At 63.9% G+C, this 53444-nt stretch carries 49 protein-coding genes and 1 pseudogene; 28 read left to right on the forward strand and 22 right to left on the reverse strand.

All coding sequences use genetic code 11. The annotated features are described in order from the left end of the window. Positions 1 to 14: 14 nt before the first annotated feature. Positions 15 to 1016 carry an IS4 family transposase gene (locus ACWDUD_RS24105; RefSeq protein ID WP_450110936.1) on the reverse strand — a complete coding sequence of 334 codons (1002 nt, stop codon included), beginning with the start codon at positions 1014 to 1016 and terminating at the stop codon, positions 15 to 17. Between the two features lie 257 nt (positions 1017 to 1273). On the opposite strand from ACWDUD_RS24105, the gene ACWDUD_RS24110 reads away from it, so the two are divergent. Next, positions 1274 to 1426 carry a hypothetical protein gene (locus ACWDUD_RS24110; RefSeq protein ID WP_169918160.1) on the forward strand — a complete coding sequence of 51 codons (153 nt, stop codon included), beginning with the start codon at positions 1274 to 1276 and terminating at the stop codon, positions 1424 to 1426. Positions 1427 to 1522: 96 nt separating this feature from the next. On the opposite strand, the gene ACWDUD_RS24115 is transcribed toward ACWDUD_RS24110, so the two are convergent. From ACWDUD_RS24115 to ACWDUD_RS24130, 4 genes are all read right to left on the reverse strand, one after another. Then, entirely contained in the window at positions 1523 to 2317 is a 795-nt protein-coding gene (locus ACWDUD_RS24115; protein WP_450110937.1) for a metal-dependent hydrolase, read from the reverse strand. Beyond that, positions 2311 to 2574, reverse strand: a complete 264-nt coding sequence (locus ACWDUD_RS24120; protein ID WP_072816153.1) for a hypothetical protein — start codon at positions 2572 to 2574, stop codon at positions 2311 to 2313. Before ACWDUD_RS24120 ends, ACWDUD_RS24115 begins: the two co-directional genes overlap by 7 nt. Beyond that, entirely contained in the window at positions 2571 to 2819 is a 249-nt protein-coding gene (locus tag ACWDUD_RS24125) for a hypothetical protein (RefSeq protein ID WP_072816155.1), read from the reverse strand. The genes ACWDUD_RS24120 and ACWDUD_RS24125 overlap by 4 nt, the downstream gene beginning before the upstream one ends. A gap of 567 nt (positions 2820 to 3386) precedes the next feature. Then, the gene (locus ACWDUD_RS24130; RefSeq protein WP_072816158.1) at positions 3387 to 7736 is read right to left on the reverse strand and encodes an LAGLIDADG family homing endonuclease; all 4350 of its coding nucleotides are present in this window, start codon (positions 7734 to 7736) and stop codon (positions 3387 to 3389) included. A gap of 455 nt (positions 7737 to 8191) precedes the next feature. Here ACWDUD_RS24130 and ACWDUD_RS24135 point away from each other — a divergent pair. Continuing rightward, positions 8192 to 8281: pseudogene (locus ACWDUD_RS24135) on the forward strand (VOC family protein); the annotation flags it as partial. Positions 8282 to 8934: 653 nt separating this feature from the next. On the opposite strand, the gene ACWDUD_RS24140 reads toward ACWDUD_RS24135, so the two are convergent. Then, entirely contained in the window at positions 8935 to 10695 is a 1761-nt protein-coding gene (locus tag ACWDUD_RS24140; protein WP_238072117.1) for a sigma-54-dependent Fis family transcriptional regulator, read from the reverse strand. Positions 10696 to 10925: 230 nt separating this feature from the next. Between ACWDUD_RS24140 and ACWDUD_RS24145 the strand changes: the two genes are divergently transcribed. Then, the gene (locus ACWDUD_RS24145) at positions 10926 to 12143 is read left to right on the forward strand and encodes an acyl-CoA dehydrogenase family protein (protein ID WP_072816161.1); all 1218 of its coding nucleotides are present in this window, start codon (positions 10926 to 10928) and stop codon (positions 12141 to 12143) included. A gap of 62 nt (positions 12144 to 12205) precedes the next feature. Here ACWDUD_RS24145 and ACWDUD_RS24150 read toward each other — a convergent pair whose 3' ends face one another. Continuing rightward, positions 12206 to 12793 carry a TetR/AcrR family transcriptional regulator gene (locus ACWDUD_RS24150; protein ID WP_072816164.1) on the reverse strand — a complete coding sequence of 196 codons (588 nt, stop codon included), beginning with the start codon at positions 12791 to 12793 and terminating at the stop codon, positions 12206 to 12208. Positions 12794 to 12917: 124 nt separating this feature from the next. After that, on the reverse strand, positions 12918 to 13367 hold the full coding sequence (locus ACWDUD_RS24155) for a limonene-1,2-epoxide hydrolase family protein (protein WP_072816166.1): 450 nt from the start codon (positions 13365 to 13367) through the stop codon (positions 12918 to 12920). Positions 13368 to 13806: 439 nt separating this feature from the next. On the opposite strand from ACWDUD_RS24155, the gene ACWDUD_RS24160 reads away from it, so the two are divergent. From ACWDUD_RS24160 to ACWDUD_RS24175, 4 genes are all read left to right on the forward strand, one after another. Further along, positions 13807 to 15579 (forward strand): sigma-54-dependent Fis family transcriptional regulator, encoded by a 1773-nt coding sequence (locus ACWDUD_RS24160; RefSeq protein WP_238072387.1) that lies wholly within the window; start codon positions 13807 to 13809, stop codon positions 15577 to 15579. 153 nt (positions 15580 to 15732) lie between these two features. Beyond that, complete coding sequence (locus ACWDUD_RS24165; protein WP_072816407.1) at positions 15733 to 16800, forward strand: LLM class flavin-dependent oxidoreductase; 1068 nt, start codon at positions 15733 to 15735, stop codon at positions 16798 to 16800. A 23-nt stretch (positions 16801 to 16823) separates the two neighbouring features. After that, entirely contained in the window at positions 16824 to 17711 is an 888-nt protein-coding gene (locus ACWDUD_RS24170) for an alpha/beta hydrolase (protein WP_450110938.1), read from the forward strand. Next, the gene (locus ACWDUD_RS24175) at positions 17708 to 17938 is read left to right on the forward strand and encodes an antibiotic biosynthesis monooxygenase (RefSeq protein ID WP_083584026.1); all 231 of its coding nucleotides are present in this window, start codon (positions 17708 to 17710) and stop codon (positions 17936 to 17938) included. Before ACWDUD_RS24170 ends, ACWDUD_RS24175 begins: the two co-directional genes overlap by 4 nt. Positions 17939 to 18335: 397 nt before the next feature. Here the strand turns inward: ACWDUD_RS24175 and istB are convergent, their stop codons facing one another. Further along, a complete protein-coding gene (istB, locus tag ACWDUD_RS24180) occupies positions 18336 to 19121 on the reverse strand; it encodes an IS21-like element helper ATPase IstB (RefSeq protein WP_072816436.1) in 786 nt (261 codons plus the stop codon). After that, positions 19121 to 20371: an IS21 family transposase gene (istA, locus tag ACWDUD_RS24185; protein WP_072816434.1), complete on the reverse strand. Its 1251-nt coding sequence runs from the start codon at positions 20369 to 20371 to the stop codon at positions 19121 to 19123. Before istA ends, istB begins: the two co-directional genes overlap by 1 nt. A 212-nt stretch (positions 20372 to 20583) precedes the next feature. On the opposite strand from istA, the gene ACWDUD_RS24190 reads away from it, so the two are divergent. Both ACWDUD_RS24190 and ACWDUD_RS24195 read left to right on the forward strand, forming a co-directional pair. Next, positions 20584 to 21039 carry a hypothetical protein gene (locus ACWDUD_RS24190; RefSeq protein ID WP_072815569.1) on the forward strand — a complete coding sequence of 152 codons (456 nt, stop codon included), beginning with the start codon at positions 20584 to 20586 and terminating at the stop codon, positions 21037 to 21039. Positions 21040 to 21056: 17 nt separating this feature from the next. Next, the gene (locus ACWDUD_RS24195; RefSeq protein WP_283235678.1) at positions 21057 to 22064 is read left to right on the forward strand and encodes a DDE-type integrase/transposase/recombinase; all 1008 of its coding nucleotides are present in this window, start codon (positions 21057 to 21059) and stop codon (positions 22062 to 22064) included. A 209-nt stretch (positions 22065 to 22273) separates the two neighbouring features. Here the strand turns inward: ACWDUD_RS24195 and ACWDUD_RS24200 are convergent, their stop codons facing one another. Both ACWDUD_RS24200 and ACWDUD_RS24205 read right to left on the reverse strand, forming a co-directional pair. Next, positions 22274 to 22999: an SDR family NAD(P)-dependent oxidoreductase gene (locus tag ACWDUD_RS24200; RefSeq protein ID WP_072815567.1), complete on the reverse strand. Its 726-nt coding sequence runs from the start codon at positions 22997 to 22999 to the stop codon at positions 22274 to 22276. Between the two features lie 61 nt (positions 23000 to 23060). Next, positions 23061 to 24581 (reverse strand): class I adenylate-forming enzyme family protein, encoded by a 1521-nt coding sequence (locus ACWDUD_RS24205; RefSeq protein ID WP_450110939.1) that lies wholly within the window; start codon positions 24579 to 24581, stop codon positions 23061 to 23063. 205 nt (positions 24582 to 24786) lie between these two features. Here ACWDUD_RS24205 and ACWDUD_RS24210 point away from each other — a divergent pair, with 205 nt between their 5' ends. From ACWDUD_RS24210 to ACWDUD_RS24235, 6 genes are all read left to right on the forward strand, one after another. After that, positions 24787 to 25596: an enoyl-CoA hydratase/isomerase family protein gene (locus ACWDUD_RS24210; protein WP_083583927.1), complete on the forward strand. Its 810-nt coding sequence runs from the start codon at positions 24787 to 24789 to the stop codon at positions 25594 to 25596. Positions 25597 to 25734: 138 nt separating this feature from the next. Continuing rightward, entirely contained in the window at positions 25735 to 26889 is a 1155-nt protein-coding gene (locus ACWDUD_RS24215; protein WP_072815566.1) for an acyl-CoA dehydrogenase family protein, read from the forward strand. Between the two features lie 620 nt (positions 26890 to 27509). After that, the gene (locus ACWDUD_RS24220; RefSeq protein ID WP_072815565.1) at positions 27510 to 27848 is read left to right on the forward strand and encodes a hypothetical protein; all 339 of its coding nucleotides are present in this window, start codon (positions 27510 to 27512) and stop codon (positions 27846 to 27848) included. Then, positions 27845 to 28606: an SDR family NAD(P)-dependent oxidoreductase gene (locus tag ACWDUD_RS24225; RefSeq protein WP_072815564.1), complete on the forward strand. Its 762-nt coding sequence runs from the start codon at positions 27845 to 27847 to the stop codon at positions 28604 to 28606. Before ACWDUD_RS24220 ends, ACWDUD_RS24225 begins: the two co-directional genes overlap by 4 nt. Then, a complete protein-coding gene (locus ACWDUD_RS24230; protein ID WP_450110940.1) occupies positions 28603 to 29349 on the forward strand; it encodes an SDR family NAD(P)-dependent oxidoreductase in 747 nt (248 codons plus the stop codon). The genes ACWDUD_RS24225 and ACWDUD_RS24230 overlap by 4 nt, the downstream gene beginning before the upstream one ends. A 680-nt stretch (positions 29350 to 30029) precedes the next feature. After that, on the forward strand, positions 30030 to 31214 hold the full coding sequence (locus ACWDUD_RS24235) for a thiolase family protein (RefSeq protein WP_072815561.1): 1185 nt from the start codon (positions 30030 to 30032) through the stop codon (positions 31212 to 31214). 64 nt (positions 31215 to 31278) lie between these two features. On the opposite strand, the gene ACWDUD_RS24240 is transcribed toward ACWDUD_RS24235, so the two are convergent. The 4 genes from ACWDUD_RS24240 to ACWDUD_RS24255 are packed head-to-tail and all read right to left on the reverse strand — an operon-like array spanning position 31279 to position 34597. Next, complete coding sequence (locus ACWDUD_RS24240; RefSeq protein ID WP_072815560.1) at positions 31279 to 31761, reverse strand: Zn-ribbon domain-containing OB-fold protein; 483 nt, start codon at positions 31759 to 31761, stop codon at positions 31279 to 31281. Continuing rightward, a complete protein-coding gene (locus ACWDUD_RS24245) occupies positions 31758 to 32942 on the reverse strand; it encodes a thiolase family protein (RefSeq protein ID WP_072815559.1) in 1185 nt (394 codons plus the stop codon). The genes ACWDUD_RS24240 and ACWDUD_RS24245 overlap by 4 nt, the downstream gene beginning before the upstream one ends. Before the next feature lies 1 nt (position 32943). Continuing rightward, positions 32944 to 34083: a beta-ketoacyl-[acyl-carrier-protein] synthase family protein gene (locus ACWDUD_RS24250; RefSeq protein WP_072815558.1), complete on the reverse strand. Its 1140-nt coding sequence runs from the start codon at positions 34081 to 34083 to the stop codon at positions 32944 to 32946. A gap of 49 nt (positions 34084 to 34132) precedes the next feature. After that, positions 34133 to 34597: a MaoC family dehydratase gene (locus ACWDUD_RS24255; protein ID WP_072815557.1), complete on the reverse strand. Its 465-nt coding sequence runs from the start codon at positions 34595 to 34597 to the stop codon at positions 34133 to 34135. 165 nt (positions 34598 to 34762) lie between these two features. Here ACWDUD_RS24255 and ACWDUD_RS24260 point away from each other — a divergent pair, with 165 nt between their 5' ends. Genes ACWDUD_RS24260 through ACWDUD_RS24275 form a run of 4 tightly spaced genes read left to right on the forward strand, consistent with a single transcriptional unit; the run spans position 34763 to position 38634 of the window. Continuing rightward, a complete protein-coding gene (locus ACWDUD_RS24260) occupies positions 34763 to 35986 on the forward strand; it encodes an acyl-CoA dehydrogenase family protein (protein ID WP_072815556.1) in 1224 nt (407 codons plus the stop codon). Then, the gene (locus ACWDUD_RS24265; protein WP_072815555.1) at positions 35983 to 37119 is read left to right on the forward strand and encodes an acyl-CoA dehydrogenase family protein; all 1137 of its coding nucleotides are present in this window, start codon (positions 35983 to 35985) and stop codon (positions 37117 to 37119) included. Before ACWDUD_RS24260 ends, ACWDUD_RS24265 begins: the two co-directional genes overlap by 4 nt. Next, positions 37116 to 37871 (forward strand): SDR family NAD(P)-dependent oxidoreductase, encoded by a 756-nt coding sequence (locus ACWDUD_RS24270; protein ID WP_072815554.1) that lies wholly within the window; start codon positions 37116 to 37118, stop codon positions 37869 to 37871. Before ACWDUD_RS24265 ends, ACWDUD_RS24270 begins: the two co-directional genes overlap by 4 nt. 22 nt (positions 37872 to 37893) lie before the next feature. Beyond that, entirely contained in the window at positions 37894 to 38634 is a 741-nt protein-coding gene (locus ACWDUD_RS24275; protein ID WP_072815553.1) for an SDR family oxidoreductase, read from the forward strand. Between the two features lie 94 nt (positions 38635 to 38728). On the opposite strand, the gene ACWDUD_RS24280 is transcribed toward ACWDUD_RS24275, so the two are convergent. After that, on the reverse strand, positions 38729 to 39958 hold the full coding sequence (locus ACWDUD_RS24280) for a bifunctional 3,4-dihydroxy-2-butanone-4-phosphate synthase/GTP cyclohydrolase II (protein ID WP_372481606.1): 1230 nt from the start codon (positions 39956 to 39958) through the stop codon (positions 38729 to 38731). A 39-nt stretch (positions 39959 to 39997) separates the two neighbouring features. After that, on the reverse strand, positions 39998 to 40495 hold the full coding sequence (locus tag ACWDUD_RS24285; protein ID WP_072815551.1) for a flavin reductase family protein: 498 nt from the start codon (positions 40493 to 40495) through the stop codon (positions 39998 to 40000). A 275-nt stretch (positions 40496 to 40770) separates the two neighbouring features. On the opposite strand from ACWDUD_RS24285, the gene ACWDUD_RS24290 reads away from it, so the two are divergent. The 4 genes from ACWDUD_RS24290 (at position 40771) to ACWDUD_RS24305 (ending at position 44715) form a co-directional block, all read left to right on the forward strand. Next, positions 40771 to 42537: a sigma-54-dependent Fis family transcriptional regulator gene (locus tag ACWDUD_RS24290; RefSeq protein ID WP_072815550.1), complete on the forward strand. Its 1767-nt coding sequence runs from the start codon at positions 40771 to 40773 to the stop codon at positions 42535 to 42537. A gap of 117 nt (positions 42538 to 42654) precedes the next feature. Continuing rightward, positions 42655 to 43812, forward strand: a complete 1158-nt coding sequence (locus ACWDUD_RS24295; protein ID WP_372481608.1) for an acyl-CoA dehydrogenase family protein — start codon at positions 42655 to 42657, stop codon at positions 43810 to 43812. 22 nt (positions 43813 to 43834) lie between these two features. Further along, positions 43835 to 44293: a hypothetical protein gene (locus tag ACWDUD_RS24300; RefSeq protein WP_072815548.1), complete on the forward strand. Its 459-nt coding sequence runs from the start codon at positions 43835 to 43837 to the stop codon at positions 44291 to 44293. Beyond that, positions 44293 to 44715: a MaoC family dehydratase gene (locus tag ACWDUD_RS24305; RefSeq protein ID WP_072815547.1), complete on the forward strand. Its 423-nt coding sequence runs from the start codon at positions 44293 to 44295 to the stop codon at positions 44713 to 44715. The genes ACWDUD_RS24300 and ACWDUD_RS24305 overlap by 1 nt, the downstream gene beginning before the upstream one ends. 92 nt (positions 44716 to 44807) lie before the next feature. On the opposite strand, the gene ACWDUD_RS24310 is transcribed toward ACWDUD_RS24305, so the two are convergent. Continuing rightward, positions 44808 to 46349, reverse strand: coding sequence for a class I adenylate-forming enzyme family protein (locus tag ACWDUD_RS24310; protein WP_238071704.1), 1542 nt, complete (start codon positions 46347 to 46349; stop codon positions 44808 to 44810). Positions 46350 to 46555: 206 nt separating this feature from the next. On the opposite strand from ACWDUD_RS24310, the gene ACWDUD_RS24315 reads away from it, so the two are divergent. Beyond that, positions 46556 to 47392, forward strand: coding sequence for a mycofactocin-coupled SDR family oxidoreductase (locus ACWDUD_RS24315; protein ID WP_280522841.1), 837 nt, complete (start codon positions 46556 to 46558; stop codon positions 47390 to 47392). Further along, positions 47389 to 48462, forward strand: a complete 1074-nt coding sequence (locus ACWDUD_RS24320) for a CaiB/BaiF CoA transferase family protein (protein ID WP_372481607.1) — start codon at positions 47389 to 47391, stop codon at positions 48460 to 48462. The genes ACWDUD_RS24315 and ACWDUD_RS24320 overlap by 4 nt, the downstream gene beginning before the upstream one ends. 87 nt (positions 48463 to 48549) lie before the next feature. Here ACWDUD_RS24320 and ACWDUD_RS24325 read toward each other — a convergent pair whose 3' ends face one another. The 3 genes from ACWDUD_RS24325 to ACWDUD_RS24335 form a co-directional block, all read right to left on the reverse strand. Further along, the gene (locus ACWDUD_RS24325) at positions 48550 to 49893 is read right to left on the reverse strand and encodes an MFS transporter (RefSeq protein WP_072815544.1); all 1344 of its coding nucleotides are present in this window, start codon (positions 49891 to 49893) and stop codon (positions 48550 to 48552) included. 4 nt (positions 49894 to 49897) lie between these two features. Beyond that, positions 49898 to 50743, reverse strand: a complete 846-nt coding sequence (locus tag ACWDUD_RS24330) for a mycofactocin-coupled SDR family oxidoreductase (RefSeq protein WP_072815543.1) — start codon at positions 50741 to 50743, stop codon at positions 49898 to 49900. A 161-nt stretch (positions 50744 to 50904) separates the two neighbouring features. Next, complete coding sequence (locus ACWDUD_RS24335; protein ID WP_072815542.1) at positions 50905 to 52068, reverse strand: LLM class flavin-dependent oxidoreductase; 1164 nt, start codon at positions 52066 to 52068, stop codon at positions 50905 to 50907. 464 nt (positions 52069 to 52532) lie between these two features. On the opposite strand from ACWDUD_RS24335, the gene ACWDUD_RS24340 reads away from it, so the two are divergent. From ACWDUD_RS24340 to ACWDUD_RS24350, 3 genes are all read left to right on the forward strand, one after another. Continuing rightward, positions 52533 to 52685 (forward strand): hypothetical protein, encoded by a 153-nt coding sequence (locus ACWDUD_RS24340; protein ID WP_450110941.1) that lies wholly within the window; start codon positions 52533 to 52535, stop codon positions 52683 to 52685. A gap of 110 nt (positions 52686 to 52795) precedes the next feature. Next, positions 52796 to 53191, forward strand: a complete 396-nt coding sequence (locus tag ACWDUD_RS24345) for a transposase (protein ID WP_450110942.1) — start codon at positions 52796 to 52798, stop codon at positions 53189 to 53191. Next, entirely contained in the window at positions 53185 to 53352 is a 168-nt protein-coding gene (locus ACWDUD_RS24350; RefSeq protein ID WP_218020492.1) for a hypothetical protein, read from the forward strand. The genes ACWDUD_RS24345 and ACWDUD_RS24350 overlap by 7 nt, the downstream gene beginning before the upstream one ends. The last annotated feature ends 92 nt before the right edge of the window (positions 53353 to 53444 follow it).

The raw sequence follows: 53444 nt of genomic DNA on the forward strand, positions 1-53444 counted from the left end.
GACTACGAGACGCGCTACCGTGAGCAGCGCACCACCGCCCCCTCAATCCCCGAGGTGGCCTGAACGAAGTCTCCACCGGATCCAGGACGGTTCATTTCGATCTCCCAACGTTGGTGGTACAGCGTGACCAGGTCGAGGGCGGGGAACTGCCGGGGGTCGGTCAGTGTGGTGACCAACCGGTACCGGCCGGTGCGGGTGGACCCGTCGGTGTGCACGAGAATCTGCGCGTCGATCACCCGCAGACGATGCGCTCCGAGCATGGTCAGCCACGACCCGTCGGGCAGGGTGGCGACCGGCGGCAGTCGACGGGAGTCCTTGCAACGGAACAGGAGATCGGCGCCGGTACCGGCGACCCCGGCGATCAGGTCGGCCGCAGCGAAATTGCGATCGGCCAACAGCATCATGCCGGGGCGGAGACATCCGAACAATCTTGGTGTGTAGCGGGTTTCGCCGATATCGGTGGGCCCGAACACCGCGCCGAGCACGGTGCGGGTACCGCAGGCCACGACCGCCAGCAGGCGCAGCAGGGGGTATCCCGAGCCGCCGTGCGAGCCGGTTTGGCGGCGGTAGCGGGTCAGGTTCGCGGCGCTGTCAGGGACCGACATCGAGGTGCCGTCGATCGCGCATACCAGCAGGCCGTGCCAGCGCACCGGCGCGGCCGGTGGGCCGGCGAGGAGTTCGAACAATGCGCGAAGCGGTGCCGGGCCGATCCGGCGTCGGGCCTGCGTCAGCGCCGAGGATCCGGGGTCGGCGACGGGCAGTCCGGTCAGGCCCGAGGTCAGCCGCGCCCAGACCTGCCGGTATCCGAGATCCTCGAACAGGGCCGCGGCGAGTAGTAGGTACACCACCACCCGCGAGGGCAGTTCGCGGATGCGGGTCTGCACGGTTCCGGTGGCGGTGAGTGCCTCGTCGACCATCTCGAACGGGACGAGTTGGGTCAGTTCGCCGAGGTGGCCGGGAGCGAACCGGCCCGCCGCTACCGTGCGGGCGGGTGGGATGACAGACTGTGTGTCCAACGGGGTTCCTGCCGTGCGGTGATCTTGGTCGACACTGTTCTAGCAGGAACTCCGTTGCCTGTTGTGGAGGGTTGACACACCCACAAAATCCTTAACTGCGCGGCATTGGCCCTAATCCCGACGCCGACGCCGACGCGGGGGATGAGACCGGCGGCTGAGAGCGGCGGGGGAGCGCGGCCTATCGGTCTGCAACACCAACTGCGCCCGGTTGCGAAAGTTGTGTCATCACAACAGCACAGCGAACGGCAGGAGCAGCCATGAAGCGCAAGACCGTCGGCGGAGACGAACGAGACGCCTTCACCCGCGTGAGCCGCCGGGCCACCAACTGGAAGCCCGGAGAAGTGAAGCGGATCAAGGAACGCGCCAACCGCCGGGAACGTCGAGCAGTACGACGCGAACTCGCCGCCTGATACACGAGAAGGGCGTCACCCCAAGGAAATCCCGGGGTGACGCCATTCTCCTACTCGTCTGTGCCCATCGTCAGTGCTCCCGACACCTGCTCGGAGTCAGCGGGCGGCTGCGGCGTCAGCGACCGTCTCGAACCCCGGTACCGCGAGCACCGCCAGCACGACCGTTGCCACTGTCAGAGCTGGCAGCAGCACGACCTTCTCGAACGGCCCGTCAGCGCGGATCCGCAGCAGCGACGGCAGCGTGAACTCCCACCACCGCTTCCCGTTCACCGTCACCAGCGGCGCGAGGAACGGAATGCCCTCACGGGTGATGCCGTCGCCGATGCAGTGTGTGATGCAGCCGAGCGCGACAGCGACACCGAGGGACACCGACCCGGTCTCAGTGTGGAAGGCCTGCCACGCGATCACCGACAGCAGCGCGGCCGCGAGCGTGACGGCGAGCCAGCCCTGCTTCTTCGACCAGTCCCCGGCCAGACCCCGGATCGCCAGCCCGAGGGTGAGGAACAGCGTGCCGATGATCGCCGGCTTCCTGAACGTCGCGACCAGCACCGACACCACCACGCCCAGGACGACTGCGAACAGCAGCGTGTGGGTGAGGGTGCGGTGTCCGTCCGATCTGGTGCCGTCGCGGCGGGTGCCGGTCAACCCGTGGAAGGCCACAGATACCGCGTTGATGCCCTCGGACGCCATCTGCGAGACCACGCCGAACGACCGGGCCACCGTCGACTGCGGGTGATCGAGATCGGGCAGCAGCGCTGATCCCGCACAGACGCCAGCCCAAACGAACGTCTCGGCGAGCGAGGATGGGCCACCCCAGCCGGTCGGGAGGACCGCGGCAGCCGCGAGTCCGACTGCGGCGCCGGACATCGCGTGTGTCGGTCCCATCACCATGACGACACCCCCACCATCGACGGGGCGAGGCTCTCGACCGCAGGACCGCTGTCCGGTGCAGTCACAGGCTTCCCGCCGATCAGGTCGAACAGCGCCGGCAGCCACTGGTAGGTCAGGTCGGCGATCGTGTTCACGATCGTCTCGAAGAGCCGGACGATGGTCGTCGAGTCCACGCCCTCGGACTCCGACCAGTTCACCCAGCCGCGGAACACGCCGAGTCCGACCGCCACCCACAGCACGTACTTCAGGATGCTCACTCGTCGTTCCCTTCCGATGCCGGTGCGGTGGTCGACAGCTGTTCGCGGATCGTTTCGCCGAGCTGCGTCCCGGCGCCGTCGGTGATCTCCTCGAGCTGTTCCTTGGCGGTGTCACTGCCCCGATCGAACAGCTCGGTGATCTTCTGGTTCCCGATGCGGAACCATCCATCGTCGCCGACCTTGGTTCCGCCGGTCACGGTCTGGAAGATCCCGAACACGATCCCGATGACGACGACGAAAAACACGACCCGCGAAACGATTCCCTCGCGTGGTCCTTTCCTCGGCGGCGCCATCAGCGGTGCCCCTGTGTCGCGTCGCTGCTACCGGACGATTCGCTGTCCAGGTCCTGACAGGTGCAGCTCGGGGAGTGGCGTGACCGGCCCGTCACGATCACGCACAGTAGCCAGCTGAGCATCGCGGTTGCGGCGATGCAGAACACGACGATGGCTGCTCGACCCAGACTGTCCGCGGTCTGCCACGCAGCGTGGACAGTTCCTCGTTCACGTGGTGCGAGCATCATCCACATCGCAAGGGCGAGCGGAACGCCCACCGCGATCCCCGACCGCACTCTGGTGCAGTGCGGGAGCGTCCGCCAACGCTCACGGGCGTGGACGAAAACACCTGGCGAGTCTCCTGTTTTCTGTGCAGCAGACATCGGAGTCCTTTCGATCGAAGTCACGTCAACGTACGAGAGGCCTTCGCCACATCGATCTGGTGAAGCATGCGGCTCGACCTGTGATCGGTGACGACTTGCCACGTTCGGTACAGCAGTGGCGATATTCGAGGTCGCCGCCCGCCGGGGAACTCCTGGTTCACCACTCGTCGCCGTCCCACTCGTCGCCGTCCCACTCGTCCTGACCGGTCCCCGCCGCGGCGCCCACCGATGCCGGCACAGGGGCAACCACAGGCTCCTGCGCGGGCTTGTCCACCACCACCGGTACGGCCTGCACCTTCGCCGGAGCGACGGGCTCGTCGGTCAGCACCCAGCGCGGCTCCCGCCCACCATCGGAGTTCGGGACCATCACCTGCTGGTAGCCCTGGGCCGCGAGCAGTGCACGCAGGCGGTCCATCGACCCGGCGATCGGATGCGGCGGCCGCGGCGCCACCGATGCGGGCCAGGGCGCGTCCTCGGTCGAGTTCGGCAGGTACGGCACCTGCACCACGCGGAAGCCGAGTTCGCTGGTGGTGGCCCAGGCCCGACCCTTCGGTGTTCCCTCCTCCGGGAAGCGGGTGCCGTGATTCGTGTCGAGGATTTGCTTCGAGGTGTACTCGTTGACCGGGCCGACGCAGAGCCGGAATTCGCACATCTCCTTGAGCTGGGTGGACATGCGGTCCTTGTCGGGCTTCTGCGCCGCCAGGATCATGTTGATCTCCAGAGCGCGGGCGAGCTGTCCGAGTTCCTCCATCTGCGTCCGGGCGGTCACCTTCTGCGCCTCGATGTCCTCGTTGTCGGACTTCATCCAGAAGTTCGCGAGCTCGTCGAAGAACAGAATCAGCCGCTTCGGGGCCGGGCCGTCCTCAACTTCGAACTCGGGATGCTCGGCATACAGCTTCCGCAGGTAGCGCAGGTTTCGTACGCCCCGCTTGTTCAGGATCGTCTGGCGGCGGTCCATCTCCTGGCGTACATATCCCACGGCATCGACGATCTCGAGCGCTCCGGCGGCGAAGCGGATGACAGAGGGGAACTCGGGAGTCCACGTGAAGTCGGTTCGCTTCGGGTCGCACACGATGATTTCGGCGACGTCGCTGCACCACAACGTCAAAAACAGGATGATGTCGAGGCTCACCGAATTGTGCGTAGGGATAAGGGCTTCCCCCGCCAGGAACTGTCGGGTAGGGGAGTCCACGGAGATGCAGCGCATTGGTCGTGGGTCGACCTTCCGGATGCCGACGATATACCGGCAGTCCTGACGGCTCGTGTTCGTGCTGCACGACCGCTCATGGTGCGCTCGTTGCTTGCGGAGGAGTCCAAACACCTTGTCCGGAGTGGAAAAAGACACGGTGTAGCAGGTGCCATACGCGGTGCCATACAGCGTTGCGGGCTTGGAGCGTAGAACTGCTCGGTAACCTAGACCGCGCGCCAATTCCAAGACATCCTTGGCCAGTCTTTCATTCGTGTTGTCGAATTCGACGGCACCGCAGTGTGAAACCGTTCCGTCGGTGTCGAGTAGCCCGGCCAGCAACGCCCGGCGTTGTTCCTCAGATGCAGATAGATACTGGCTCGGAATGTGCTTGCGGCTCGCACCAGGCGATGACTTCAGTAGACCCAGCGTCTTCAGGCCCGCGTTCAGTCCGCCAATGCCATAGTTTTGTGCACCGTATCCTTCATCCAGGCGGGTCTTGCTGAGCTTGTAGGGTTTGACCGTGTAGCCGGCACTGGCGATTCGGTCCACGATTTCCGGGTCCATGCTCGTGATGACCGGTCCCCGGCTCGACCCATCTCCGAGCCACGCTCCCAGCGTGTACGGGTCAGCAGGAAGATCGACCTCAGCGAACTGCAGCGGTTTGCACACAGGGATCGAGTGATTGAGATGACCGCTTCTCGTGCGCAGCGTGTGCCGAATCTCGCAGGTCGTGCGAACCTGCCCTTGCGCTCGAAGAGAGCGCTGGTCCCACTTGGGTAGCTCGCCGTAGTCGGCGACCAGATTCAAGAGAGCCTGCATGGGATATAGCACCACCGGAGGGCCCATACGTTGGAGCACTTTGTCAGGAACATTGAGCACAACTTCGCGTGACTCAAGTCGATACGGGACTGCGCTTTTCGCCGGTTCCAGCCACGAACGCATCACCTTGTTCGAGATACCGAGGCCCAGGGCAAAATCTGCGGAGGTCACCGACTCATGGGTACGGTAGTGCGCACACAGAGCCAACAGGGCATCTTTTTGGTTGGCCAACGGTCCCTTCCCGAACCTTGGGGACCTGACCTTGGCGATAGCCCACTCACACAACGCCGCGGAGTCGAAGACCAGCACCCTTTGTCGTTGAGACACCATTTGCTCGGTATACCGATATTCGCGCAACATGCGACGTAGCTCGCGGGCCGGTCCGATCGACTTTGCCAGCCGGTAGAGCGCTCGCGATGTCGGCGGTACTCCAGCCAATTCGGCAACTTCAGGGATGCTGATCACATCATCCGGTTGCGCGCCAGCCGCTGCCGCTCGCAATTGCGCCACGTGCGCAGGGGACAACCACGGATGACGCTTTCGGTTGTCCTCGTGTCGCGCATCCGAACGAGATCGTCGGGCAGTGCGGTCCTCTGTCCACCACAGATGATCGTCGCCCGCGATGACGGTGCTTCCGTCGGAGAAGGCGACCTCAAAACATGTGTCGGTCAGGGGCTGGTCGTAGACCCCGGTGACGGAACACAGTTGCCCGTTCTCGTCGAAGACTTGGTCGCCTACAGCAAGTTCCCCTAGCCGCGCCCATCCACCCTCGGTCAGGATTGGAGTTTCACAGTCGAGCATCTTTCCCGAACCCGTCCTCCCGCCGATCAGTCCATGCGCGACCTTGTTGAGATCCCAGTAGAACGTGCCCCCGCCCTTCTGCGGACCGATGTAGATCTTGCCCTCGCGGAACTTCTCGATCATCTCCTCGAACAGTGGGGTTCCGTTCTCAGGGAAGGCGATTGCGTCGGCCAGCCGCGGCACCGCCGTAAGATTGACCAGGCCCTCGGCCGAGCGCCAGTCGTAGTGCCAGTCGCACGCGGTGTACAGGCCGTCGTAGTGCTGCTCGAACGCATCCTTGGTCTCGGACTTCGAGACGTCCAGTGCGCCGAACCGCACCCGGACCTGCGCCGGCAACCCAACGGGTGCTTCGTCATCGCAGGGCTCCCACGAGATCACCTCGACGTCGACATCGCTGCGGCGGCCACCGAACTTCTGCTCGACGACGCTGCGCAGCCGCTTGAGCTCGAGTTTCCGCAGCGCACCGATGTGATTCGACGGGAAGGCCCGCGCCTCAACGGTGGTCGTCGCGCCCACGGTCCACTCGTAGGCCCAGATCAGCCCGGCGGCGGAGGCGCTCATCGCGTCGTCGATCACGTTCTCCACGGCCCTCTGGTCGCGGCCGGTGGTGAACGCGCCGGATCCGAAGTCCGCGGTGAACGCGATCGGCACCCACGGATCGCCGTGGACTTCCTCCTGCCAACCGGAGACAGCCGAGGTCACTGAGTCTTTCGTACGCGCTGCCTTGGCCTGTCCTGCGACGAGGTCGGCAACCCACCGCGCGGACCGCTTCCGCTTGGCGTCGACGGAGTCCGGGTCGACACCGATGATCTCGAGGGTGCCGTCGGACCAGGCGTAGATCCATTCGACCCCACGCAGGTACTCGGCGTCGCAGGCCCGTTCGATTCCGTCGCGGGTGTCCTGGGCAGCGACGTTGTGCGACCCGAATGCGAACGCGATGGCGGCCGGGACCGGGACGGGTCCTTCGGTGGGGTGCTCCCGGGTTGCCCAGTCGGTGACCTGCAGGTCGTACATCCCATCGGTGAGCTGCTTCGACGTCAGCTTGAACCAGTCGGTGAACTTGCTGCGCAGATATGCGATCTCGCGCTGCTGGTGGAGCCGCTCGTCGCCTGCCGGCACTGCCTCGGCGTGGAGCTGTCCGGTCTTGGCGTTGGTGGAGTACATCCAACCGCCGCCGCTTTCGGTGTGCGGGTTGGGGACCTGGTCGAGTGCCTTCTCCAGCAGGCCACGGGCCAGGGGCGGTGCCGCGGGCGCGGTCTTCGCGATCGTCACGTCCATGACGAACGGGCGGTTCTTCGCACCCCACCGTGACACCTTGATCCGCGATGAGGCCGGCACCTGTACCGCGGTGGTGGAGCGGGGATGCCCTGCGACCTGCCGGGTGTCCTCCACGAGGCCTTCGACGAATCGGCGGCGGGCGGGCATTACTCGCATGGCCCGCCCGATGGTCACCGCACCGCCGACGAACAGCAGGCCTGCGATGAGGAGCGGGACCGTGGCGCCGGCCAGGTAGCTGATCGCCACGGTGGCAACTAGCAGGAGCCAGTTCCACACCGATCGGCGCAGTCCGAGCAGTGGAGTCGAGTCGGTGAACCACGTCAGGGCCAGCCAATCTCGTAGTACCTCGGTTCCCTTCTGCTTCGCCTTCGCCTTGGCGGCGGCACCCGCGCGGGCACCGAATGTGGATCGGGTGGGCATCGGCTCCGGCCTCCCAGTCGACGAACAGGACGGCCACACCGTACGAGGGTCGTTATCCGTCCCAGGACAGTTCAACCGCCCGGCGAGGTGGCGGGCGACGAGACAACCCCGGCTGCCCACGGGAAGCCGGGATGTCGTGGCAACAGGCCGTCGCTCAGCTCAGGCGTCGCTGCTGACGGAAGATGGCCGCGACCTGCGAATCAGGCCTACGGCGAGCCAGGATACGGCGACCATACCGAACCCGATCCCGGGGCCAACCGAGCAGGAGTCGAGGTTCCAGATGCGCAGCAGCCCGAAGAGCGCCGCGAGAAGCAGGTGGGTGCCGAACCCGGGCCTTCCTCGTCCGGCCCGCGTGGTCATAGCGGTTCGTGCTCGCATGCCCGGCACCGTACGGCAGGACTCGGCCAGAAGTTTCGCGCCGGTCGGCGCCGGGGCCCTTCGTCTTGCCCAGGAGCGGGATCGGCGAGGACGAGAACAGTGTGCGGGTGGCCGACGTGCGTAGGTCGGAAGGGAACATGGTGTCGCTGTTCGAGCAGATCGGCTGAAGCGCTGCGGGTTGGCCGCATGTGTTGATCCTTCGGTGTGGTCGCGGAGGTAGCCCGACAAAGCCACCTGATCGTGTCTGGATGACGCTCGGAACCGCTCAATTAGATTATGCTGCATGACAGTTCGAGTGATCACGAGGGCAGATCGGCTCGTACTTTGGAACGGACGCGCACGCGCTTGAGCTGGTGTAGCCAGTAGAGATGCGAATACGAATGCGTTCGCGCCGGCCGACATCGGTGGTCGGTGACGATGCGTGCCCTCCCGCGGGCGTCGGAAACCGGCTCACCGACAATGCGGCGATTTTCTCGCCGCCGCGAATGAGGGATATTGCAGTCGCCACAACTGGAGCGGAGAAGGGCGCTGGCACGCCTGGCGCATGGGTGAGTTGTTGGCTCCGTCCAGAGCTCGCACGCGCCCGGCGGGGCGACGCCGCGATATTCACCGTCTCCAGGTCAGGGCTGCGTCGGGCCCGCCCATCACAGGTTCCACAGTTGCAGCAACGCCATGCGCAATGTGGGAGAGATGATCCGGTAGTCGAGGTGAAGTTACCAAGACTGAAAATGGTGCCAGGCTGGTGGCGCTGATGTCTGACATTTTCGCGATGGGGTGCGCGTGAATATAGCTATCTCGTTCCGGTGCGTAGCGCGGTCGATCAGAATGTCGATTCCGTGAGATCGATACCCAAAGATCGTAGCTTCCTATACAGCGTCGACCGGGCGATGCCTAGAGACTCGGCTGCACGGAGTTTGTTTCCGTCAGCATTGTGGAGGGCGTCGACAATAGCCCTAGCTTCGATCCGTTCGATCTTCGACAGCCGTCGTCGAGAGGTCTGTGCCGCAAGATTGCTGGGGAGGTCGCGTGCGCCGATGTAGTCGAATCGTGTGTTTATGACAACTTGCCGGACGGTGCGTTCGAGTCCGGTCAGATTGTCGGTCCAGGTTATACGTGACAGCGCTTGAAGCGCGTCGGACATCCACCGAACGGGCGAATCGTTGTCACGCTCTTGTCGGGCTGACTCCGTGAAATGGGTGACAAGGGAGGGGAGATCGCCAATCCTGTCCTTCAGTGAGGGAACGGGGATGGTGGCGACGAACTGCGATAGCGGCGATTCGTCCGTGTGCGGATCTGGAGGCGACTCGGTCGATGTTCCGATGATCCGGTTGATGTGTTGATGACGCGCCAGCACCGCAGCAAGCGCTGACGCCGACTGGTCTGGGATCTGGTCGATGTTCAGGACGAGCACTGTTCCGCTTCTGTTATCAAGTGCTTGTTCGATTCGTCTGATCCATGCAGGATCGGACTGGAAGTCGGCTCCGTCGAACGTGACGGAGTTTGGTTCCGCGAGTGCCTGAGCGATGGTGGACTTACCGACTCCGGGCTCTCCCACGAGGAGAAGTGATGCTCCTCCAATTCTCGATATCCTCTCGCACATCGAGTTCCACGCCTTGGTTGATCCGACGAGGTCCTTCAAGACGGATGAGGCCGATGTTTTGCGGGTGGTGCGTGCTGGACTCGATCGAGCGAGGTTCATGACGATGCCCACGAGCGCGTTGTTGTTGACGATTGATCTACACCGAACCGTCGCGGTCGAACCATCGCCCAGTGTGAATGGATCTGGCGTCTGGTCCGGGTTCGTCGCGATGTGAGAGGCGTACTCCCACAGGAGGAGCTGGTCGACGGTGCCGAGCATTCGTGCGGCGGCGGTGTTGGTGACCACGGTGCGTTCACTGACCGCGACTACGGGGTGGCGGGAGTCTCGGTTCTCGAGCAGAAATCCTTGCATCAGTAGTTGTTCGGACTGGGTGGAAGTATCGAGCAGCGCAGACTCGATCGCCCGGACAATTTCGCAGACCCAGCTCAGTGCCGCTGGGGAGGTGTCCCTGAATCGACATATCAGGTTGATGCTGCCGACTATCCTACGGAGTACCGGATGGGCGATGGTCATGCCCGCGGATGTGTAGTCGACGAATTGGTCTCCGAAGTGCTCGGGTCCGCGTATGAATGACGGCGTACCGGTGATGAGTGTGCAACCGCTGGTTGTCCCCAGGGTGGTTTCGGAGACGAGGAAGCCCGGTTCGACGTCGAGTCGGCGCAATTCGTTGTTGAGGGTAGAATCTCCCGACCACTGCCGCAAGATGATGCCGGCACTGTTCGTCAGGTAGAGGCACCCTTCGGTCATATCCAGGTTGCTGCTTCGTGACGACATCACCGTGTCGGCCGCGTCGATGAGTCGACGGTCCAGCTCATAGTCGATACTGCTGCAAGGCTCGACTGCGCTCGGGTCGAGTCCATAACGGATACTGCGTGCCCAGGATTCGACGACAGACGGCGATATATTCGTCTCTGGCCCCAGTCTGCGTTCGTGGAGCAGCTCCCGGACCCGCTCGTCGACGTCTTGGCTGGCGGAACGCATGCGGCGATGCTGTATGACCTGTGTCACATCGACATTGTGGAGCGCTCCTGACGCGATGTCAACAGTGCTCGATCACCGTCCGATTCTGGGACACCTTCTGTTGACGGACCGCTCATAGCGTCTGACTTGCCAGCGGCTGTACAAGGGGTGCCCCCGGCGGCCGCCTCGCAGGTGCCGGCACACCCGATTGGGCGGCACAGCAACTGTTTTCAAGAAGAGGAGAAGTCGAGATGGTTAACAAGCACGCAGTCGAGGTCACCGCGGAGGAGCGCGCCGATCTGGTTGCCCGCGCGCGTAAGCTCGCAGTGGAGTTCGACCGCCTGGGCAGGCAAGCGGATGAGGAGAACCTCTTCCCCTCGGAGCTCGTGCCCCTGTACAAGGAGAGTGGTCTTCCGCGTCTGGCGATCCCGAAGAAGTACGGCGGATTCGGTGCTGATGTGTGGACCACGGCACTGGTCGAGAAAGAACTCGCATCCTACGGTGATCCGGGAATCACGTTGTCGTTCAACATGCATCATGTCATGGTTGGGATCTTCCGCAACCTGCTCGACGAGCCGGCACGCGAGCGTCTCTTCCGGCGGATCGTCGAGTCCGGCGACATGATCTCTGGCACGCTCAGTGAGGAACGGGCTGGCATCACTGGCCTCTCCGACACGACGGCGGTCCCCGACGGCAATGGTGGATGGACCGTCAACGGCAAGAAGAACTGGGCAACGTACGTCGAGAATGCAGACATCATCGCCTTCACTGCGGTGATCACGAACGAGGACGGATCTCTCCCGGAGACCTTCGCCGAGCACGCCGACCGCGAGGCGGTGTTTGTCATCCCGGCGTCGACTTCGGGTCTGAAGATCGACCGCACGTGGGACACCATGTCCATGCGCGCCAGTGGAACGCAGACACTGATTTTCGACAACGTCGCCGTGCCTGCGGACGCCTACAGCGGCTCGTACCGCAACGGCCTGTTCGGGGAAATCGAATGGGCTTGCTTCCCCTTTGCGGGCGTATACCTCGGTGTGGGCCACCGTGCGCTGCGGTTGGCGACCGAAACGCTGGCGAAGAAGAACCTCGGCCGGACGCAGGAGGGCGAGCAGAAGGCAGTCCGAGACGTCGGCTACGTGCAGTACGAGCTGGGCCGGGCGCTGACCGACCTGCAAGCTGCCGAGTGGACGGTTCGGGGCACCGCAGAGGCTTTGTTCGACGGATCCGACGCCGACTGGAACCCGCACGAACGTCCCGCACGAGTGGCGATCGGCAAGGTCGCTGCGACGGAGGCGGCGATTCGGGCAACCGACACTGCGCTGAGGCTGGTCGGTGGCAGTGCGATCCGCCGTGGCCTGCCGCTTGAGCGGGTGTTCCGCGATGCACGCGCCGGGATCTACCATCCGGTCAACTCAGGCCAGACCTACGACATGATCGGACGGGCGGCCCTGGGCTTCTTCGGCTGACCCGAACGCAGTCGTGGTGCGGGTGCCGCTGGCGGTCGCCCAGCGGGCACCCGCACCACACATCAGTCAGTGAGGGCGGCTGCTCCACGGACGAGGAGCTCGAGCACTTCGTCTTTGGATAGCGTGCCGTGTTCGAGCCACTCTGTCGTCGCGGCGGAGATCATTCCCTGGAACGCGCGTACTTGAGCGCGGGACACGTCCGACGGAGGCATCTTTGTGACGACGAGGATGCGATCCTCCCAGGAGGTCAGGCTACCCCTGAGCAGAGCCACGATCTCGTCGTCTGCCGTCCGTTGCGCTCGCATCAGGGCGGTGAAGGTTGCCTGGTTGTCCTCGACGAGATCGAGCCATCGGGTGAACAGTGTCCGGGCGGCATCGGCGACGGACGCGTCGTTCTGGGTAACGTCCCGGGGGAGATGTGACGGCAGTGCGGCGAAGCGTCGCAGTACCTCGAGATAGAGGTTGCGTTTGTTGCCGAAGTGGTAGTTGAGATTCGTTCTGGTAGTGCCTGCTGCTCGTGCCAATTCCTCGGTCGAGACCGAGTCGTATGCTCGGTCGGCGAAGATGAGCTGCGCGGCCTCGATCATCCGCTCTCTGCGGTCGTCGGCGTCGAGCCGAACACGTCGATCGGGAGCGTGGTAGACCGTCATGAGGACACCGTAGCTGCCTGGCACTGCGTTGGAGTCTCGACAACGTAAACGGGTGTGGGCCCAGTCGCATGATCGACTGGGCCCACACGCGCACCCCTTCACAGGGTTTACCGTCGGTGTCTCACTAGCCGCGCAGTGCGAAGTCAACCGCCTCCTCAAAGCTACGCAGATCGAAGTAGTCACGCCATCCGGTGATCTTGCCGTTCTTGATGTGCACGATGCCGGTCACGGGAAGTTCGAAGGACTTGCCCGTAGGAAGTGCTGTGAGCAGGTCGACCCGCTCGGTGAATACGGCCCCATCGCGAGATGCGATGTAGAAGGTGTCGATCTTCTCGATGCGCATCACCGTGAACAGGCCGGCGAGTGTCGTACGGACCTCGTCACGCCCGTACGCGGCCGGCAGCGGCATGTTCTGGTACATCGTGTCTTCGGCGAAATACTCGATCAGCCGATCTGCGTCGTTACTGCTCAAGGCCGCCATGAACTCGAGAACCAACTCTTCGTCCGCGCCGACGGCACGCGCTGCTTCGGAAGACGAATCGGCCCACTGGGGGCGCTGGATCGACTGTGTCACTTCATTCTCCTGTTCCGTGGAAATCTCCGAACCCACGTAAATTTATGTGTCGGCAGTCACACGAAGTTGTCCCAGATCGACACACACTCTCTCTGAGCACATGGCGCATCGCTATCGCGATGAGCGATGAGCGATGAGCGATGAATGGATCCGCGTCGCCGTCGGTCTAGCTCTCGGACCACCGGTGCCGACGATTGCTGGACCTCGTTGTGACGATTCATGGGTGCTGGCGGATCGGGCGAGATCGACCCTGTAATCGATAACCTGCGGCGATGCACGAACTGCGTAGTCACTCCCTCTGTATTGCGGTGGCATTCCGCTGGCTCCTGGACCCTGATCGCCGTCTCCGGTAACTCGATCCGCCATCTGGCCTCTCGAAGCGCAGACCCGACACCCTTCTTGACAGGCCGTCAATAGCGGGGTAATCATCAGCGCTGTGATGCGCGACACTTCTTCACGTTTGCAGGGGCCATTTGACAGTGACGTTGAATCCGACATTGCAGCGCTGCTGCAGGACCGCAGTGGTCTTTTCGAGGGCATTGGCGGTGGAAATCACCCAACTCCTGACGTCCTAGCGTCGTGGAAGCGGTGCGTCCGATATGGGCTCAATCCATCTGGCATCGCGCCACTGACAGCCGACCTTCGTGAGCGGGGTGAGCAACTGATTGCCGCCACGGACGCGGCACTTGCCAGTCGATCGCGAATCGACCAGCTGCAGAGCCTGGGAATGTGCCTGTCACTCACTGACGACCAAGGCGTAATCCTCAAGCAGTGGGCCGGTGGAGCGCCCATCATGAAAACCCTCGAGGGACTCGATGTGGTCGCCGGTTTCAGCGTCGACGAAGCCACCGTAGGAACCTCCAGCGGCAGTTCACTGATCAGCCGAAAACCAACGCTGGTTCGCGGCCCCGAACACTTCGCACCGCAATTCAGCGACCTGACCTCTGCGGGAAACGCCGTAGTCCATCCGATCACCCGCCAGCTGTTGGGCAGCCTCAACCTCACCTGCAGCGTCGACGACTCGTCGCCGCTCGCCCTGTCGTGGGTGCAGGAAATCGTGGCAGACATCGAGGCCACGCTGCTCGAATCGGCCACCGTCAGCGAACGGCTGTTACTGGCTCAATTCCTCCGAGAGAATCGAGATGCCCGACACCCGGTTGTCGCCGTCAATGCCCGCACAGTCATGGCGAACGCCTCAGCCACTCGTCTGCTCGGGGCAGTAGACCAGGCCATGTTGTGGGACCACGCGAAGACAACCTTCGCCGACCGCACTCGCTCCGTCAGTGTCATGTCGCTCGATGGTGGGGTGCGTATTCAGGTAGAACGCTCGTTCGTCACGGGCCCCACATCCGACGAGGGTGTAGTTCTGCGTCTCAGCCGCCTCCATGAACCCGCCCGCAGGCCTGACCTGGCTACGGTTTCGCTCCCGGGGTTGTCCGGCAACGGGCACACCTGGAACCGAATGCGTCACGAGCTGGCACGCGCCACCGACTCGTCGATACTGTTGTACGGAGATCCAGGAACAGGGAAGGCATCGGTGGCCCGCTGCATCGCAGGCCGGGACGCCGCAGCGTTCGACGGGGACGACGCCTCCCCGGAGTGGCTCGAACACATCGCCGGGTCGGCGAACGAGGGCCGCGCACTTGTTCTGCTCCACCTCGATCGAATCCCGAATCAGTGGCGGCTCCGGCTCGCTTCGATCCTGACGACCACAGCGGTACGAGTCGTCGCCACCTCCGGTCGACCACCTGCCAGCGGAGCACTCGGCGACCATCTCCAGGTCTGCTTCCCGGATGTCATAGCAGTGCCTTCGCTGACTGAACGGCCCGAGGATCTCTCGAGTATCGTCGAGAATCTGTCTCTCCGGCACTCCCGCGCCGCCAACCCGCCACGGTGGATGCCGGACGCTATCCAGGCGCTTGCCCGGGTTGATTGGCCGGAGAACATTCGATCTTTGAACCTTGTTGTTGCACAAGTACTCAGCAAGGTGCGACACGACTACGTCGGGATCGGCGACCTTCCGGTCCAGATCCACAGACGAGGTGCCCGGCGGCGCCTGTCCGGGCTAGAGCGGATGGAGGCTGATGCCATCCTGCAAGCGCTTCGCGATTCCGGTGACAACAAGAAACTGGCGTCTGAAGCCTTGGGGATTGCACGTTCGACGCTGTACCGCAAGATGCGCGCGCTAGGTATCGACTCGGCCATCGTCTGAACGGACCCCAGCTGTTCCGCCCGGCGATCCGCCGTGACACCAACCCATGTTGCGTACTGGGACACCATGAATCGGTTGATTTCCCCGACAGTGACGTGACGGCATTCACAGCCGGTCAAACCTGCGGAATCTCGCCGAGGAAGGAACACCGCAATGCGCGTCCATATGACGAACCTCCTGCAGAACTACAACAACTCACGCAGTGACCATGAGGTCTATCGCGACCACCTCAAGCTCTCGTTGCAGGCAGAGACAGCCGGCTACGCCAGTGTGGGATGCGTCGAGCATCACTTCGACCCCGGATACTCGATGTGCCCCGACAACACACAGTTCTTGTCCTACCTGGCTGCTCGCACGAGCACGATCAAACTCCAGACCACCGCGGTGATTCTGCCGTGGAACGACCCGCTGCGTGTCATCGAGAAGATCGCGCTGCTGGACAACTTGGCGGATGGCCGCGTGATCTTCGGTATGGGCCGCGGCCTGGCACGACGCGAATTCGAGGCATTCCGACTCGACATGGGTGAATCCCGGGGCCGTTTCGACGAGGCCGCCGAAATGATCCTTCGCGGACTCGAGGAAGGATACGCCGAGAACGATGGCACCTTCTACAAGCAGCCGCGGGTACCGATCCACCCCCGACCACTCGCATCGTTCAAGGATCGAATCAGTTGCGTGGCAATGAGCCCCGACTCTGCAGTCGCCGCAGGTCGCCTCGGTGCGCAGATGATGGCCTTCATCCAGGGGCCGATGGAGACGCATCACATGCCCATGATCGAAGACTACCGGAAGAGTTTCTACGACACCCACGGGGTGCAGGCGCCGCCCCCGATGATGATCGACCTCACCTACTGCCACCCCGACTCGGAGGCGGCGCGCAAGGTCGCCGCCGAGCACGTCGCCAACTACTACATCACCTGCGTGGAGCACTACGAATTCGGCGGCCGCCACTTCGAGGAAACCACAGGCTACGCCTCCTACGCCGCCGCCAAGCAAGCGATCGACGAACTCGGAATCGAACAGGTGGTGCAAACCTACGTCGACGCCCAGATTTGGGGAACGCCCGAGGAGATGATCGCGAAACACCAAGCCCGCAAGGAAATCGTTGGAGAGTACGAGCCGATCATGGTCTTTCACTTCGGAGGCTTGTACGGCGACAGGGCGGAGGCGAGCTTCAATCTCTTCAACAAGGAAGTTCTGCCCGAACTTCAGCAGCTGTGATCGCATTGAAGCAAGGAGTTTCCATGCCAACAGAAATCGCGCGCGCACGTCAGCTTCTCTCACACCTGGTGTCCAAACCTGACGCGACCGTTGAGGACTACCGGACGCTCTACGAGGAGGTACTTGCCCACTTCGTACTCCCCGATGACGCACGCTGCGAGCGCGTTGTCGTCAATGGAGTGCCGTGCATCTGGGTGACGGCACCGGGTGCCGACTACCAGCGCGCGACCATCTACGTCCACGGCGGAGGGTGGTCGATGGGCAGCGCGTCAGGGTACCAGGAACTCGCTTACCGGTTCTCGGTCGAGACAGGTAGCCGCGTACTGGTCGTCGACTACCGACTGGCCCCGGAAAACCCCTACCCGGCACCGAATGACGACGTTCTGGCGGTATACCGGTGGTTGCGTAACCAGCCGGAGTTCGAACGGATCGCCATCGCCGGCGACTCGGCCGGCGGAGGGATTACGACCGGGGTCACGCTTGCGCTACGTGACGCTGGTGACACAGCTCCGGACGCGCTGGTGTTGCTCTCCCCACTCGTCGATCTTACGGGCGAGGCGGCTTCCCTGACCGAACGTGCGAATGTGGATCCGCTGCCGGCCGCTGCGCTCGTTCAACAGATGGGAGGCGCGTACTTGCAAGGCCGGGACCCTCGGGAAACGCCCTACGGGTCACCGCTTCATGCGAATCTCGAGAAGATGCCCCCCACCCTGATCTTCGTGGGAACCGACGAGGGGTTGTTCGATGACTCTGTCCGGCTTGCCGATCGAATCAAGAACGCTGGTGGCAGCGTCACACTTGAGATCGGCGAGGGCATGATCCACATCTACCCGCTCTTCAACTTCCTCCCCGAGGCAAAGACGGCACTCGAGATCGCAGGTCGCTTCCTGCGTGAGAGGTTCGAGACGTGACCGCCACCAAATCCCAGCAGCGACACGCCGACGCTGCAACCACCACGGCGCGTGGTGATGATGTCGTTGCCGTGGCAGTGTTCACCGCAGCCAGCGGGCGGACGCTCGATCTGGAGGCCGCGTTGCGTACAGCGGTGAAAGCTGTGCATGAGGAGGTCGGTTGTCGGCGATATGCGCTCCACCGAGTCACCCGCGGCGAGGGAGACTTCGTGATCATTGAGCATTAGGACTCCGGGGAAGCGCTGGCGAACCATGGTGCGAGTGCGCCGTTTACCGAACTCAAGCGCGCTTTGGAGGGCTCGGAGGAAAGCCCCTTCACAGTTACGTTGCTCATGCCCATGCCTGAGGGGAAAGGGGAGCTCGGCGTTCTGTGAGCCCTTCCTGGATCGCTGACTGACAATTGAAAATGGCCTGCAGGCTATCGGCGGACGTTATTCGCGCCCACCGATAGCCTGCAGGCCGAGGCATCGATGTCCGAGGTCATTAGCTGCAGCGGCTTCGATAATTAAGGTTACTGGCACAGCTCGAGCGCAGGCAGATTCACCACATGAGTCTGTCGGGTGTCAGGGACGGTCGAAAAGTCGGCCGGTAGCGACGGTCGAAAATCTGGCCACAAAGTCATGACTATTGTGCCGCGTTCTCGGCCCGGGCGGACGGCAACGTGTCCACTCCGCTGTCCTTGAGTCGGTAGCTCGACCCTTTCAGGGTCAAGACCTCGGCATGGTGCACGACGCGGTCGATCATCGCGGCGGCAACGACCTGGTCGCCGAACACGTCACCCCACCGGGCGAACGGCAGGTTCGAGGTCAGAATCAGGGAGGCATGCTCGTAGCGGCTCGACACCAACTGGAAGAACAGGTTCGCGGCGTCCTGCCCGAACGGGATGTAGCCGACCTCGTCGACGATGAGCAGCCCGACGCGGCGCAACCGGGTCAACTCGGCCTGCAGTCGACCGGCGGCGTGCGCAGTCGTCAGGCGGGTGATCCAGTCGACGGCGGTGGCGAACGCGACCCGATGGCCGTGCCCGGCGGCTTTGACGCCGAGCCCGATCGCCAGATGGGTCTTGCCGGTTCCGGGCGGGCCGAGCAGCACAACGTTGCGGGCCTGGGTCAAGAACATGCCGGTGCCCAGATGCGCGATCGTTTCCCGGTTGAGGGTGGGTTGATGATCGAAGTTGAATTCCTCCAACGATTTACGTGTCGGGAACCCCGCCGATCGGATGCGGATCTGGGCGCCGGACGATTCGCGGGCCGAGACCTCGCGGGAAAGCACCGCGGCGAGGTATTCCTCGTGGCTCCAGCCGCTCTCACGGGCCTGGGCGGCCAGTCGGGCCGCGGCGTCGCGGATCCGGGGTGCCTTGAGCGCGTGTGCGTAGTGTTCGACCTGTTTGATCGGATCCTCGGCGGCCATCACGCCACCTCCCCATCGGAGGATCCGATGGTGGACTCGATTGCGGTGGATCCGAAGTCGACACCGAAGACTTGGTCGTAGTCGGCGAGGTCCCGCATCGGGTGCCCGCTATCGGAGGTGTCGGAGGAGACCTGTTGGAACTGGTGCCGGAGCCGGGCTGCGGTGTCGACATGCCGGGGGTCGGTCACGGTCAGTCCGCTGGCCCAGAGGCGTTCGTGGTCGGCGAGCGGTCGACCGGCGCCGGTGACGGTGACGGCGTGGAGTCCGGTGGTGACCTGCACGAGATGCCCGATCGCCGACGGGTCGACCGAGTAGTCGTTGCCGCCCACGCGCACGTAGTAGTCCCGGGGCAGCCGCAACTCGATGACGGTGTCCGTGCTGGGTGGGACCGGTGGCAGGGCCAGCATTGCGGCGGTGTCGACGGCGACGAGTTCGTCGGGACGGCCGTCGATTCGGCGCACGGTCCGGCCGTTGGCGATCGGTAACCAGTCGGTGAGTTGAGTGTTGAAGTCTGCCGGTGAGGTGAACGTGCGCCCGGGCAGGAACGAGGTTTCGAGATAGCCGTTGACGCGTTCGACGATGCCTTTCGATTCCGGGTCGTAGGGCTTGAGCTGGATCAGCGTCGTCGACAAGGTGCCGATGAATGCGGTGACCGGGACGGTCAGCCGTCCCCGGCGTCCGATCCCGGCCTCGTTGTCCCACCACAGTTGGTGCGGCACCGCCCCGAACCGGTGCGCCAGCAGGGTCCACATGCCGGCGACCAGGTCCATCGTGGTTCGGGACGGCAGCATCATCGCGGTGATGAATCGTGAGAACGCGGCGACCATCACCAGCACCGGTGGCGTCCCGAACTGGCCGAACCCGAGCGGAATCTTCACGGGTGGGAACCACAGGTCGCATTGGACGGCTCTGCCCGGTTGATGGTCGAGACGGTCCGCTGGATCGACCGGCGCGTATTCGGGGCGCAGCAGCCGGATTCGTTCACGCAGCCAGGTGATCGATCCGCTCCAGCCGATGCGTTCGGCGATCACTGTGGCCGGCATTGTCGGATACGCCGTGAGCAACGCCCGGATTCTGGGTTCGGCTTCGGAAATCGCGGAGGCCACGGCGGGTCGTTGGTATTTCGGTGGTGTGTCGCTGGCCAGCGCGTTTGCGACTGTGTCGCGGGCGATGCCCAACCGTTTCGCGATGGCACGCTGTGACAGCTTCTCGCTGTGGTGCAGGTGCCGGATCAGGGCCCAGTCTTCCATCGAGATCACCCATCCGATCGTGGTTGGGTGGCCTGGTTTTCATCCGTCGTTTCTGGACTGGTTTTCGACCGCCGTTGACAGTCGGGTCGCCGGACGTCGCATTGCTCAGGTTGCTCAGGTTGGTGAGGTTGGTGCGAGTGCGCTGGTGCACCGCTGGTTGCCAGGATGATCGTGAGACACCTGGCAACCAGCGTGGGGATCGGAGCACCCAGATGATCGACATCCCCGTCGGGCGGACCCGCACCGGCAAACCCGCCTATCCCATGGCCTATCGGATCGAGTTCCTGCGGCAGTGGGACCAGTGCCTCGAACGCGGCGCCAAGACCCGCCTGCTCCGCGAGAACAGACTCGACCGCAATACTGTCAGGCGTTGGATCCAAGCCCGGGATTCGGGAGACTTGCAGGAGTCGATGGTGACCGCAGCAGACAACTCGAGGGACCGATTGGACAGTCGAGACCGCGCGGAACTCGCCAAGCTCCGCAAGGAAAACGAACGCCTCCGCGAGAAAGTCGCGCAGGCCGAGGCAGCCCAGGACATTCTGGGAAAAGCATTCGAACTCTTGCATGGGATCACCAAGAGTTCGACCAACGAGGAGCCGCAGATCCCGCCGTCGCTGATGAGTGCCCGCGAGTACGCGCAGTGGCTCGAGCGCAGAAAACTGTCCTGACCGACACCGTCACCGAGTTGGCCGCAGCTGGCGTCTCGATCGTGCAGGCCTGCGAGCTGACGGGGATACCACGGGCCAGTTACTACCGCGATGCCCGCGGGTATCGGCACTATCAGCCGGTGCCCGATCCGGTTCCTCAGAAGGATCGGCCGCAGCCGGCCGCGTTGTCACCGGCCGAGAAGGACACCATCGTCGAGGTGCTTCTCGCCGACGAGAACACGGATCTGTCGGTGTGCCAACTGTATTGGCGGTCCTTCGATGCGGGTGTGGTGGAGTGTTCGCAGTCGAGTTTCTATCGGGTGGCCCACACCCAGAACCTGGTCGGGGACCGGCGCCGTGGTCGCAGCCGCAGCGGCAGCCCCGGCCCGGCGGTCAGTCGCCGCAAGCCGGTCGTGGCGGCCCCGGCGGTGGGCGCGTTGTGGTCGTGGGACATCACCGAGCTGCGGGGCCCACGCACCCAGGACCGGTATCTGCTGTATTTGGTGATCGACGTGTATTCGCGGTTTCCGGTGGCCTGGCGTATCGAGTACGCCGAGACCGGCGCCGCGGCGGTGCAGATGTTCACCGAGGCGTTCGAGGTGTTCGGGGCGCCGCAGGTGCTGCACGCCGACAACGGGTCCTCGATGCGTTCGTTCGAGTTGCTCGACGCGCTCGAGGCCAACCAGGTGCTGCCCTCCTATTCACGGCCTCGGGTCAGTGACGACAACCCGTTTTCCGAGTCGTTGTTCAAGACCGTCAAGTACGACCTGTCGTGTCCGCCGCGGTTCGACAGTATCGACCATGCCCGGCGGTGGACCGAGGACTTCATGGGCCGGTACGCCCTCGAGCACCGCCACAGCGGGTTGGGGCGGTACACCCCGGCGTCGGTGTTCCTCGGCACCGCCGTCGAGGACCACCGACGCCGGCAGGACCGACTCGACCGGATCCACGCCCGGCACCCGCAGCGGTTGCGGCGTCGGCCGTTGGCGTCCCCGCTGCCTCGACCGACCGGTATCAACACCACCCGCCTGTCTCAGACAGGTTGACAATTACCGGCACCCGTCACGATCGCGACCGATACCGCGGACTCAGCTGAGCTGTCCGATGTGAGCGGCGGGACGACGCCATCATGGAACCGGTCGTCCAACGACTTCTCAGCATCGGCGCACCCTTGTCGACGACGAGGGGTGCGTTTCGCCTCTGGAAATAGAGAGCGTCTCGTGCCGGAAGGGCACGCGGGCACGGCGCGCCCGGATCAGCGAACAGTGTAACCGCCGTCCGCAGTCACCACGGCCCCAGTGACAAACGAAGCTGCGGGCGAGGCGAGAAAAGCGACCACCGAAGCGATTTCGGAGGGCGTTCCGAGTCTACCTAGTGGGTGTGCTGCCTCGAGCTCGGCGCTTCTGCCTCGAAGTAACGGGGTATCGATGAAGCCCGGAGCCACGGCGTTGACACGTATGCCTTTGTTGGCGCAGTCGAGTGCGGCGGCTTTGGTCAGTCCGATCAGTCCGTGCTTCGATGCGACATAGGGGCTGGCACCGCGCGTGGCGACGAGCCCCATCACCGACGCGACGTTGACGATGCTGCCACCCGTGCTCATAACCTTGAGCTCAGCACGGGTACACAAAAACGCACCGTTGAGGTTGATGTCGGTTACCCGAGTCCATTCGGTGACAGCGGTGTCGTCGACGGTGGCCTTGACCGGCATCCCCACGCCTGCGTTGTTGACCGCGATATCGAGCCGGCCGAACCTGTCGACGATCTCGCCGACCATGGCCTCGACCTGGTCTGGCTTGGATACGTCGACCGAGATCTCGTGGATTCGACCGCTTGTATGGCGCTCGCTCGGGGCAGTGCTTGTTTGTAGGTCGCCGTTGACGACGGTGGCGCCTAGCTCGATAAGCTCGCGGACACATGCCGCCCCGATGCCCGAGCCGCCGCCCGTGACCAGTGCAATCTTGTCGGTCAGATCAAGTTCCATGAGAGGTGTTCCGCTCCTTTTGCTTCCGTAGTCCTCGGTCCGCGTCCATAGGGTGCGGTTGTCACTGTGTGAGAGTCGCCTTCAGTTTCGGTCGATCGACTTTGTTGGTGGCAGTTCTGGGTAGTTCCTCGACGATCTCGATGCGCCGAGGCCGCTGAAGGCCCTGCAAATTGGGATTCTGTGCACAGAACGCGGTGACCTCGTCGACTGTTACCGATGGACTGGTAGGAACTATCACCGCCGTCACTTGTTGCCCATATCGATCGTGCGGCGTGCCGATGACCGCGACCTCTCTGATGTGCGGGCATTCGATCAGGTGACATTCAACCATCTGAGGATAGACATTCTCGCCGCCACTGATGATCATGTCGTCCGCCCGGTCGACGAAGTAGAGATTCCCTACAGTGTCGCGTCGTACCAGATCGTTGGTGCGCAGCCATCCGTCGGCGGTGAATCGAGCGGAGTTGGCGGCCGGCAAACACCAGTACCCTGGGCTGACGGTGTCTCCTCGAACCCACAGTTCGCCGACTTCACCTGGTGCTGCCTCTCGGTTCTGGGTGTCGGCCACGATGCGTATCTCGACCACCTGCGAGAGAGGCTTACCCAGTGATCCTTCGCACCTGGACTCACCGAGCGGTTGAAGGATCGAGACGCCGCTCTGCTCGGTCTGGCCGTAGATGTTGACTGGGACAATGCCGGTGGCGTTCGTCAGCTCTGCAAGCTTCGTCTGTGGCAGGGCTGATCCACCGATTGCGCATACGCGGATGGAGTCGAGCAAAAGGTGCTCGTCCTCGAGTGCATTGATGATGTCGAACATCATCGCTGGTACCAGCGCGACCACGGTGGGACGAAGGCGAACAGTATCACGGAGCCACTCTTGGACATTCCATCGGCGCAGAGTGATGGTGCCGCCGGCTGCGAGAAGTGGTACCGCCAGCAGTTGGAGGCCGCCGACATGAAACAATGGTGTGGAGATGAGTGCGTGATCGTCTTCGGTGAGCGACCAGCAGTCGGTCTCGGCTTCGGCGATCGCTGCAGTGTTCCTGTGGGACTGCCGGACTCCCTTGGGTTTACCGGTGGATCCGCTGGTGTACATCAAGAGGGCGTCGTCACCGTCCATTCGTGGAACCACGTAGTCGAGCGGCGCCACCGTAGTCAATGCCTCGGAAAACGCGACCCGAGCGCCGGTGGCCGCACCGACTGAGATGATGCGGTCCGCTGCAACGGTTCCATGTACAGATTCGTGCACTCGATCGACATCACCTGCGGTGGTGACCATCCATCGGATGTCTGAATCTTGTGCCGCGTGACGTAATGCGGATGGATGGAAGAGATAGTTGAACGGGACTGCCACTCCACCTGCTTGCCATATACCGAGAAGGGAAACGATCCACTCAGGCTGATTGTGCATGAAGAGACCCACGCGCTGACCTGGCTGAAGGTCGTGGTCCACCAGAAAGGCCGCAAAACGTGCAGCCTTCTCGTAGAGCTGACCGTAGGTCATCGTCGAATCACCATGCGCGAGTGCGAGTCGTGAGGAGTCGCGCCCAGCGACGCGACGCAACAACGTTACGATGTTCACGTAGATCTCCTCCAAGGGGTTTCCCAGCGCGTTCTCTGTGACCCGGAGGGGTCGACGCGATGATCGGTGACCCTAGGGCGGCACGAGTCCACGATGTTGTCCCGAATCGCGACATGACCGGAACCTGCGAAGGGTGTTGCGGTTTGCGACACCAGTCCTTCACGGCTTTCTCGTAATCTTCCGAAACGTCGATCAGGGAGGTCCAGTGGCGCAAGACAGCCGCACGCTCGAATCACGCTCAACTGACGGGGATGTTCGCTACTCGGTCGTCGGAGAGGTCGCGACGATCATCCTCGACCGGCCGACCGCGCTCAACGCCATCAATGTGCGGCTGCTGCGAGGGCTCGTTGACGCGGTAGCGGCTGCGGTAGACGATCGTGCGGTCCGTTCGATCGTGTTGACCGGTGCGGGGGAGAAGGCGTTCTGTGCCGGCGGCGATCTCACTGAACTGATCCCACGCCTGACGAGAGGCGAGCTGTCAATTTTGGTCCCGGACCCCACGAAGCGGTTCTTCTCGGACTGCTACAAGCCGATAGTTGCGGCCGTGAACGGGCTCTGCCTCGCCGGTGGGCTGGAAATACTGCTAGGCACGGACATTCGCGTGTCTTCGGCGACAGCAACGTTCGGTCTTCCCGAGGTCCGGTGGGGACTGGTTCCGGGTGCAGGTACCCACGTTCGCCTCCCGCAGCAGATTCCGTGGGCGATTTCTATGAAGCTTCTTCTGACAGGTGACCATATCGATGCCGCGGAGGCCGGCCGACACGGTCTTGTGTCGGAAGTGGTGCCGGTCGGAGTCGACGTCCGTGCGCGAGCGCGCGAGATCGCTACACGGATAGCGCAGAACTCGCCGTCTGCTGTGCAGACGGCGAAGGAGATTGCCGTGCGCAGTTTGTCGAACGAGCCGCGGTTCGCTTTGGAGTTCGCATTGAACGAACGAGTACTTCGTGGGCCGGACGCAACTGAGGGGCCCAAAGCCTTTGCGGAAAAGCGTCTCCCGCGGTACAGGGACCTTTGACGTTGACCACGTTTTCGACCCTTCCCGCTCGGGCCCCTTCCGAAAAGAGGTTTCGGACGAGCACGCCACAAGGGTACGCAACCTTGCACTCGGCGGGGACTTCGGCCTTTCCTGCCGAAACCGATGAGAGGTAAAACCATGAACGAATCGAACGAGTTGCTCGCGGCTGTTCACGAAGCAGTCGAGGGGGTCACAAAACGATGGGACAGACGCTATTACCTGGATTGTGCCCGTGAGAACCGGGCGCCGATCGAGATGTACAAGGCGATGGCCGAGCAAGGTTTGTTTGCGCTCGGTGTGCCCGAGGAAATCGGAGGGGCAGGAGGCGGGCTCGTCGCCACGGCCGCGATCATGGAACAGATGAGCCACGCGGGCACTCCGCCCATGCTGTTCTCGCTGACGTCGTTCGCCAGGCAGGCAGTTGTTCGACACGGAACGCCAGCACAGATCGAGCGATACGTTACCCCGACACTGGAGGCAGAACAGACATTCTGTTTCGCGATCACCGAACCTGACGCGGGAACGAACAGTTTCGAGATGCGTACCTTCGCGCACCACGATGAGAACGGGCGTTATGTCCTCAACGGGCAGAAGGTGTTCATTTCCGGTGCGGACCAGGCCAGCCACATCATGGTCGTTGCACGGACGGCTCCCCCGAACCCCGCGAACAAGACCGAGGGTATGTCGGTCTTCGTGCTTCCACGGGACACCCCAGGAGTAACGATGCAGCCGATGAATATCGATTGGAAGGCCCCGGAGCGCCAGTTCAGCGTGTGGTTCGACAACGTCACCCTGCCATCGGATTCACTCATCGGAGAGGCCGGACACGGGTTGGCCGCGATGTTCGACTCCTTGAATGCCGAACGCGTCGTCATCGCTGCGTGGACACTGGGACTCGGCCGGCTCGCACTGGACAAAGCAGTTGGCTACGCGCGCGCACGGAGCCCATGGGGTTCGCCGATCGGGTCGTATCAAGCAGTCTCACACCCACTCGCTGCAGCGAAAGCGCATCTCGACGCAGCCCGCGCGATGACTTACCGCGCCGCAGAGGGATTCGACCGCGGAGAGGATGCCGCTGACGACGCCAACATCGCGAAGTACCTCGCCTCGGAAGCGTCGTATCGTGCGATCGACGCGGCAATACAGACGCACGGCGGGTCCGGGTTCGATGAGGACACCGACATCATCACCCTCTACCCGATGATTCGAATTCTGCGGGTCGCTCCGCTCAACAACGAGATGATCCTCAACTACATCTCACGTCGAATGCTGGGTCTTCCTCGAAGCTATTGACAGTGGGAAGAGGCGCGCCTCATCGGACCAGTTCGGCCACCGCCCGCACGCGGCTTTCGCAAACCGGTACTCCTTGCCCGAGGTCGCTTTGATACGAACACGCGTCCCTGGCTCGGTCAACCAGGCACGCGTCGGCCGCACGCGCAAGGTCAGCGATGCGTCAGGAGTGACGCGGAGCAACAGTCCGCCGTTTCCGACACCTCCCGAGACTCGTGAACGAGCACGTCCCGACGGCAACAGTTCTGCTCACGCCGTCGCCGTGACGTTGTGAACGTTGCACCAACGGCGACGGCGGTTTGCATCCGCTTGCCGTAGCGGACGATTGTCTGGCCACCCGAACCGCCCTTTCCGGCCTGGGAGGCGTCGCGCTTCGTTGATCGCGCGAAGAAGACGCATCCGTTACTCCGTGGGATACGCGCGGCCAGTGAGCCGTGTGTCCGCGCACTCCTAAGCCCCGAAAGCGCGAGTCCACAAGTGTCGAAGGTGACGCCCAACACATAGGTGGGTCGCGAAGTAACCCTGATCGCATCAAGTACTGATGACTGCGTATCGAAATGCGACGACCGCAGGCCTGCACCCGGTGTGAGGCTTGAAGCACCAGCTCACAACCGGGAGACAAGATGTACATAGAGGTGAAGCCCACGGTTCCACCAACAGTTCAGGAACCTGATGACTTTCGTCGCCTATCGATCATCGCGAACACCAGCCAGTCGCCCACTGCGATCGTCGACGCCCTGGTGTCCGTGAAGCTCGCCGCCCCAGACTCCACGCCAGAGGCTGTCCGTCTGGACGTCACCGCCTTGCGGGACACCGCTCGGGCTGCCCTGAAGGCAACACCGTCGCCGGAATGGGAGTCCAGCTTTGCCTCAATGCTCGACTACGCCCAGCTCAAGGGCTGGTACCAGCCGGATACAGGAACCGTTGCTGCACACATCGAATGGATGGACACCGCCCGATGATCATCACTGCCGACACCGTTGCCCTCGTTACTGGCGGCGCCTCCGGCCTGGGCCTGGCCACCACAGCAGAGCTCGTCGCCGCCGGCGCCCGTGTGGTTGCACTTGACCTACCCTCAGCGGATCTGCGCGGTCTGCACAGCCTGGGCGATGCGGTTCGATTCATAGGGGCGGACGTTCGTGAAGCCGATCAGGTGGGGCCCGCTGTTGACATTGCCGCAGGGTGGGGTGATCTGCGGATCGTCGTCAACTGTGCCGGAATCGGAGATCCGGCGCGGACATTGAGCTCCAAGGGCCCGCTCGACATTGAGCGCTTCCGCCGTGTCGTCGAGGTCAACCTCATCGGAACCTTCAACGTCATTCGTCTCGCCGCTTCTGCCATCGCGGCCACCGAGCCGATCGACGGTGAGCGTGGGGTCATCGTCACTACGGCCTCTGTCGCCGCCTTCGACGGTCAGATCGGGCAAGCGTCCTACTCGGCGTCCAAAGGTGGCATCGTCGGCATGACCCTGCCGATCGCACGAGATCTGGCGGACAGGCTGATCCGCGTCATGACGATTGCCCCCGGCATGTTCGAAACGCCGATCCTGAAGGGCCTGTCGGACACCGCCCGCGCATCGCTGGAAGCTCAGGTTCCGCATCCGTCACGACTGGGCCGACCGGCCGAGTACGCGAGCCTGGTTCGGCATATCGTCGAAAATGCCATGCTCAACGGTGAGACGATCCGCCTCGACGGCGCGATCCGAATGGCGCCCCGATGACCGCCGACGGCATCCGGGCCGCCCTCGTCACCGGGGCGAGCCGAGGCATCGGTGCCCTGATCGCTCGCACCCTCGCCGAGCGAGGCTGGGATCTGACCGTCAGTGCTCGTCAGCCTGAGTCGTTGCAGGGCTTTGCCGATGTCCTCGCCGCCGACACCGGACGCCGCATCGTCGCAGTGGCGGCTGACATGTCGGACGAGGCGGCGGTCGAACGCCTCGCTCGCGAGCACGTTGACACGTTCGGGCGCGCCGATGCACTTGTCCTCAACGCCGGGATGGGAGCGATTGGGCCTTTCGCTGAGTTTCCTCTGCGGCGCCTCGACAAACTCTTCGCTGTCAACGTTCGGTCGGCGTACCAGCTGATCCAGCAACTGCTTCCGACGCTGCGTACCACTGGCGGCCTCTCCTCGAAAGGGGCGCGGGTGATCGCAATGGCCTCGATGACCGGGGTCAGTGCCGAACCTCTCAACTCCGCGTACGGCGCGACCAAGGCCGCCCTGATCTCGTTGTGCGAGACGCTGACCGTCGAGGAGTACGCGCACGGGGTCTCCGGTGTAGCCGTGTGCCCGGGCTACGTCGCGACCGACATGACCTCGGGCTTGGCCGACAAGATCGCCCCGGCGGAGATGATCACTGCCCGCGACGTCGCCGACCAGACCGTTGCACTGACTGAACTCGAGCGCACCGTGGTAGTCCCGCGCTTGCTGTTGACCCGGCCGGGCCCGAACCTGTGGCACGCATGACGAATAGGGCGTGTTTCAAAGAGATGGGATTTCCAGAGGAGATGAGGATTCCGCTGTGGATCGGCTGTCCGGCTGTGATTGCGCTATCCGTTGTCGATGCGGCATTGGAGATCCAGACTCGAGCGGTGGGCGCGCTGACGCGGGGCCTGATTGGCAGGATGGGCATTCTCATACCTGCGCAGTCGTATGAATCGACGGCGCCGATAGCTCAGTCTCTTGGCTCGCGTCATTCGCCTGTAGAGGAGCGCTGATGGACTACGTCGAGGAGGTGCAGGCGGAGTGTGGTGCTCATCGTCCGCGGATCGACGCCGTCGACTCGGGCAGGTTGCTTGGTCCGCTGATCAGTGTGCCTATTGACACCAGGAGCGGGAGCGTGTGAACCCCATGACCAAGAACTGGTCGAGTGCGCACGACGTGGGGACCCTTCGGCGGTCGAGTGCTGCCGACATCCTCATCGAACTCGGGATGAAAACCAGCCGGTCCTCTGAGCGGCTCGAGGAGTTGGCGATATCGGCGCCGTAGATCAATCACCCAACTAGTTGTCCCTCACTGTGTTTCGCAGCACCGACACACGCCCCCATCGGGTCGATGTCCGATAGTCGCCACTTTTGAAACACGGCATAGCGCAAGAGCGCCGCCTGAACAACCCATCCAGAAGACAGAAAACTAGGAGATTTCTCGTGACCATCGATGCTGTCATCGTCGACGCCGTCCGGACCGGTTCCGGACGCGGAAAAGCAGGAGGGGCACTCTCGAGCGTGCATCCCGCCGACCTGCTCTCGCAGACCCTCACTGCCTTGCTCGATCGCAACGACTTCGATCCCGCCCTGATCGACGACGTGATCGCCGGCTGCGTGTCGCAGACCGGTGAGCAGGCCCTCAACATCGCACGCACCGCATCGCTGCGCGCCGGGCTTCCCGAGTCCGTCCCGGGAACCTCCGTCGACCGCCAGTGCGGCAGCAGCCAACAGGCCGCGCACTTCGCCGCTCAGGGTGTCATCGCGGGCGCGTACGACATCGTCGTCGCGTGCGGCGTCGAGTCGATGAGCCGCATCCCGATGGGCGCAAGCTCACAGGGACAAGATCCCACCGTCGGGCCGCTGTCCGACCGGTACCCGGACGGGCTGGTCAACCAGGGTGTGTCCGCCGAGCTCATCGCGGCCAAGTGGGGACTCGACCGCGCCACCCTCGACGAGTACGCCGCGCGTTCGCACCGCCTTGCCCACGAGGCGCAGCTCGCCGGCCGATTCGAACGCGAGTTGATTCCGATCACGCTTCCGGACGGTACGATCCACCACACCGACGAGACGCTGCGCGCGAGCACCACCGCCGAAGGACTCGCAGGTCTCAAGCCGTCGTTCGCACGACCGGAGTTCGACGAGCGCTTCCCGCAGATCAACTGGTCGATCACACCGGGCAACTCCTCGCCGCTCACAGACGCCGCGTCCGCGGTCCTGATCATGTCGGCGACGAAGGCGGCCGAACTCGGGCTGACCCCGCGCGCTCGCTTCCATTCCTTCGCGGTTATGGGTAGCGACCCGCTGTACATGCTCACCGGAGTCATCCCGGCCACTCGCAAGGTCCTCGAACGTAGCGGCCTGAGCATCGACGACATCGACACCTACGAGGTCAACGAAGCCTTCGCGCCGGTTCCGCTCTGCTGGGAGAAGGATCTCGGCAGCGATCCGAAGAAGCTCAACCCGAGCGGCGGTGCGATCTCGCTCGGCCACGCCCTCGGTGCCTCGGGTACCCGGTTGTTGACCACGATGATCGGCAACCTCGAGAACAACGGCGGACGCTACGGTCTGCAGACGATGTGCGAGGGCGGCGGCATGGCCAACGCCACCATCATCGAACGTCTCTGACACCTTTGCCGAACATGACTGTGGCCCCTCCCGAAGGAGGGGCCACAGTCATGTTGATGGCAGGTCAGACCGCCGGCTCGAAATGCGAGATGTCGAGAATCTGTCCGGTGCGCTCCTCGGCCCACACCGCACGCACGCGTGAACCGGACGGCAACTGCGCCCGGACGCCTGCGGGATCGGAGAAGTCCAGACCGACGATGTAGTGCATCAGGAGGGTGTCGGCACCGTCGAGTCGGATTCCTCCGATGGCATACGGGGCCTTCGGTCCGCCGCGGAATCCCTGCCACACCACGGTGTACACGACAAGGTCGCCCTCACCGCTGAGCTCAACCCACTCGTCGTTGCGTTCGAAGGAGTCCTCGCAGTACGCCTGCGGCGGGACGTACACCTTCGTCGACTTCGCTCCGGTGTTGGCGAGAATCTTCTTTTCCCGAAGTCCTTGCATGAACCGCCCCCAGGTCTGCCCGAGGTGAATGTCGTAGTCAAGATCCCAATGCACGGGAGTCGTCGTCACGGCCTGGTCGATGGTGCTGGTGGTCTCGCTCATGATGCGCGCTCCTCGGTTCGTTCGAATACTGCCAGGTTCTCGAATTGGAAGAAGGTTCCTCCGGTGCCGTGGGCCAGCCCGGTACGGGCGCCGTCGACGCGGATCTCCTCCGGCGCGTCGCCCATCACCTGCCAGGCCACGTACACGTACGGCGCGAGCTCGCCCGCGACGCCTGCATTGGTGCACTTGGGGCCACCGGACAGGTTGATCGGCAGGCTTCCACCCTGGCGGCTCTCCGGCGACTTGATCAGCTCGATTCCCTTACCAGCGGCGCACAACTGCAGGGCCTCGAGCTGCATCGGCTGCATGTGCGCATAGGGAGCGAACACCTCGACCACGTCGAACTCGCGGTAGGGATCGCGGATTCCGGCCTTCGCGTACACCCGCCGCGCGAGCATCGCCAGGTTCTCCATCACGGCGAAGTCGCCCTTGCCGCCGCCGAGGTACGGGTCACCCGAGGTGCCCATCGCCCGGATCACCGCAGGCGTCGCCTTGAGCGAGCGCGCGGATTCCTCCGAGGTCACCAGCATGGCGCAGGCCGACGTCGATACCGGGCACACCATCGGCTGGGTGAGGGGAGACGACAGCGGCGTACCGCCGACAACCTCGTCGACCGTCAGGGTGTAGCGCAGGTGGGCGTACGGGTTACGCGACGCCTTCTCGTGGTCGGCGACCGCGACGGCGGCGAGGTCGGCGGTGCTGATCTCGTGCCGCGCCTGATAAGCGCTCGCGGCGAACGCGCCCATGTGAAACCCACCCATACCCAGCGGCTGCTCGACGACCATGGGGGAGTTGGTGTTGATCGCGGACTGCAGATCCTGCACACCATAGAACGTCGGGCCGCCGAGGACGAGGACCCGCTCGTGAGTGCCGGCGGCGACCATACGCGCCGCAACCTGCATCAGGTTTCCGCCGGTGGTGCCTCCGGTGTTGACGACGGTCAGCGGAATATTCGCACCGAGACCGAGGAACTTCGAGCGGTGCTTGCCGCCGAGCACGGTGCCCTCGAACCCGTCGATGTTGCCGACCACGATGGCATCGATGCTCTGCGGTGTCGCACCGGAATGCTCAAGCGTCCGCCATGCCGCCTGCTGGCACAGCTCGATGTACGAGAACTGTTGTTTGCGTGGGGACGTGGCCTCTGTGATACCGACGCCGGCGACCACTGCGTGTCGAGCCATCTCACACTCCCTGTACGACGAGGACGGTGCTGTCGAGTGCGACAGCACCGGTGACGGTGTCGACCGAATGCACCACTGCGGTCGTACCGCCGGCCGCTTCACCGAGACGGTCGACGGCGTCCACGAGCCGCGCGGCGCCGTTGGCCAGGCCGGGATACACACCGGCCGCAGATCCCCAGGTGTTGACGCGGTCGGCAGCCAACCCATCCAGGCCCAGTGCCTCGAGCAGCGGGTGGTACATGCTGGCGGTCGGCGCTGTGAACTCGACGAGGTCGATCTGCTCGGCGGCGGCGGTGACGCCCGCAGTGCGATATGCCGTCTGGGCTGCATGGCGGGTGGAGGCACCGACGTCGGTCAGCCACTGGGTACCGCTCAGGTAGCTGCCGGTCCCACGTCCAAACCCAGTGATCAGCGCGTTGCGTCCGGGCAGGCGCGCCGCCCGGGCAGGCGAAGCGAGGACGACGGCCACGGCGCCGGCGCTGTGGGCAGGCAGCATCAGCTCGGTGAGGGCGCCGTTCGCGCGCGGCGCAGCAAGGACAGCGGCCCCGGTGACCTGCTCCTGGCGGGCCGACCGGGCGTGCCCGACCGACTTGTTGATCTCCGCCGCAGTCAGATCCGCCAACTCGGCGAGGGTGCGGTTGTTCTCGAGTGCCCACGCCGTGTGCAGCGCGTATGTCGTCTCGGCGGTCAGGCCCACCGGACGGGCGAAATGGGGGTCGAACGCCAGGTTCGAGATCTGCTCGACGAAGGCACGACGTTCGGTGCCGTGTGCCGCGGTCTCCGGGTTGTAAACGCCTACGGCGACAGCCACTTCCACCTCACCGGAGGCGATCGCCTCAGCGGCGGAGAGAATCGCTGTTCCCGAGTCGGATTCGAGGCGGTACGAGTCGGACAGGTATCCGCCGGAGGCGGAGTTGGTCATCCCCGCGGAGATGCTGCGACCGTCGTAGATGTCCATCGACGCGGTCACGGAGAGGCCGATATCCTGCTTGCGCAAAGCTGCCTCGCCAAGTGCTCGCGACACCACGTCGTAGACGAGTTCGTCGAGAACGGCATCGTGTTCGGGGAGGAACGGCGTCGAGGCCAGGCCAACAACGGCTACTGGTGCCGCACGCCCACCCTCTGATCCGGTCACTGTCATGGGTTGTCGATCCTTCCGAGAGTGAATGAGTGAGAGGTTGCGAACTGGATCAGTCGAGGAACCGATAGACCACGATCGCCACACATGCCGGTTTCGGGGCGCCCTCGCGTTCGACCACTGCCTCGATCGCGACCTGGACCCCACCGGTTACCTTGTTCGCGGAGGCGATGGTGGAGGACAACCTGATCCGCGAGTTCACCGGGACAGGCGCCGGGAATCGGACCTTCTCGAGCCCGTAGTTGACCACCGAGGAAGCCCCGGGCACCGACAGTGCGTCGGCGACCAGTGGGCCGACCAACGACAAGGTCAGGTACCCGTGCGCGATGGTGCTGCCGTAAGGTCCGGTTGCCGCTCGATCGGCATCGACGTGAATCCACTGGTGGTCGCCTGTGGCATCGGCGAACGTATCGATGCACTGTTGGTCAACGACCATCCATTCTGTGGCGGGCAGCGTGATTCCCGCCGCGCTGACCAGGTCGCCCGGGGTGGCGAACACCGCCGGTGATGTCGTCATGTCTTCGTCTCCGATCGTTGTCTTGCTCGACGACGGTAGTGAGCACGAAGCGGACCGGATGTCGCAGTCTGCACCACAGTGCACGTGTGTCAGAGCGCGACATCCGACCACCATGGATCCGTGTGACAGTCAGGGCGACATCGCTGACAGAAGGATTCGAGCCGAATGACTGACACCACAACCGACGCCGCGGTCTCCGCCGGCGATTCCGTCACCGAAGGGAGTCTTGCTGCGTATGTAGCGGACTTCCTGTCCGCGCACGATCCGGCCACCACGCCCCGGATAGACTTCCTCCGCGCGAGATTCGATGCAGGCCTGGCGTGGGTGCAATACCCGGTTGGCTGTGGCGGCCTCGGTCTCGACATCACCGCTCAGTCGATCGTCGACAAGGCACTCGAGGCCGCGGGTGCGCCGGACAACGCACCCCACCGAAACGTGATCGGGCTCGGTATGGCAGCGCCGACCATTCTCGCCCACGGCACCGCAGAGCAGCAGCGACAGTGGCTGCGACCGCTGTGGACGGGCGAGGAAGTCTGGTGCCAGCTCTTCAGCGAACCGTCCGCGGGATCCGACCTTGCATCACTGGCAACCAGGGCTGTTCCCGACGGTGCTGATTGGGTCGTCAACGGACAGAAGGTCTGGACATCGCTCGCCCACGAAGCGAGTTGGGCACTGCTCATCGCCCGTACCGATCCCACGGTGCCCAAACACCGCGGTCTGACCTATTTCGTCTGCGATATGCGATCGCCGGGCGTCGACGTCCGTGCGCTGCGTCAGCTCACCGGCGAAGCGGAATTCAACGAGGTCTTCCTCGACAACGTTCGTGTACCGGACCGAAACAGGCTCGGCGAGGTCGGTGCAGGGTGGAAAGTTACCCAGTCGACGCTGATGAACGAACGCGTTGCCATCGGTGCCGGCGCCGCGCCGCGGGAGGGAGGACCGATCGGATTCCTCGCCGACCTATGGCGTCAGGACACGACACACCGCACGATCGGATCGTTCGACAGGGTGCTGCAGCTGTGGGTCGAAGCCGAGACCATGCGACTGACTACCGAACGACTACGGCAACAGGCGGTGACCGGGACTCCCGGGCCCGAAGGGTCCGGGTCCAAGCTCGCATACTCTCAACTCGCGCAGCGAGTCTCGAGTCTCGAGCTCGATCTCCTCGCCGACCGCGGGCTACGGTTCGACGACTGGACATTCCGTCGCCCCAACCTCGATGAGGAACACAGTCGCCCGCCCGGCTACCGATTCCTACGTACCAAGGGCAATTCGATCGAGGGCGGCACCTCGGAGATCATGCGCAACATCATCGCCGAACGAATCCTCGGGCTGCCCACAGAAATCCGCACCGATACCACCACCGCATGGAACGAGCTGCCCCGATGACCACTACCAGCACCGAGCGTCTTGCCTCGGACCTGCTGTACTCCGAGCAGGAAGAGTTCCTTCGCGAAACCGTCCGAGACGTCCTGGACAAGGGCTGCGACTGGACCTCAGTTCTTGCTCTCACCGAGTCGGAAAGCTCCCTCGACCGCGCCCTGTGGCGCACACTCGCCGTCGACGTCGGCGGCGCAGCACTGGCGCTACCCGAGGACATCGGCGGCGCAGGAGCGAGCTGGCGTGAAACCGCCGTGGTGCTCGAGGAACTGGGCCGGTCCATCGTGCCGGTGCCCTACCTGGGCAGCGCAGTCGTCGCGACCGTCTACACCCAGCAGATCGGTGCCACCGACCTGTTGACGAAGATGGCCGCTGGCGAGACGATCGCTGCAGTGGCGGTCTCGGCCGGCGCGCCGTGGTTCCGCGTACAGGAATCGACCGTCACAGCCACCGACTCCACCCTCACCGGCACCGTGGCGACCGTCGCCGACGCCTCCGCCGCGGACACACTGCTCGTGCCTGTCGGCGAGGACACCTACCTCGTCGAGGTGGCCGCTCCAGGCGTGCGGTGTACCCCGGTGGTCTCCCTCGATGAGACCAGGCCACTGGTCGACATCGAGTTCGACTCGGCACCAGCTCAGCGTCTGGAGAGTTCCCGCCCTGCCGGCGCGGCGACCGCGGCAGCGCTGCGGGCGGGCGCCGCGCTCCTGGCGTCCGAACAGCTCGGACTTGCCGAACATTGCCTCGCAGCCACGGTCGAGTACCTCGGCGTGCGACGCCAGTTCGGCCGGATTCTCGGTTCGTATCAGGCTCTCAAACACCGCCTGGCCGACCTGTGGGTCCAGATCAACCAAGCGCGGGCCGCAGCGCGGTACGCCGCGGACTGCCTCGCCGCCGGCAGTGACGATCTCGATGTCGCTGCTGCCGTTGCGCACTCGTGGTGCTCCGAGGTGGCCGTGCGTGCGGCGGAAGAGTACGTGCAGCTGCACGGCGGCATCGGATTCACCTGGGAGCATCCCGCGCACCTCTATCTCAAGCGCGCCAAGAGTTCAATGCTGATGTTCGGTGGACCGGACATTCACAGAATCCACCTCGCCGGCCTGATCAATCTCCCCCTTCCGACCTTGGAGGACATCCGATGACCGACCTGACCGGCCGTGTCGCCGTCGTGACGGGCGGCAACGGTGGCATAGGCCTGGGCCTGGCCGAGGGACTGGCCCGGGCCGGCGCCGACATCGTGATCTGGGCGCGCAACGTCGAACGCAGCATCTCGGCCGTCGAGACCCTGCGCACCCACGGGGTCCGCGCGGAAGCCATCGCCTGTGACATCGGCAGCGAAGATGACGTGCGTCGTGCGGTCGCCGACACGGTAAAGAAGATGGGTCGGATCGACATCCTGATGGCCAACGCCGGGATCGCCGACGAGAAGCCTTATCTCGAGACCTCGTTGGACGACTGGCACCGGGTGATTCGCACCAACCTCGACGGGACATTCCTGACGACCCGGGAAGTGGGACGCTATCTCGTCGAACGAGGCGAGGGCGGAGCGATGGTCATCGTCTCGTCGACTATCACCCGCTACGGGGGTGCGGGTCAGGCCGCCTACGCCGCCAGCAAATCCGGAACCAGCGCCATCGGTCGCACACTCGCAGTGGAGTTCGCACGCAACAAGATCCGCTGCAACATCCTCATCCCCGGATGGGTAGCCACCCCGATGAACGAACACCTCCGAGAGAACCAGCGCCTCGTGGAGGCAACCACAAAGCGCACTCCGGTTCGACGCTGGGCCACCCCAGACGAATTCCACTCTGTAGCAGCGTTTCTTGCCGATCCGACCCTGACATTCCACACCGGCAACGAAGTCGTCGTCGACGGCGGCTACACCATCTTCTGATCAACTGTGCAAGGAGCCTCGAATGAACTTGACCTGCGACTTCTCGGGTAGGACGGTGCTCATCACCGGAGCGGCCCAGGGCATCGGCAAAGCAATCGCCGAGTACTTCCATGCTGCGGGGGCGCGCGTCGCGGTCGCCGATCGCGACGCCGCCGAACTGGAAAAGGCGTGGGGCTCGCCCTCGGCGACCCTGCTTCCGGTTGCGATGGACGTGGCCGATCCGGCATCGGTCGGGTCAGGAGTCGGCATCATCGTCGATACCTGGGGCTCGGTGGACGTGGTCGTCAACAATGCCGGCATCGCTCGGGACTCGGTGGTGTGGAAGCTGACCGACGACCAGTGGAAGGCTGTACTCGACGTTCACCTGGGCGGAACCTTCAACGTCACGCGCGCGGTGGTGCCGCATATGCGCAAAGCCGGCTTCGGTCGGATCGTCAATGTCACGTCCTACACCGGTATGCACGGCAATGTCGGCCAGGCCAACTATGCGGCCGCCAAGGGAGGCATCATCGCCTTCACCAAGACTGTCGCCAAGGAGACCGCACGATTCGGTATCACAGCGAACGCTATTTCTCCGAACGCGGCGACCGCGATGGTGGCGGCGATCCCCGCTGACCGCCTCGCGGAGATGACTGCGACGGTTCCGCTGGGCCGGTTCGCTGATCCCTCGGAGATGGCTGCGGCTGTCGCGTTCCTCGCCTCGGACGAGGCGAGCTACATTACCGGTGTGGTCCTGCCGGTCGACGGTGGTGTGTCGATGTAGTATCACCACGTCGGAACGGCATCGGGGCGGCGGCTCGGAACTGTACGAGTTCCAGGCCGCCGCCCCCGATGTGTCGGGGCGACAGGGGCTGTCGTCAGGTTCCGACGGCCGGGGGAATATCGAGCAGATGCCCCATCCGGTCGCGTTTGGTGCGAAGGTAGGCGACGTTCTCCGGTGTGGTGTGCACCGGTAACTGCACCCGTTCGGCGATCTCGAGGCCGAAGCCGTCGAGCCCGGTGTACTTGTCGGGATTGTTGGTGATCAAGCGCATTCGGCGCACACCGAGATCGACAAGGATCTCCGCTCCGACGCGATAGTCCCGGCTGTCGACAGGAAGCCCCAGCGCCTCGTTGGCCTCGACCGTGTCCGCGCCGTTCTCCTGTAGGGTGTATGCGCGGAGCTTGTGGCCGAGCCCGATCCCACGGCCCTCATGTCCACGCAGATACACCAGGACTCCGACCCCTTCCGCGGCGATGCGGCGCATCGATTCACGGAACTGGACACCGCAGTCGCAGCGCAGTGACCCGGCGAGATCGCCGGTGAGACACTCGCTGTGCACGCGCACCAGCACTCCAGCGGGGTTGTCCTTGTACGCGGCCAGGTCTCCGACGGTCAGCGCGAGATGCTCCGTTCCGTCGTCGGTGGCACGGTAGGCGTGGGCGCGAAAAGGCCCGAATTCTGTCGGCAACTCTGCACTGCCCGTCGCCACGACCGACGACTCCCGAGCACGCCGGTACTCGATGAGATCGGCGATGGTGATCTTGACCAGTTGGTTCTCGTCGACGAAGTCGTCGAGCGATTGGCCTGCGCGCATCGCGCCGGAGTCCTCGACGATCTCACCGATCACTCCGATTGTCGGCAATCCCGCCAGCGTCAGCAGGTCGACCGCCGCCTCGGTGTGTCCGGCGCGCTCGAGAACGCCCCCGGCGCGGGCGACGAGAGGGAATACATGACCCGGCCGACGCAGGTCTGTCGCGTGGCAATCGGGATCGGCGAGGGCTCGAAGAGTAAGAGCCCGGTCGGCTGCGGACACCCCGGTCGTAGTGTTGTTGTGGTCGGCCGTGACGGTGAATGCGGTGTAGTGGGAATCGGTGTTCTCGCCGACCATCTGAGGCAGCTTCAGTCTCTCAGCGCGCGCTGCGGACATCGGGGCGCAGAGGATGCCCGTACTGTGACGGACCATGAACGCGACCTGGTCCTCGGTGATTGTGGCCGCGCAACCGATGAGATCACCTTCGTTCTCGCGGCCCGGGTCGTCCACCACAACTACCATCCGGCCAGCTCGAAGTTCGTCCAGTGCCGTCTCGATCGTCGATATCGTCACAGTGATCTCCTTTCGGACAGGGATATTGCTAAGAGTCGGTCAGTTCTCGCCAGAGGTTGGCACAGGGTTGAAGGTTCGGTCGTAGTAGACGACCGGCGCGCGATCGCCGAGCCTGACCGACACGACCTCGCCGACAAGGATGGTGTGATCACCACCGGGGTGGCGGGCATACGCTCGACATTCGAGAACGACGGGCGCATCTGCAAGGTGTGGCAGTCCCGACGTGTGCGGAGTGAAGTCGTTTCCGGCGAACTTGTCGGCACCTCGAGTGGCGAACCTTCGCGCGATTTCCTCATGCTCCATCCCCGCGATGTGGATCAGCCAGGTCTCGGCACGTTCGAAGCTGTCATGGCATTCGGCGCTGGTAGCGAGGCATACCAGGACCAACTGCGGATCCATCGACACCGAGCAGAACGAGCTGGCGGTGAAGCCGCGCTGGCGACCCTGTTCGTCCACCGTGGTGACGATGGTGACCCCGCTGGGGAAGCGTGCCATCGCCTCGCGAAACGTGGGAGTTGCCGTGAGATCGGCGGTCATGAGAGGCCTCGATTCGTAGTGCTGCGGTGACTGAGGTCACTGTATGGATCCCATGCGGAGGAGGGTTGTCGCAGATCAGGACAGTCGCTCGAGCACGACGGAGTGAATCGCGACATCCAGCCGGGGGAGGTCCACCGACGCGCTGTTGACGTCATGTCAGTAGCTTGTCATCATGGACGTGTCGCACCTCACAGGCCTCCAGTCTGTGGTAGTCGACGCCTCGAACGGCATGCGCCCACGGACTCTCGAGCCCAGGCCGAAAGAAAGGACCCGCCTTGTCACTCGACGACCGCACCCGTACCTTGCTGCGCGAACGAGAGCTCTTCCTTGAGGGCGCGGACCCGGTCCGGCGAGGCATCGTACGCGCGGAGATCGCACAGTCCTGGAAACGTTCGCTGATGTACGGGCTCGAACCGGAACGCTCCCGGCCCACCTACTGTTCGGCGCCTCAATCATCTGAGCAACTCCTGTCCGTGGCCGTCCCGGTGATCGAGTCCAAGCGCAGTGCACTCGTCGACTCGTCGAGCAGCCTTGCCCTGACAGATCCGGGTGGCTGGGTCCTCGCGAGATGGGTGGAGGACAGCCGCTTCTCCAGGCGCCTGGACCGGCACGATGTCCTTCCCGGCTACTCCTTCGCGGAAACCACGGTCGGCACCAACAGCGGCGGAATTGTCCTCGAGACCGGACGACCAGCGCTTGTCGCGGGCCCGGAGCACTTCTTCGAGGAGTCTCTCCAGCTGACATGTGCTGGCGCCCCGATCTACCATCCCCTTACCAAGCGGCTGATCGGCACGCTGAATCTGACCTGCCGGTACAGCGACACCAACCCCATCATGTTGTCCTGGGTGTGCGAGGTGGCGGCCCAGATCCAGCAGGCATTGGCCACCGCAGCCCACCGCCGCGAACAACTTCTGTTCGAGGCATTCCTGGCCGACAACCGCGACAGCCGACACGCAGTGATCTGTCTCGACGAGCAGACCATCATCAGCAATGCCGCGGCCGCCCGAATCCTCGGACCGTCTGATCAGGCCATCCTGTGGGAACATGCCGCCCGAACCCTGCAGATCGGCACGGACACAGCTGAGAAGACGGTCTCGCTCGCAGATGGAGCTGCGGTGGGCGTCGACGTGGTACCTGTCACCGACGGTCCCACTACCGTCGGTGCCCTGCTGCGCCTCAAGGTCGGCAGTCACCCGTCCCGCCATGAGCGCTCGCATGAACCCGCCCCGGTGTTGGGGGATCTCGTCGGAAACTCCCCGGCCTGGCGCGCGATGTGCCATGCAGTGACCGACACGGGCACCCACGCGCTGCTCCTGACCGGTGAATCCGGAGTCGGAAAGTTCGCGGTAGCCCGTGCGTTGGCGGGGGAGTCCGACACCGCCGTCGTCGATGCCCTTGCGGCCACGGCCGCAGGATCGGACTGGAACACCCACATCGCCGATGCCATCGACCAGGCGCCGACATTGCTGATCCTGCGGCACATCGAGGCGCTCGACTCCAGCGCGCTTCGCACGACGGCGAGCGCCGTCGCGGCCGCTCGGGCCCGGCAGATTCGAGTCGTCGCAACGACGAACGTGCCGGCCTCCGCGCTTTCACAACTAGTGGAATGGTTCGACAAAGTGGTCGAGGTGCCCTCGCTCGCCGAGCGCGCAGGTGACCTTCCACTGCTACTCGATACGATCAGTCGCCGTTACAGCCAGCCGAGTGACAGGGTCCACTGGATGCCCGATGCGGTCCAGGCGCTCGGCCGCATCGACTGGGATCGCAATGTGGCCGGGCTCGATGCGCTCGTGCGTGAACTCGTCGCCGGACGCAATCGTCGGTACATCGGCGCACAGGACCTCCCGATCGAACACCGAGTGCAGGCGTCCCGTCGCCAGCTTCAAGGCCTCGAACAGATCGAGGCGAAAGCGATCATGAATGCGCTTCGCGACGCGGAAGGTAACAAGCGCCTGGCCGCTGATCGGCTCGGGATCGCGCGATCCACCCTGTACCGGAAGGTCCGTTCGCTGGGCATCGACATCGATTCCGCCAACTTCTGACATCGGCTGCGGGAGTGAGCAGGGCGGTGGCGCAGGTTGCGACATTCACCGACCGGTCGCGAGGCACACACTCGAACCATGGTGTCTCATTCGACAGAAACTCAGTCCGACGCATCGTTGCCGCTCATCGCCGACGAGGAGGAAACGCTCCTGCGGGACACAGTCGCCCGCATCGTTGCCAAGTACGGACACGACTACTACCAGAAGTGCTCGGCCACTGGCGAACCGATGCAGGACCTGTGGGACGAACTCGGTCGCAACGGCTACCTCGGCCTCAACATCGCCGAGGAGTACGGCGGCAGCGGCGCCGGTCTCACGCAGCAAGCGATCGTCAGCGAGGAACTTGCTGCCGGCGGCTGCCCGGAGCTGGCCATGGTGCTCTCCCAGGGCATCGCCGGCAGCGTCTTCGGACGACATGGAACGGAGGAACAGAAACAGCAGTACCTTCCCGGAATCGCCAGTGGCGAGAAGAAGTTCGTGTTCGCTCTGACCGAGCCCGACGCCGGATCGAATTCACACAATGTCTCCACCACCGCCACTCGTGACGGTGACGATTACATCGTCAACGGCACCAAGTACTACATCTCCGGTGTCGATCACTGTGACAACTTCCTCCTCGTGGCCAGAACCGGAACAGACGAGAAGACCGGCCGAGGCTTGCTGACACTGTTCGTCGTGGACCCGGACGTCGAGGGACTGACCCGCGAACTCATTCCCACGGCACTGTCCGCCCCCGAACGTCAGTTCACACTCTTCTTCGACAACGTACGCATCCCTGCCGATCGGGTTGTCGGCGAAGTCAACAAGGGCCTGGTGCCCTTGTTTGACGGCCTGAACCCCGAGCGGGTACTGAGTGCAGTGATCTGTACCGGCATCGCTCGCTACGCCATCGACAAGGCGTGCCGCTACGTCAAGGAACGCACCGTGTGGGGAACAACCCCGATCGGCAGCTACCAGGCAGTACAACACCCCCTCGCTGCCGCCAAGATCGAGCTGGAGGCGGCCCGCGGCATGACGTGGAAAGCGGCAGCTCTCTATGACGCCGGATTACCCGCCGGCGAAGCTGCGAACATGGCCAAGTACCTCGCATCCAAGGCAGGGCATCACGCCCTCGACGCCGCGATCCAGGTGCACGGCGGTAACGGGTTGGCGCTTGAATATGGGCTCGCCGACCTGTGGTCGATCGTGCGCCTTCAGCAGATTGCACCGGTCTCGTCGGAGATGGTCCTCAACCACATCGCGCAGCACACCCTCGGTCTGCCCCGTTCCTACTGATCTCCGAAAGGCCTCAAGCCAGATGACTACTGCAGTCAAGGAATTGGACCCCGGCCTGGTCGGCCGCCAGCTACCTGGTGACACCACCACCATCTCCCATCACCAGTCCGCGATCACCGATCACGCCCTGCATGCTGCCTCAGATCCCGACGCCGGTGAGCACGCCCACTCGATCTGGTTCCTCATCATCGCCTTGCGTGGCATGGGGATCAGCGTCGACGAACTCTGTGCACTCGCAGACAAACGAGAAGGCGACACCCTTCTGTTCGGAACCTGCGGCATTGATCAGGTTCAGCCACTTTCGGTGGGCCACACCTATCGGACAACTGCGTCCATCGACAGTGTGTCCCGCCGCACCACCAGGGACGGATCGGTTCTGGACAGCCTGACGGTCACGGTGACTTTGTTCGACACCACCGCGCCCGCCGGCCCTGTCGGCGCGGTCACGAGCGTCTACCTGTTCAAGAGAGGTCAGAACTGATGTCCACCAATGAGATCGCCCCCGGCTACACCATTCCCTCGTTCATCGTCGATCCGGTCGACCGTGAACACATCCGGCAGGTCGCCCTGATCCTCGACGACCCCAATCCCATCCACTTCGACCTGGACGCGGTGGCGTCAGCAGGCATGGGGGACCGCGAGATCAATCAGGGCGGCTCGACGATGGCCTACATCATCGACATGATCACCTCCTGGGCCGGCACACGCTCAGCCCTCGAGCGCATCAAGTGCCGATTCCGCGACAACGTTCGAGCAGGTGATGCGGTCACTGCAGGCGGGACAGTCCTCGAGGTGATGGGTTCTGGTGACTCACGCCGCGTGCTCTGCGACGTGTGGGTCGACCGCGGGGACGGCACCCGCGTCATCGACGGCACCGCCATCGTCGCTGTCCCCGAGGATTGATCACTGCCACGCAACTTGGACTCGAACTACGGATTGAGGGTGGTGCACACTGTGCACCACCCTCAATCCGTAGGACCCGTAGACCGCTCGGGTCAGCGGAACATCCGCTTTAGTTCTGGCTTGTTGATCTTGTTGTTCCCGGTCCTCGGCAGCGCTGCGACTATCTCGATCCTGCGAGGGCGTGACAAGCCCCGCAGGTCGGGGTGCTGCTGACAGAACTCCGCGATATCGGCCATCGTCACTCCCTCGTGAGATGCGACAACGATGGCTGTCACCTGCTCGACCCAGCGCTCATGCGGCGTGCCGATGACCGCGACCTCGGCGATATCGGGGGAAGAAGCCAGATAGTTCTCGACCATCTGCGGGTAGACATTTTCTCCGCCACTGATGATCATGTCGTCCATCCGTTCGACATACTCGAGTTGGCCGTCGGGTCGACGCCGCATCAAGTCACCGGTCCGGAACCAACCGTCGACGAATCTCTCAGCATCGGCGTCGGACCGCTTCCAATAACCCGGCGTGACTGCGTCACCGCGCACCAGCAGTTCGCCGATCTCCTCGCTGCCTTCGGCAATGCGTTGCTGAGTGGTCGGGTCGACCAATTGCCATTGCACCACCTGTTCGAGCGGGCGCCCCAGGCACACCGGCAGCGGGTTTTCCCCGATCCGTTCACATGCGGCCAACCCGTTCTGCTCCGTCTGGCCGTAGATGTTGATCACCGAGTCGATGCCCGTTGCCTCACGGAATCGACGTAGTGGACCTTCCGGCAGGCCCGACCCACCGACCGCACAGATCCGAATGCTGCTCAGCTGTGCCGGATCGGCTCCGCTCATCCGGTTGGCGACATCGATGGCCATCGTCGGCACCAACGCCACATAACTCGGCGACCACCGCCGGGCCAGATCGACCCACCCGAGTGGATCCCACTTCGCCATCAACGTCACAGCCCCACCCGCGAGCAGGACCGGAAGCGAGATCAGCTGCAGACCTCCGACATGGAAGAGGGGAGTGCACACCAGTGCGCTGTCGCCTGCGGTGAGGCCGAAGATATCGATGGTGGCGTCGACGGCGGCACCTGTCGTCCGGTGGGTTTGACGAACACCCTTCGGCGTTCCGGTCGAACCGCTGGTGTACATCAGCAAAGCCTCGTCTCCATCGAGACGGGGAATGATCTCGTGGCGTTCGGGAAGCGTCGTCACGTCGGACCACGTCCAACTCGCACCGGCGGTAGCGGCGCTCGGCCCCACCGCCAGGATCCGCTCCGCGCCGCGAAGGCCGTCGCACACATCCTGAATCAGCTCCACCTCGCTGTCAGCAACCACGATCAACGACGGGTCCGAGTCTTCGACGGCGTGCCGCAGGGGCCCTCGCGGGACCGACAGGTTGTACGGCACCGCGATCGCGCCCGCCATCCAGATCCCGAGGAGAAGCGGAAAGGACTCGAGGCGGTTGGAGGCGTAGATCCCGACCCGATCGCCTGGTTCGACACCGACAGAGTCGAGGAAGGCCGAGAACCGCCTCGAGGCGGTGACGAACTGATCGAACGTCAGCTCGTCACCGGCGAATCGGACTGCGACCGCGTCAGGCCGTCGCGCTGCGACGCGGACGAGGACGTTGGAAAGGTTCACGTGCATCCTTCGTCAGAAGTTGTGGCTGGAAGGCCGGGCGGCACGAAAAGCTGCCAAATCAGCCTGTGACGTAGAAGTACACCCCCTTTTCCGGTTGGACGATGTCGCAATCGAGTACACCGGCAGCGCTGTCCCGAAACGCGACAACTCCCACCCTGCCTCCGCACGGATGATGTGTCACACGACACATCAGCTGTACTAGTAGAGGAGTCATCGTGGGTCGAGTAGAAGGCAAGGTCGCCCTGATCACCGGGGCGGCACGCGGTCAAGGGCGTGCACATGCGATTCGCCTGGCCGAAGAGGGCGCCGACATCATCGCGGTCGACGTTCCCAACGACATCATCGACATCGGGTACTCGGCAGGGACCGCCGAGGAACTCGCCGAGACCGCCCTGTTCGTTGAGAAGCTGGGTCGTCGCGTCATCACCGTCGAAGTTGATGTCCGTGACGCCGAGGCCTTGACGAACGGCGTCGACGCGGCCGTCGCCGAACTCGGCCGACTCGACATCGTCTCTGCGAACGCTGGTATCGCGAGCAACCCACACCTGGCGCACGAAATCCCCGAGGGAACCTGGCAGCAGATGCTCGACATCAACCTCACCGGTGTCTGGCACACGGCCAAGGCCGCCATTCCCCATCTGATCGACGGCGGGCGCGGCGGCGCGATCGTACTGACGAGTTCGGCTGCGGGACTGAAGGGTTACGCGCACATCGCCCACTACGTCTCGGCCAAGCACGGCGTCGTCGGTCTCATGCGCAGCCTCGCGAACGAACTCGCCCCGCACGGCATCCGGGTGAACTCGGTCCACCCGACCCAGGTAGACACCCCAATGATCCAGAACGAAGGCACCTATCGGATCTTCCGCCCCGATCTCGAGGCTCCGACCCGCGAGGATTTCGAACCGGCGTCGGCGTCGACCAACGCCCTTCCTGTCCCGTGGGTCGAGCCGCGGGACGTCAGCAACGCCCTGTTGTTCCTGGTCTCGGACGAAGCACGGTACATCACCGGTGCCGCTCTGCCCGTCGATGCGGGATGCCTGATCAAGTGACAAAGACCCTCCACGGGCCCCTCGCCGGAATCCGAGTTCTCGAACTCGCTGGCCTGGGGCCCGCCCCACATGCGGCACTCATGCTCGCCGACCTCGGCGCCGACGTTGTCCGGGTTCAGCGTCCGGGCCCCGCTGTAGACATTGCGCAGGACCCGACGCTACGCGGACGCCGGATAGTCACTGCGAACCTGAAGGACCCGAAGGACCTCGACCACGTCCGCGCACTCGCAATGAAGGCCGACATCTTGATCGAGGGATTCCGACCTGGAGTCGCCGAACGCCTGGGGCTGGGCCCTGACAGCCTCTCGAGCAACAACCCAGGTCTGATCTATGGACGGATGACCGGTTGGGGACAAGATGGCCCGTGGGCCGCCAAGCCCGGTCACGACATCAACTTCATCGCCGCCGCCGGTGTCCTGAACGCCATCGGTCCCGCCGGCGGGCCGCCACTGCCCCCGCTGAACCTCGTCGGCGACTTCGGAGGCGGCTCGATGTTCCTGATCGCCGGCCTGCTCGCCGCGCTCGTCGAGCGCGCACGTTCCGGGGTGGGACAGGTGGTGGACGCGGCGATGCTCGACGGCACCTTGACCCTCTCACACTCGATCTGGGCGATGTGGGCCGGCGGCGACTGGACGGACGAACGGGGATCGAACGTCCTCGACGGCGGAGCACCGTATTACGACTGCTACCGCACTGCCGACGGCGGGTACATGGCCGTCGGCGCGATCGAGCCGCAGTTCTACCAGGCGTTGCTCGACGGACTAGGCATCGAAGGGACACCGGACCAAGACGATCGATCCCGGTGGCCGGAGCTGCGTGATGCGATCGCAGCGGCGTTTGCGACCAAGACCCGCGACGAGTGGGAGGCGGTCTTCGACGCACTCGACGCGTGTGTGACCCCGGTGCTTGCCTTCGATGAGGTTGCCCGACATCCGCAGGTCACTCACCGCCACGCTCTGGGCGAACTGGACGGTGTGCTGCAACCAGGTGCTGCGCCGCGCTTGTCGCGGACCCCGAATCGGCCGGCAGCCGCTGCGGTTGTCGCAGGGGACCTCGATTCCATCTGGTAGAAGAAGAGCTTCGGGGCCACATCACTCGGTGGCCCCGAAGCTCTTCCTATCGGCGACGTGCCTGGCCGCAATCGAATCGTGGCCGATTCACGATCCGATCGACGACACGCCTACCGTTTTCTCCTCCAGCTGGCTGGTGGCCGCCGGCTGGTAGGTCTCGCGGGCAGAAGCGATAGCCCAGATGCTCAGCAGACCAGCGACAGTCACGTACGCTCCGACCGAGAGCACGGTGCCTGTCCACGCGAACAGGCTTGTTGCGATCAATGGGGCGAACCCGCCGCCGAGGACCGCACCGACCTGGTATCCCAGTGAGGCCCCGGAGTACCGCACCTCTGCGGGAAACATCTCGTAGTAGAAGGCAGCCATTGGCCCGTAGAGCGCCCCCAACGTGACACCGGGGAGAAGACCCGCGAGCAACATCAGCCAGACGCTGCCGGTGCCGAGGAGCAAGACGAACGGAAAGGCCGACGCAGTGGTTGCAATGGCAGCGACCACCAGAACACGTTTGCGCCCAACCTTATCCGACAACAGCGCGAAGATCGGGATCGACACCACTGTGACCGCGCTCGAGACCAGAACAATCCACAGAGCCGTCGACTTCGGCACACCTTCTTCGGTGGCGAAGGAGACGAGGAACACCGTCACGATGTAGTAGTACACCTGAATAACCAGGATCATCCCGCCGGCCTGCAACACCTCGCGAGGGTGCTCCCTCAGCGCAGTGACAATCGGAGAGCTCGGTCGAACCGGGACATCCTCGGACTTCTGCTCGGCCGCACGGGCCTGCAGCTGCTTGAACTCGTCAGAGTCTTCGATCGTGATCTGAATGTAGAGGCCCAGGCCCACCACGATCGCACTGAGCAGGAAAGGGATACGCCAACCCCACGATTGCAGGGCCTCCGCACTCATCGATGCAACCACGACCAGGAACACGATGTTGGACAGGATCACGGCGAGCGATGGCCCGACCTGAGCGAAGCTGCCGAAGAACCCACGGCGATTGGGTGGGGCATTCTCCGTCACGATCAGCATGGCTCCGCCGTACTGGCCGCCCACCGCGATTCCCTGCACTGCACGAAGCACTAGAAGAATCAACGGTGCAGCGATCCCGATCTGGGCGTAACTCGGAATCAATCCGATCAGAAACGTCGCCACGCCCATTACCAGCATGGCGACCACGAGCATGGCCTTTCGGCCGAGCCGGTCTCCGAAGTGTCCGAAGATAATTCCGCCAAGGGGCCGAAACAGGAAGCCGACGCCGAAGGTTGCGAACGCGGCGATCGTGCCGATGATCGGACTCACCTCGGGGAAAAACACCTTGTTGAACACCAGTGCTGCGGCGGTCCCGTAGATGAAGAAGTCGTACCACTCGAGGGTGCTGGCGCTCAGAGCCGAGACCAGCACCCTCCGAAGGTTTTGTTCTGTCGCCATGTGATCAGCTCGGATTCGGGTTGAAGGTGGACAAAACCAGGTGACCGCCGTCGACAGGAAGCTCGACTCCGGTCATCCGACGCGCCGCATCGGAGGCGAGAAACACCACAGCCCCGCTGATCTCGTCAGGTTCGATCAGGCCCCCTATCGCGTGCCAATGGCGCGCCGCCACCTCGTGATCGGCCCGGGTTGATCCCGGCTTACCGCCCGTCATGTCATAGCAGCCCTGCCAGTTCGTCATAGCCGTGTCGACGAATCCGGGAAGGATGGCATTGACACGGACGCCGTAAGGAGCGAACTCCAACGCCGCGGACTTCATCAATCCTAGAGCGCCGTGCTTGGCTGCGGTGTAGTGCGAAGCGCCAGCCTGCGCTTCGACGCCGTTGACCGATGCGGTGATGATCACCGATCCGGTCCGCTGCTTGATCAGTTGCGGCGCCACCGCTTTCAGCGTCCGCCAAACCCCGTTGAGATTGACATCGATGGTGTCGAGCCAGTCGTCGTCGGACAGATCCCATAGCGCGCCACGCGTCCAGATACCGTGGTTGATCACCACGATGTCGATACTCCCGAATGAGGCGACAGTTTCCGAGACTACGGCGTCGAGTGCGGACGACGAGCGAGTGTCGACCTTGTGAGCGGCAACTCGCACGCCCAGCGCGCCAACCGATTTGACTGCCAGCGTGAGGTCTTCTTCTGTCGCCAGACCGTACTGGACCGAGTCGATCTGCTCACAGATGTCGATCAGAACGACGTCGGCGCCTTCGTTTGCCAGCGCATGTGCATGTGCCAGGCCCTGCCCGCGTGCGCCGCCGGTGACCAGCGCGACCTTCCCGTCGAGGGTTCCCATTCCACAGTCCTTTCAATGCCTGACCATTTGGTCACATCGAACGGTAGGTGTGCTGCGAGTCACACAATGTGTCAGTTCGCTACACCTTCGGTTCGTGCGTCGAACCGAAGACGGGGCGGAGTCCGGCACGAACGCCGGACTCCGCCCCCGTTCTCGGAGGGTCAGCTCACGGCGACGCTGCGCTCGGCCTCGAACTGCTTGCGAGCCGCTTCCTGGCCTGCAGCCGTGGCGTCCGCGCCGGCCTTGTCGCTGGCCACGACCTGGTCGTAGCCGCGCTGGCGCGGTGCCCGAGCGCCGTTGAACTCGGGTGCGACCCGCTCGGCGATCAGCTCGAAGCTGCGCAGCGCGGCAGGCTGCGGCGCCCACTCGCCGTGCAGCACGAGGAACTTCCCGAATCCTCCGGACTTCTCCTGCAGCCGCTCGATTTGTGCAATAGCCATCTCCGGAGTTCCGATGACAGCGAGTCCGCTCTCGTTGACCGCGTCGATCAGGGTGTCGACGTCCGGTGCCTTCTCGAATCCCGGAGTGACATGGGAGAGGTAGTTCATCAGGTCCAGCAGACCGTGCCGGCAGTCTGCTCGGGCCTGCTCCTCGGTCTCCGCCACATGCATCAGCCCGGTCAGGCGCCACTGGTCACGAGAGACAGTACGGCCGTTCTCCGCGGCGATCTGCTCGGCAATGTCCCAGTGACCCGCGAGCAGCTCCACACCCATCGGATTGGTGGCTGCAAGTGAGAGGATTCCTGCCCCGTACTTGCCGGCCAGTTTCGGTCCTGTCGGTGACACCGTCGCGGTGACTGCCTTCTCGATGTTGGAGTACGGGGCGACATGCAGGTACGCGTCCTGGATTTTGTACCAGTCGGTCTCTTCGGTGACCGTCTCGCCGTCGAGCAGACGATGGATGACATCGAAGGCCTGTTCCATCTTGCGGCGGCTCTCCACCGGGTCGATGCCGATCATGTGAGCGTCATCCGCGAGTTGGCCCGGGCCGGCTCCGAAGATGACACGGCCGCGGCTGAGGTGGTCGAGCAGAACCAGCCGATCCGCGACCATAAATGGGTGGTGGTACGGGAGTGAAACAACGCCGAGGCCCAGCTTAATCCGTGAGGTACGCTGCGCAGCGGCAGCAAGGAACATCTCCGGCGACGACACGATCTCCACACCGCCGGAATGGTGTTCGCCGATCCAGAACTCCGCAAAGCCGAGCTTGTCCATGTGCTCGACGAGTGCCAGATCCTGGTGAATTGCGGTGTTCGCATCCGTCTCGACCTTATGCCACGGTGCGAGGAAGGCTCCGAATTCGACGGTTGCGCGAGGGTTACCCATGATTTCTCCTGATCGACATGTCCGAACGACTGCCTTGCTCTGTGACCTCCAGCATTCAGTGCACCGCGAGCGCTGTGATGTAGCGCATTCGGACACACCAACTGGACGATGAAGAAGTTGCAACCCGCGTCGGCCGAGCCCGCTGCCTGAGTGCGGGGCTGATCATCAGTGAACCGTTCTGGGCGAGGTGGAGGATTCTGATCCAACACGGAGAATGCTGGTATGTCTGCACAAGAAAGTGGACGTCGAGACGCAGGAACGGGCGGTCCGGATGCATCGGGACCGGATCGCCGAGCATGGTCAAGGTGATCGCAGCAGGGCTGGGAGTCTTTGATGAGACGGTGCGACTGGCGGCCAAGCGGTTCGCTGAAACCGGTCAGGACGTGGAAGCCACGATCGGGCGCAAGGGGCGCGACCTCCCACCGTTCCGTCGCAGATCACCGGAGAGATCGAGGCCAGGTTGATTGCGTTGGCGTGCACACAGCCCCCGGCGGGGACACGCGCGGTGGTCGCTGCGACTGCTGGAGAAGCACGTCGCCCTGGTCGACGACATCCCCTACCTGGACCACTCGACCATCGGCCGGATCTTAAAAGAACGAAACTTCGTCCTCACCTGAAGAAGTGCTGGACCACCCCACCAAAGGCGAACGCGGAGTTCGCAGCCCGGATGGAAGAGGTCCTGTCGGTCTACGCCCGCTGCCACGATCCCTCTCGCCCGGTGGTGTGCATGGACGAGAAGCCCTATCAGTTGCTGACCCATGCTCGCGCCCCGATCCCGGCAGCCCCGGGCCGCGACCGGCGAGAGGATTCGGAGTACGTGCGGCACGGGACCTGCTCGATCTTCTGCTGGGTCGAGCCTCTGGCCGGCTGGCGACGTGTCGATGCCCAGCCCCGGCGCACCAAGGTCGACTGGGCCCGACAGGTCAAAGAGCTACTGTGCGTGGACTACCCGGACGCGGAGAGGGTGGTGCTGGTGATGGACAACCTCAACACTCACGGCATCGGATCGCTCTACGAGGCCTTCGAGCCGGCCGAGGCGTTCGCGCTCGCGCAGCGGCTCGAGACCACACTCCCAAACACGGCTCGTGGCTCAACATCGCCGAGATCGAGCTCTCGGTGCTGACCCGTCAGTGTCTGGACCGGCGCATCGAGGGCCTCGAGACCCTGGGCGCCGAACTCGCTGCCTGGCAACGGCAGACCAATGCCGATCAACGCCAGGTCCGGTGGCACTTCACCACCGACGACGCCCGCATCAAACTCCGCCACCTATATCCCAAGACTTAGAGCATGTCTCCTAATTCGCGAGGTGCTTGAGCCAGGCGCACACCGCCGATAGCAGCACACCCGCTCGGTAGGTGAGGGCGAGTTTGTCGTAG

Source organism: Rhodococcus sp. NPDC003382, from assembly GCF_053589135.1.

Excerpts from the sequence above, each read along its gene's own strand:
- ACWDUD_RS24110 (WP_169918160.1), top strand. The coding sequence starts at position 1,274 with ATGAAGCGCAAGACCGTCGGCGGAGACGAACGAGACGCCTTCACCCGC.
- ACWDUD_RS24115 (WP_450110937.1), bottom strand. The coding sequence starts at position 2,317 with ATGGTGATGGGACCGACACACGCGATGTCCGGCGCCGCAGTCGGACTC.
- ACWDUD_RS24130 (WP_072816158.1), bottom strand. The coding sequence starts at position 7,736 with ATGCCCACCCGATCCACATTCGGTGCCCGCGCGGGTGCCGCCGCCAAG.
- ACWDUD_RS24140 (WP_238072117.1), bottom strand. The coding sequence starts at position 10,695 with ATGCGTTCCGCCAGCCAAGACGTCGACGAGCGGGTCCGGGAGCTGCTC.
- ACWDUD_RS24145 (WP_072816161.1), top strand. The coding sequence starts at position 10,926 with ATGGTTAACAAGCACGCAGTCGAGGTCACCGCGGAGGAGCGCGCCGAT.
- ACWDUD_RS24150 (WP_072816164.1), bottom strand. The coding sequence starts at position 12,793 with ATGACGGTCTACCACGCTCCCGATCGACGTGTTCGGCTCGACGCCGAC.
- ACWDUD_RS24160 (WP_238072387.1), top strand. The coding sequence starts at position 13,807 with ATGCGCGACACTTCTTCACGTTTGCAGGGGCCATTTGACAGTGACGTT.
- ACWDUD_RS24165 (WP_072816407.1), top strand. The coding sequence starts at position 15,733 with ATGCGCGTCCATATGACGAACCTCCTGCAGAACTACAACAACTCACGC.
- ACWDUD_RS24170 (WP_450110938.1), top strand. The coding sequence starts at position 16,824 with ATGCCAACAGAAATCGCGCGCGCACGTCAGCTTCTCTCACACCTGGTG.
- istB (WP_072816436.1), bottom strand. The coding sequence starts at position 19,121 with ATGGCCGCCGAGGATCCGATCAAACAGGTCGAACACTACGCACACGCG.
- istA (WP_072816434.1), bottom strand. The coding sequence starts at position 20,371 with ATGGAAGACTGGGCCCTGATCCGGCACCTGCACCACAGCGAGAAGCTG.
- ACWDUD_RS24190 (WP_072815569.1), top strand. The coding sequence starts at position 20,584 with ATGATCGACATCCCCGTCGGGCGGACCCGCACCGGCAAACCCGCCTAT.
- ACWDUD_RS24200 (WP_072815567.1), bottom strand. The coding sequence starts at position 22,999 with ATGGAACTTGATCTGACCGACAAGATTGCACTGGTCACGGGCGGCGGC.
- ACWDUD_RS24215 (WP_072815566.1), top strand. The coding sequence starts at position 25,735 with ATGAACGAATCGAACGAGTTGCTCGCGGCTGTTCACGAAGCAGTCGAG.
- ACWDUD_RS24220 (WP_072815565.1), top strand. The coding sequence starts at position 27,510 with ATGTACATAGAGGTGAAGCCCACGGTTCCACCAACAGTTCAGGAACCT.
- ACWDUD_RS24225 (WP_072815564.1), top strand. The coding sequence starts at position 27,845 with ATGATCATCACTGCCGACACCGTTGCCCTCGTTACTGGCGGCGCCTCC.
- ACWDUD_RS24230 (WP_450110940.1), top strand. The coding sequence starts at position 28,603 with ATGACCGCCGACGGCATCCGGGCCGCCCTCGTCACCGGGGCGAGCCGA.
- ACWDUD_RS24240 (WP_072815560.1), bottom strand. The coding sequence starts at position 31,761 with ATGAGCGAGACCACCAGCACCATCGACCAGGCCGTGACGACGACTCCC.
- ACWDUD_RS24245 (WP_072815559.1), bottom strand. The coding sequence starts at position 32,942 with ATGGCTCGACACGCAGTGGTCGCCGGCGTCGGTATCACAGAGGCCACG.
- ACWDUD_RS24250 (WP_072815558.1), bottom strand. The coding sequence starts at position 34,083 with ATGACAGTGACCGGATCAGAGGGTGGGCGTGCGGCACCAGTAGCCGTT.
- ACWDUD_RS24255 (WP_072815557.1), bottom strand. The coding sequence starts at position 34,597 with ATGACGACATCACCGGCGGTGTTCGCCACCCCGGGCGACCTGGTCAGC.
- ACWDUD_RS24260 (WP_072815556.1), top strand. The coding sequence starts at position 34,763 with ATGACTGACACCACAACCGACGCCGCGGTCTCCGCCGGCGATTCCGTC.
- ACWDUD_RS24265 (WP_072815555.1), top strand. The coding sequence starts at position 35,983 with ATGACCACTACCAGCACCGAGCGTCTTGCCTCGGACCTGCTGTACTCC.
- ACWDUD_RS24270 (WP_072815554.1), top strand. The coding sequence starts at position 37,116 with ATGACCGACCTGACCGGCCGTGTCGCCGTCGTGACGGGCGGCAACGGT.
- ACWDUD_RS24275 (WP_072815553.1), top strand. The coding sequence starts at position 37,894 with ATGAACTTGACCTGCGACTTCTCGGGTAGGACGGTGCTCATCACCGGA.
- ACWDUD_RS24285 (WP_072815551.1), bottom strand. The coding sequence starts at position 40,495 with ATGACCGCCGATCTCACGGCAACTCCCACGTTTCGCGAGGCGATGGCA.
- ACWDUD_RS24300 (WP_072815548.1), top strand. The coding sequence starts at position 43,835 with ATGACTACTGCAGTCAAGGAATTGGACCCCGGCCTGGTCGGCCGCCAG.
- ACWDUD_RS24305 (WP_072815547.1), top strand. The coding sequence starts at position 44,293 with ATGTCCACCAATGAGATCGCCCCCGGCTACACCATTCCCTCGTTCATC.
- ACWDUD_RS24310 (WP_238071704.1), bottom strand. The coding sequence starts at position 46,349 with ATGCACGTGAACCTTTCCAACGTCCTCGTCCGCGTCGCAGCGCGACGG.
- ACWDUD_RS24325 (WP_072815544.1), bottom strand. The coding sequence starts at position 49,893 with ATGGCGACAGAACAAAACCTTCGGAGGGTGCTGGTCTCGGCTCTGAGC.
- ACWDUD_RS24330 (WP_072815543.1), bottom strand. The coding sequence starts at position 50,743 with ATGGGAACCCTCGACGGGAAGGTCGCGCTGGTCACCGGCGGCGCACGC.
- ACWDUD_RS24335 (WP_072815542.1), bottom strand. The coding sequence starts at position 52,068 with ATGGGTAACCCTCGCGCAACCGTCGAATTCGGAGCCTTCCTCGCACCG.
- ACWDUD_RS24345 (WP_450110942.1), top strand. The coding sequence starts at position 52,796 with ATGGACGAGAAGCCCTATCAGTTGCTGACCCATGCTCGCGCCCCGATC.